Annotated in this window: 44 protein-coding genes; 23 read left to right on the top strand and 21 right to left on the bottom strand. The window is 53.2% G+C overall.

What is annotated here, in order from left to right; all coding sequences use genetic code 11:
- Positions 1-609: 609 nt before the first annotated feature.
- The 4 genes from ihfB to pyrF all read left to right on the top strand — a co-directional run bounded on the left by ihfB (position 610) and on the right by pyrF (position 3,185).
- A complete protein-coding gene (ihfB, locus tag H4J77_RS13775) occupies positions 610-903 on the top strand; it encodes an integration host factor subunit beta (protein ID WP_123891158.1) in 294 nt (97 codons plus the stop codon).
- Between the two features lie 69 nt (positions 904-972).
- Complete coding sequence (locus tag H4J77_RS13780) at positions 973-1,272, top strand: LapA family protein (protein WP_123891157.1); 300 nt, start codon at positions 973-975, stop codon at positions 1,270-1,272.
- A 4-nt stretch (positions 1,273-1,276) separates the two neighbouring features.
- A complete protein-coding gene (gene lapB / locus H4J77_RS13785; protein WP_123891156.1) occupies positions 1,277-2,455 on the top strand; it encodes a lipopolysaccharide assembly protein LapB in 1,179 nt (392 codons plus the stop codon).
- 37 nt (positions 2,456-2,492) lie between these two features.
- Positions 2,493-3,185 (top strand): orotidine-5'-phosphate decarboxylase, encoded by a 693-nt coding sequence (gene pyrF, locus H4J77_RS13790; RefSeq protein ID WP_123891155.1) that lies wholly within the window; start codon positions 2,493-2,495, stop codon positions 3,183-3,185.
- 81 nt (positions 3,186-3,266) lie between these two features.
- On the opposite strand, the gene bfr is transcribed toward pyrF, so the two are convergent.
- From bfr to H4J77_RS13815, 5 genes are all read right to left on the bottom strand, one after another.
- A complete protein-coding gene (bfr, locus tag H4J77_RS13795) occupies positions 3,267-3,737 on the bottom strand; it encodes a bacterioferritin (RefSeq protein WP_123891154.1) in 471 nt (156 codons plus the stop codon).
- Positions 3,738-3,859: 122 nt separating this feature from the next.
- Positions 3,860-4,069, bottom strand: coding sequence for a bacterioferritin-associated ferredoxin (locus tag H4J77_RS13800; protein ID WP_123891153.1), 210 nt, complete (start codon positions 4,067-4,069; stop codon positions 3,860-3,862).
- 88 nt (positions 4,070-4,157) lie between these two features.
- Positions 4,158-5,048, bottom strand: coding sequence for a DUF6279 family lipoprotein (locus H4J77_RS13805; protein ID WP_182248941.1), 891 nt, complete (start codon positions 5,046-5,048; stop codon positions 4,158-4,160).
- Between the two features lie 10 nt (positions 5,049-5,058).
- Positions 5,059-5,463, bottom strand: a complete 405-nt coding sequence (locus tag H4J77_RS13810; RefSeq protein WP_182248943.1) for an anti-virulence regulator CigR family protein — start codon at positions 5,461-5,463, stop codon at positions 5,059-5,061.
- A 70-nt stretch (positions 5,464-5,533) separates the two neighbouring features.
- Positions 5,534-6,709, bottom strand: coding sequence for a YbfB/YjiJ family MFS transporter (locus tag H4J77_RS13815; RefSeq protein WP_182248945.1), 1,176 nt, complete (start codon positions 6,707-6,709; stop codon positions 5,534-5,536).
- Positions 6,710-7,082: 373 nt separating this feature from the next.
- Between H4J77_RS13815 and H4J77_RS13820 the strand changes: the two genes are divergently transcribed.
- A complete protein-coding gene (locus tag H4J77_RS13820) occupies positions 7,083-8,510 on the top strand; it encodes an MFS transporter (RefSeq protein WP_182248947.1) in 1,428 nt (475 codons plus the stop codon).
- Positions 8,511-8,683: 173 nt separating this feature from the next.
- Entirely contained in the window at positions 8,684-10,561 is a 1,878-nt protein-coding gene (locus tag H4J77_RS13825; RefSeq protein WP_182248949.1) for an MFS transporter, read from the top strand.
- A gap of 47 nt (positions 10,562-10,608) precedes the next feature.
- On the opposite strand, the gene H4J77_RS13830 is transcribed toward H4J77_RS13825, so the two are convergent.
- The 4 genes from H4J77_RS13830 to msrB all read right to left on the bottom strand — a co-directional run bounded on the left by H4J77_RS13830 (position 10,609) and on the right by msrB (position 12,917).
- Positions 10,609-10,845 carry a hypothetical protein gene (locus H4J77_RS13830; protein ID WP_123891147.1) on the bottom strand — a complete coding sequence of 79 codons (237 nt, stop codon included), beginning with the start codon at positions 10,843-10,845 and terminating at the stop codon, positions 10,609-10,611.
- A 387-nt stretch (positions 10,846-11,232) separates the two neighbouring features.
- Entirely contained in the window at positions 11,233-11,712 is a 480-nt protein-coding gene (locus H4J77_RS13835) for a peptidylprolyl isomerase (protein WP_123891146.1), read from the bottom strand.
- A 75-nt stretch (positions 11,713-11,787) separates the two neighbouring features.
- Positions 11,788-12,393 (bottom strand): peptide-methionine (S)-S-oxide reductase MsrA, encoded by a 606-nt coding sequence (msrA, locus tag H4J77_RS13840; protein WP_123891145.1) that lies wholly within the window; start codon positions 12,391-12,393, stop codon positions 11,788-11,790.
- Positions 12,390-12,917 carry a peptide-methionine (R)-S-oxide reductase MsrB gene (gene msrB / locus H4J77_RS13845; RefSeq protein WP_123891144.1) on the bottom strand — a complete coding sequence of 176 codons (528 nt, stop codon included), beginning with the start codon at positions 12,915-12,917 and terminating at the stop codon, positions 12,390-12,392. The genes msrA and msrB overlap by 4 nt, the downstream gene beginning before the upstream one ends.
- A 192-nt stretch (positions 12,918-13,109) precedes the next feature.
- On the opposite strand from msrB, the gene H4J77_RS13850 reads away from it, so the two are divergent.
- Positions 13,110-14,360 carry a serine hydrolase gene (locus H4J77_RS13850; RefSeq protein WP_123891143.1) on the top strand — a complete coding sequence of 417 codons (1,251 nt, stop codon included), beginning with the start codon at positions 13,110-13,112 and terminating at the stop codon, positions 14,358-14,360.
- A gap of 218 nt (positions 14,361-14,578) precedes the next feature.
- On the opposite strand, the gene H4J77_RS13855 is transcribed toward H4J77_RS13850, so the two are convergent.
- Complete coding sequence (locus H4J77_RS13855; RefSeq protein ID WP_182248951.1) at positions 14,579-15,697, bottom strand: ABC transporter ATP-binding protein; 1,119 nt, start codon at positions 15,695-15,697, stop codon at positions 14,579-14,581.
- Between the two features lie 14 nt (positions 15,698-15,711).
- Positions 15,712-16,617, bottom strand: a complete 906-nt coding sequence (gene argF, locus H4J77_RS13860) for an ornithine carbamoyltransferase (RefSeq protein ID WP_182248953.1) — start codon at positions 16,615-16,617, stop codon at positions 15,712-15,714.
- A gap of 264 nt (positions 16,618-16,881) precedes the next feature.
- Here argF and H4J77_RS13865 point away from each other — a divergent pair, with 264 nt between their 5' ends.
- Together H4J77_RS13865 and grxD are read left to right on the top strand one after the other, a co-directional pair.
- Positions 16,882-18,975, top strand: coding sequence for a molybdopterin oxidoreductase family protein (locus tag H4J77_RS13865; RefSeq protein WP_182248955.1), 2,094 nt, complete (start codon positions 16,882-16,884; stop codon positions 18,973-18,975).
- 71 nt (positions 18,976-19,046) lie between these two features.
- Positions 19,047-19,367, top strand: coding sequence for a Grx4 family monothiol glutaredoxin (grxD, locus tag H4J77_RS13870; RefSeq protein WP_123891139.1), 321 nt, complete (start codon positions 19,047-19,049; stop codon positions 19,365-19,367).
- A 145-nt stretch (positions 19,368-19,512) separates the two neighbouring features.
- Here grxD and cysQ read toward each other — a convergent pair whose 3' ends face one another.
- From cysQ to H4J77_RS13920, 10 genes are all read right to left on the bottom strand, one after another.
- Entirely contained in the window at positions 19,513-20,292 is a 780-nt protein-coding gene (gene cysQ / locus H4J77_RS13875) for a 3'(2'),5'-bisphosphate nucleotidase CysQ (RefSeq protein ID WP_182248957.1), read from the bottom strand.
- A gap of 115 nt (positions 20,293-20,407) precedes the next feature.
- Positions 20,408-21,040, bottom strand: coding sequence for a transposase (locus tag H4J77_RS13880; protein WP_182248959.1), 633 nt, complete (start codon positions 21,038-21,040; stop codon positions 20,408-20,410).
- Between the two features lie 160 nt (positions 21,041-21,200).
- Complete coding sequence (locus tag H4J77_RS13885) at positions 21,201-21,587, bottom strand: VanZ family protein (protein WP_182248961.1); 387 nt, start codon at positions 21,585-21,587, stop codon at positions 21,201-21,203.
- A gap of 2 nt (positions 21,588-21,589) precedes the next feature.
- On the bottom strand, positions 21,590-23,719 hold the full coding sequence (locus H4J77_RS13890) for a YjbH domain-containing protein (RefSeq protein ID WP_182248963.1): 2,130 nt from the start codon (positions 23,717-23,719) through the stop codon (positions 21,590-21,592).
- On the bottom strand, positions 23,712-24,494 hold the full coding sequence (locus H4J77_RS13895; RefSeq protein WP_123891134.1) for a capsule biosynthesis GfcC family protein: 783 nt from the start codon (positions 24,492-24,494) through the stop codon (positions 23,712-23,714). Before H4J77_RS13895 ends, H4J77_RS13890 begins: the two co-directional genes overlap by 8 nt.
- Positions 24,491-25,150 (bottom strand): YjbF family lipoprotein, encoded by a 660-nt coding sequence (locus tag H4J77_RS13900; protein WP_182248965.1) that lies wholly within the window; start codon positions 25,148-25,150, stop codon positions 24,491-24,493. Before H4J77_RS13900 ends, H4J77_RS13895 begins: the two co-directional genes overlap by 4 nt.
- A gap of 12 nt (positions 25,151-25,162) precedes the next feature.
- Positions 25,163-26,203: a polysaccharide biosynthesis/export family protein gene (locus H4J77_RS13905; protein ID WP_259364861.1), complete on the bottom strand. Its 1,041-nt coding sequence runs from the start codon at positions 26,201-26,203 to the stop codon at positions 25,163-25,165.
- A gap of 182 nt (positions 26,204-26,385) precedes the next feature.
- A complete protein-coding gene (locus H4J77_RS13910) occupies positions 26,386-26,712 on the bottom strand; it encodes a hypothetical protein (RefSeq protein WP_182248969.1) in 327 nt (108 codons plus the stop codon).
- An 88-nt stretch (positions 26,713-26,800) separates the two neighbouring features.
- Positions 26,801-29,026: a polysaccharide biosynthesis tyrosine autokinase gene (locus H4J77_RS13915; protein WP_182248971.1), complete on the bottom strand. Its 2,226-nt coding sequence runs from the start codon at positions 29,024-29,026 to the stop codon at positions 26,801-26,803.
- Between the two features lie 36 nt (positions 29,027-29,062).
- Positions 29,063-29,497 carry a low molecular weight protein-tyrosine-phosphatase gene (locus H4J77_RS13920; RefSeq protein ID WP_182248973.1) on the bottom strand — a complete coding sequence of 145 codons (435 nt, stop codon included), beginning with the start codon at positions 29,495-29,497 and terminating at the stop codon, positions 29,063-29,065.
- Between the two features lie 302 nt (positions 29,498-29,799).
- Between H4J77_RS13920 and H4J77_RS13925 the strand changes: the two genes are divergently transcribed.
- From H4J77_RS13925 to H4J77_RS13990, 14 genes are all read left to right on the top strand, one after another.
- Positions 29,800-31,206 (top strand): MBL fold metallo-hydrolase RNA specificity domain-containing protein, encoded by a 1,407-nt coding sequence (locus H4J77_RS13925; protein ID WP_182248975.1) that lies wholly within the window; start codon positions 29,800-29,802, stop codon positions 31,204-31,206.
- Positions 31,207-31,790: 584 nt separating this feature from the next.
- Positions 31,791-31,952, top strand: coding sequence for a hypothetical protein (locus tag H4J77_RS13930; RefSeq protein ID WP_182248977.1), 162 nt, complete (start codon positions 31,791-31,793; stop codon positions 31,950-31,952).
- Between the two features lie 59 nt (positions 31,953-32,011).
- Positions 32,012-33,289, top strand: coding sequence for a Vi polysaccharide biosynthesis UDP-N-acetylglucosamine C-6 dehydrogenase TviB (gene tviB, locus H4J77_RS13935; protein ID WP_182248979.1), 1,278 nt, complete (start codon positions 32,012-32,014; stop codon positions 33,287-33,289).
- Positions 33,290-33,367: 78 nt separating this feature from the next.
- Positions 33,368-34,396: an NAD-dependent epimerase/dehydratase family protein gene (locus tag H4J77_RS13940; protein WP_182248981.1), complete on the top strand. Its 1,029-nt coding sequence runs from the start codon at positions 33,368-33,370 to the stop codon at positions 34,394-34,396.
- Between the two features lie 9 nt (positions 34,397-34,405).
- Positions 34,406-35,476 (top strand): dTDP-glucose 4,6-dehydratase, encoded by a 1,071-nt coding sequence (gene rfbB / locus H4J77_RS13945; protein ID WP_182248983.1) that lies wholly within the window; start codon positions 34,406-34,408, stop codon positions 35,474-35,476.
- Positions 35,477-35,495: 19 nt separating this feature from the next.
- Entirely contained in the window at positions 35,496-36,368 is an 873-nt protein-coding gene (rfbA, locus tag H4J77_RS13950; RefSeq protein WP_259364863.1) for a glucose-1-phosphate thymidylyltransferase RfbA, read from the top strand.
- Positions 36,365-36,757 carry an FdtA/QdtA family cupin domain-containing protein gene (locus tag H4J77_RS13955; protein WP_182248985.1) on the top strand — a complete coding sequence of 131 codons (393 nt, stop codon included), beginning with the start codon at positions 36,365-36,367 and terminating at the stop codon, positions 36,755-36,757. Before rfbA ends, H4J77_RS13955 begins: the two co-directional genes overlap by 4 nt.
- Complete coding sequence (locus H4J77_RS13960) at positions 36,754-37,218, top strand: acyltransferase (protein WP_182248987.1); 465 nt, start codon at positions 36,754-36,756, stop codon at positions 37,216-37,218. Before H4J77_RS13955 ends, H4J77_RS13960 begins: the two co-directional genes overlap by 4 nt.
- The gene (locus H4J77_RS13965) at positions 37,215-38,321 is read left to right on the top strand and encodes a DegT/DnrJ/EryC1/StrS aminotransferase family protein (protein WP_182248989.1); all 1,107 of its coding nucleotides are present in this window, start codon (positions 37,215-37,217) and stop codon (positions 38,319-38,321) included. The genes H4J77_RS13960 and H4J77_RS13965 overlap by 4 nt, the downstream gene beginning before the upstream one ends.
- 6 nt (positions 38,322-38,327) lie before the next feature.
- Positions 38,328-39,590 (top strand): O-antigen translocase, encoded by a 1,263-nt coding sequence (locus H4J77_RS13970; RefSeq protein WP_182248991.1) that lies wholly within the window; start codon positions 38,328-38,330, stop codon positions 39,588-39,590.
- A gap of 60 nt (positions 39,591-39,650) precedes the next feature.
- Complete coding sequence (locus tag H4J77_RS13975) at positions 39,651-40,811, top strand: glycosyltransferase (RefSeq protein WP_182248993.1); 1,161 nt, start codon at positions 39,651-39,653, stop codon at positions 40,809-40,811.
- Between the two features lie 103 nt (positions 40,812-40,914).
- Positions 40,915-41,703, top strand: a complete 789-nt coding sequence (locus H4J77_RS13980) for a glycosyltransferase family 25 protein (protein ID WP_182248996.1) — start codon at positions 40,915-40,917, stop codon at positions 41,701-41,703.
- Entirely contained in the window at positions 41,700-42,647 is a 948-nt protein-coding gene (locus H4J77_RS13985; protein WP_182248998.1) for an EpsG family protein, read from the top strand. Before H4J77_RS13980 ends, H4J77_RS13985 begins: the two co-directional genes overlap by 4 nt.
- Positions 42,648-42,740: 93 nt before the next feature.
- Positions 42,741-43,799: a glycosyltransferase gene (locus H4J77_RS13990; RefSeq protein WP_182249000.1), complete on the top strand. Its 1,059-nt coding sequence runs from the start codon at positions 42,741-42,743 to the stop codon at positions 43,797-43,799.
- The last annotated feature ends 525 nt before the right edge of the window (positions 43,800-44,324 follow it).

Genomic DNA, 44,324 nt, shown 5'->3' on the forward strand with positions numbered 1-44,324 from the left:
AGCAACGCGGCATCGTGCTTGAACTCAGTTGAAAACGTACGACGTTGTCTTGTCATGGAACACCTCAGCTATGGCGGTAAATTTACCACCCATTTCGGTGTCCGGGATTAGTAGACCACTACATTGTGTGCTCAGCCCGAAGGCCGCACTGGTTTTGCTTCTAGCTTCTAGCTTCCAGCTTAAAGCTAACTCCCACCCAAACCCGCTTAGCTGTTACTCCAGCGCCGGTAGTTGTGTGCTCAGCCCGAAGGCCGCACTGGTTTTGCTTCCAGCTTCAGGCTTCAAGCTTCAAGCTAACTCCCACCCAAACCCGCTTAGCTGTTACTCCAGAGCCGGTAGTTGTGTGCTCAGCCCGCAGGCCGCGCTGGTTTTGCTTCCAGCTTCTAGCTTCCAGCCCCGAGCTAGCTCAACTAAAGCTTGACTAGCTAATCCCGGCCATCATCCTGTTAACGCTTGCAGCTTGCAGCTTGCAGCTTGCAGCTTGCAGCTTGCAGCTTGCAGCTTGCAGCTCGCGAGCTTGCTCGCGTGTTTATCAGGCTGTTCAAACCTAGTCAAGCATGGTAAAACCGTGTAAAACGAAGCTACTCGCTTGATAAAAAAGGGAAAACCATGACAAAGTCGGAGTTGATCGAGCGCATTGTCGAGCAACAGGGGCAGTTGTCGGCAAAGGACGTTGAGCTTGCGATCAAAACCATGCTGGAGCATATGTCACAGGCACTTGCTACCGGGGAGCGTATTGAGATTCGGGGGTTTGGCAGCTTTTCATTGCACTATCGTGCACCGCGGGTGGGGCGTAACCCGAAAACCGGTGATGCGGTTGAGCTGGAAGGTAAGTTCGTACCGCACTTCAAGCCTGGCAAAGAGTTGCGTGACCGGGTTAACGAGTCGCTGGAAAACAGCTGATCCGGTGTATTAGTCTCGCTGGCCTGCGTTATACTTCGTCCTACACAAATGGATGCGGAGTAGTGTTGCATGCTATGGCTAAAGCGCGCGTTGCTGATCGTTATATTGCTGCTGGTGGCACTGGCGACAATGGACTTCATGCTGGAAAACCAGCAAACCACTACACTGCAATTCCTGGAAATTCAGTCGCCTGAATTGCCCCTGTCTATCTACATCGTTTTTTCCTTTATCCTCGGTAGTATCCTCGGCGTCTTCATTGGCTGGCTGATCACCACTCGGCTGCGTTTGAAGCTGATGATGCAAAGCAACGAGTTGAATCGTTACCGCAAAGAAGTCGATAAGCTGCGCACCCAAGCTGTCAAAGGCTGATCATATGCAGGAACTGTTGTTCCTCGCCTTGTTTGTGGCGGCGTTGGCTATCGGCTGGTTTCTCGGTAGGCGTGAAGCTATCAAGGTCGGCTTTATGTTGCAGCCACACGGAAGCGCGATAGACCGCCATTATTTTATCGGTCTCAATTACCTCCTGAACGAGCAGCCTGACGAGGCTATCGAAACCTTTATCCGCGCCTTGGAAGTCAATCCGGAAACGGTAGAGACCCATATCGCTATCGGTAAGCTGTTTTGTCAGCGTGGTGATGTGGAGCGGGCGATCAAGGTACACCAGAACCTGCTGGCTCGGCCCAATCTAACCGCTCAGCAAGCAGACCGGGTGCAGCTTGAGCTGGCCCGTGACTACCTGGCTGTTGGCATGCATAACCGTGCTGAACGCCTTCTTGATGAGCTGGGTGGCTCTTCATCGGGTCTGCGAGGTGAAGCCCTGGGTGATCTGGTTACTGTCTACGAGCAGCAGCGTGAGTGGTCACAGGCTATCGAGATCGGTGTGCGCCTGTTACGCGAGCGGCCCGGTTTTGCAGTAACTCAGGCCCATTATTACTGCGAGATTGCCGGGGACGCGCTGCAGCGCGGCGATATAAGCGGCGCCCAGCGGTATTTGCAGTCAGCATTGAAGGTGGACTCGGCCAATACTCGGGCCATGTTGATGCTGGCTGAACTGGAAGCACGGCAAGGTAATACACGTGCTCTACTTAAATTGTTGCAGCGGGTAGCCATCGAGTCACCAGACTTTGTTCCGCAAATCTTGCCGCTGGCCAGGCGCTGCGCCGATAATGGCGACCTTGATCTTGCGGCCTATCTGGACAAGGTGCTTGAGCGCGCTGAACCGCCGATGCTGGAGACAGTGTTGGCGCGTAGCGAGCAGCTTGCGCTGCAAGAGGGGCCTGCCAGTGCGCAACGCTTTCTTATGGTGTGGGTGCAACAACAACCCTCTATTGGTGGCGTGCTTGGGTTAGTAAAGCTGCAGTTAAAAGGCGCTGAGTCGATAGAACAGGGCGATCTGCAGGTGTTGGAGAGCCTATTGGCATCGTTACAGCAGCAGCGCCCTCGTTACCGCTGCGAGTCATGCGGTTTTGCCGGTCAAAAGCTGTATTGGCAGTGTCCAACTTGTCATGGTTGGTCTACGATCCAGCCATTGAAGGGCTACGAGGCCGTTTAAGTTTTAATGTGTGATTGTTGAAAACAGGATGGAATGTATGTCGAGCACTAGCCCTATCATCGTCGCGCTGGATTTTCCTGATGCGCCTGCAGCGATGCGCATGGCCGACCAGTTGGATCCGGCTCGCTGTCGGGTCAAGGTGGGTAAGGAGTTGTTTACCAGTAGCGGGCCAGCCGTAGTTGAAGCGCTGCAGTACAAGGGCTTTGAAGTGTTTCTTGATCTCAAGTTTCATGACATTCCCAACACCACAGCCAGCGCGGTTCAGGCTGCTGCAGAGCTGGGTGTATGGATGGTGAACGTGCACGCCGGCGGTGGCAGACGGATGATGGAAGCCTGCCGCGATATTCTGGAGCGGCGCAGTAATCGTCCTTTGTTGACGGCGGTGACCATTCTGACCAGTCTGGAGCAGGAAGACTTGCAGGAAGTAGGCATAGATATTGAGCCTATGGTGCAGGTGCAGCGTCTGGCACGGTTGACCCAGGAGTGCGGACTGGACGGTGTGGTTTGTTCGGCGCGCGAGGCCAAGGCATTGCGCAATGCGCTAGGTGACAACTTCCTGCTGGTTACTCCGGGTATTCGACCTGCGGAAAGCAGTGCAGACGATCAGAAACGCATCGTCACGCCATCACAGGCGCTGGAGAACGGGAGTAGCTATCTCGTGGTGGGAAGGCCAATCACCAAGGCGGAAAAGCCGGAGCAGGCGCTGGAGGCTATCCTGGCTACGCTTTGAGTCGCCACTAGTCAGTCAGCCAATAAAAAACGCCGCATCATGCGGCGTTTTTTATTGGCTCAGAGAAGGCCTAAAGCGGTATTACTCACCAATCTGTGATTGCTGGTAGTTCTCCAGACCGACCTTGTCGATCAGGTTAAGCTGGGTTTCCAGCCAGTCTACATGCTCTTCTTCTGATTCGAGGATGTCCTCAAGCAGTTCGCGGCTGCCGTAGTCACCTGCCTCTTCGCAGTAAGCGATAGCGTTCTTGAGGTCGGGGATGCCTTTCATTTCCAGCTTGAGGTCGCATTCCAGTATTTCGCGGGTGTTTTCACCGATCATCAAGCGCCCCAAATCCTGCAGGTTCGGCAGGCCTTCGAGAAACAGAATGCGTTTGATGAGCACATCTGCATGCTTCATCTCATCGATTGATTCGTGGTACTCGTGTTCGCCAAGCTTGTTCAATCCCCAGTCCTGCAGCATGCGTGCGTGCAGAAAATACTGATTGATAGCGACCAGTTCATTGGCAAGGATGGTATTGAGATGCTGGATGACTTTCTTGTCGCCTTTCATGCGTTGGGCCCTCGAAAACAGTTAGTTCTCAAGTGTGGTCCGCCGGCTGACTTCTGTCAAATATAAGTGTTTGAAAAGAAAGGGATTAAAAATGATTATCAGTCTGTATTGGCAGCGCTGGATCAGGCTGCGACAAATTGCGCATTGGGTAGCGCGCCCGCCTGATTGCTGGTCATGCTTTCCAGCAGAATGGACTTGCAGTCACGTGCGCACTTACCGCATTGGGTAGCCACATCCAGGTCGGCACGAAGGTCGCGCATGGAACAGGCACCCTGGTTAATGGCGTCCTTGATCTGGTTGTCAGTAATACCCTTGCAGAGGCAAACGTACATGCAGGCTCTCCAATCAATCAATGGTTTTAGCAGCTGATGGGTTGCATCGTAATGCTAATGAGAATGATTGTCAAAGTATATGGTCGTCTTATTTTCCCTGGCTGCAGTCGAGTGCCTGAAGGTCCTCCTGCAGCGCATTGAGTCGTGAGACAAAGTGCGCTTGCTGTTCTGCCGTTGAGGCTCGCATGACCTGTACCATTAACTGAATCAGAGCCTGTTTTGAGCGTGGTTCCTGCTCGCGGTAGGCGGGGGACTGTAATGCTCGGTAGTCGACCAGCAGCTGATAAATCCGCTGGCTGAAATCGCTTTGCTGCCGCGTAGGCAACTCCTGAATCAGGAGCCCTTGCCAAGCGCGACGGTTATCGAGCCATATTTTATTATTGCCATCACGATTAGCCGCCCATCGTTCAATGGCTGCGGACTGAGATGCATTGAGTCCTCCCAGCCAGGTTTCCAGCTGGTCGCTGACCTTGTCTACGCTTTCGGCCCGTCGTTCTTCTGCTGGTGGGTAAACCAGCTCTGCATATTTTTCGTCCAGCTCCCTGGCCATATTTTGGCTGAGTTCCTGCACCTGCTGGTGATCCAGGCGGCGCAGTAAGCCGCTCATAAGGGGCGCTGAGCGTGCCAGCAAGCGGTCGGCTGCCTCCTGTGCGCGGCGGGCATCGGCTTCAAGTAGCGCTGCATCCAGCTGTGGGCTGAGCAAATGATTACCGGCTATCGTCAAGGCCTCCCGGTAGCGTGGTATTTCCTGCTGGCAATGCCATTGCAGAGCAACATCAAGTTGATTATCGAACCAGGCTTGTTGCTCGCCATTAAGATCGACCAGTTGATTGACCTTGCGGCTGATCAGCCAGTCGAGGTTTCGATACGCCAGCTGTGTAGCGCTGCAGCCGTTGAGAACAGCAAGGCACAACAAGATAGTTGCTACTCGAAGTAGAGTGGCGTTTTGGCGCTGATGGCTATCTCGCTGTGGTTTCATCAGCGTCCCGTCAGTTGAGTATGCCGTTGATCACGGCCTCGATGAGGCCGGTGGCAGATCGTACCAGCACAGCGTTGTCACCAACCTGTCGCCAATCATAGCCGCTGTAGCTGGGTAACAGCCGGTTCAGTCGTGGATCAAGTCGTTTGGCGATACCGGGTGGCAGCGCTTTACCCCGTTCCAGGTTTCTTTGGATTCCTGGTGGCAGTCTATCTACCTGGCCAGCGTACCGGCTGTTGTCACGGAAAATATCACGAATCAACTGGCTGTCGATGTTGATGCGCGTGTCTGCTTGACTGCGTGGGTCCGGTTGGTGGCCCTGACCTGTCTCGTTGTGTGGTTTGGCTTGCAGCGCGGGCGCCAGTGTCAGCATTGCCATGCTGGCGGCAATTATCAGGTGTCTGGATGTCTTCATCGCTGGGTGCTCCTGCACTGTATTGATTATTGACGTTATCAGTACTTGGAGTGACCTGCCGCGCGTAGGTTCAACGGCTGGCGGAGCTTGGCTGACGCACGGTGAGCATCCACAGCAGGCTCCAGACCAGCGCGACAGCACCAAGCCAAAGGGTATCTGGTAGTTGACCGCCCATGTCTAACCAGAGCCTGGCAAACCAGGGCGCGAGCAGCTGAGTCAGGCCGTATAGCGCAATCAACGCCGCCGACAACCTGGGGCCCTGATTGGGTTGCAGGGACCGCCCCAGGAGCTGGGTCAGTAACACCGCACCGAGGAAACTACTGCCCATCAGTAATGCGCAAAGCGGAAGGCCGATAGCTGAAGGTAGCAGGAGCGCGGCAAACACGCTGATGCCTTGTATCGCGTAGTTGCTGATCAGTGCGTTGCGGTCACCCATGAGCTGACCTAGCTTGTTCCAGACCCAGGCTGAGGGCAGGGTGGCGAAAGCCAGAATCAGCCAGCTTTGGGTGACCAGAGGGTGCTGGCTGCCCAGCTGCAAGCTGGCAATCAGTGGCAGAAAGGTCATCGGCAGGATGTAGCCCAGGCCAGCACCCGCATAGGCGAGGAAAAGCGGCCTGCTGTGACGATCAAATAATGGACGTTTGGCTATCGTCTGCTGCTGGTGTTCGGGGGGCAGGGCCATACCCGATAGTACCCAGGCTCCCCATACGGCGAGCGGCAAGCTCAGCAGTGCCGCTGGCCACCAACGGGTTGCTGCATGCAGGTCCAGGGCGGGTGGATTGGCTAGTACTCCGGATAGAACCAGTCCGCAACCGACGCCAAGATAGGCAAGACCACTGAGCGCAAGGCGCAGGCGGGCGGCGAGCCATTCCATCAGCAGGGCGGGCACCATAACAAAGACCATGCCGTTACTCAGGCCATTTAACAGACGCATGGCGAGAAGGCTGGCGTACTCATTACTTTGGGTCAGGCCGAGCAGGGTGAGGCAGTGCAGGCCCAGAGCTGCGGGTATGGCTATGCGCAATTGCTGCGGGCTATGCCAACGAATGGCTGCCAGCGCGCCCAGTAGATAGCCGACGTAGTTCCAGCTAGCCAGGTCTGCGGCCTGCGCGACCGTGAGTTGGCCGTCGGCAACCAGCAGTGGCAGCAGCGGAGTGTAGATAAAACGACCGAGCCCATGCACGACCAGCAGTAGGCAGGCAGCAGCGACAACGGCGGTACTCGGTGCTGGTTGAGATCTTGGCATGGGTGGGCCCGGTTAGCGGTAAAGGCTCTATTGGATAAGCGTGGGCACACTACACGCTGACTAAGCGGTTATCCAATAATGTATATGAATGTTGCATGCTAGCGGAGCTGATTTTGGTGTTTTGGTGTCGATAATGCCGCCTTTTTCAGTGAAAGTGCTGCTATATGTCTGTTTTTTGTACCAAGTGAGAGGGTGTAAGCGTTATCGGGAAGGCGTAGTCGCCGCCAACTCTGCTTGTTTGACGGCTGCTCAGCCGACAAAGCTTGATATAGAGTAGACAGGCGTACACAGCACAGGAAGCTGGGCACGCGATGAGACAACAATGACAAAAAAGCGGCCATCAGGCACGCAAGGTTCTCTCCAGGAGATAGGCATGTCCGCATCCGGCGTTTTGAAGCGCTCCACTATTCTTATCCACGGTTCAATTGGTATGCCGTTGGCCATCATTGGTTACCCTCTGGTGGTTTACCTTCCTCCGTTCTATGCCCAGGAAGTAGGCCTGAATATGGCGCTCATGGCGCTGGTTCTGGTCTTTGCACGCATCACCGATGTGGTCACGGACCCCTTGATTGGTACGCTCAGTGATCGCTGGCAAACCCGCATCGGTCGCCGTAAGCCCTGGTTGATCATGGGCGTTCCGCTCATGCTGATTGGCACCATCATGATTTTCATGCCGCCTGACGGCGTGGGCATTGCTCACCTGTTGGGCTGGACGGTGCTCATGTATCTGGGTTGGACGATGGTGACCTTGCCTTATGGCGCCTGGGGAGCCGAGTTATCCAGCCTTTATCACCAGCGCAGCCGGGTGGTTGCCTCGCGTGAAGGCTTCGTGCTGATTGGCCTGTTTCTGGCCGCGTTGGCGCCAGCCATAGTGCAGGCTTTGGGTGCGCGCTATCAGGCAGGGCACACCGACGGCTTTTTAATGGAGTCTGCGGTCTGGTTGTTTGGTCGGGATGGTGAACTGGGTATCGGGTACGGCCCCATACTGGCGGTCATGGCGTGGTTGATGATCATTCTGTTGCCGCTAACGGTTTTACTCGTGGTTGCGCGGGTCAAGGAAGCACCGCCGCAATCTATACAGCGCACGGAGTGGAAGAAAGGTTTGCGCGTGTTGCGCAACAACGGCCCCTTTAAACGCATGATTCTGATGCTGCTGATCGTGGTAACCGGGGAGTCGTTCCGTAATGCGCTCTCGGTGTTTTTTATGCAGCACATTATTCAGATTCAGGCGCAGATAGGTTTGATGTATCTGCTGTATTTTGGCGTCGGTATTCTTGGTATTCCCTTCTGGCTTTACTTGGGTAAGCGCATTGGTAAGCACCGCGCGTTTTGTGTGGCGCTGGGCGTGTCCAGTGCCAGTATTCTCGGCATGTTCTTTCTGCAAGCCGGGCAGCTCACCGCCTTTGCGCTGATGTTCTGCGTCAAAGGGTTCTGTTTTGCGGCCTTCCAGTTTTTACCGTTATCGATGCTGGCGGATATCGTTGACCTCGATACCGCGCGTAGCAAGGAGCACCGTACCGGACTGTTTTTTGCGATCTCAGGTATGGCGCAAAAGATGGCAATGGCGCTCGGGCTGGGTTTGTCGTTGGGCCTACTGGCAGTGGTAGGGTTTGACGCCAAAATGGTTGAGCATAGCGCCAGCCAGTTAATGTCGTTGCGCGTGCTCTATATTCTTGGGCCGGTGCTGCTCTACATGGCCGCGTTTGCGATCGCCTGGAAGTACCCGCTGACAGCTGCGCGCCAGGAGCGGATTCATCAGTGGGTCGAGCGGCGCAAGGTGCGTTTGGCTATCGCTCGTTGATTGTCAGGCGGCTGTGGTAAACAGCCGCCTTTTAGTCTTCGGAGCTTTGCGCAGCGTGCCAGGTTTCTCGATTTTGCGGTGAAATGCATCGTGTTGCTTCCGCTTTAAGCGTTTCCTTGGGTATGCTGGCGTCCTTATTTGTTCTGATGTTTTATATAAGGAAACACCGGCCCATGGCTGAGCACTCGCAATTTCGTTTGTTGGGCAGCAAGCGCTTCTTACCCTTCTTTCTCAGCCAGTTGCTGGGTGCCTTCAACGACAACCTGTTCAAGCAGGCACTGATTCTCGCGATTCTGTTCAAGCTCAGTTTTTCGGCTGACAGCGATTTGCTGATTAACCTCAGTGCCATGTTGTTCGTGCTTCCTTTCTTCCTCTTTTCCGCGTTGGGCGGTCAATTTGGTGAAAAGTACCGCAAAGACCTGTTGATCCGCCGCATCAAGCTGGGCGAAGTAGGCATCATGCTGTTGGGCGCATTCAGCCTGTGGCAGGGCAATCTGCCGTTGATGCTGGTGGTGCTATTCGCCATGGGTACCCAATCGGCGCTATTTGGCCCGGTTAAATACTCCATTCTGCCGCAACACCTGCACGAAGATGAGCTGATTGGTGGCAACGCGCTGGTTGAGATGGGCACCTTTTTGGCGATTCTCGGCGGTACGCTGTACGCCGGGCTACTAATGTCTGGCGTTGCCTGGGCACATTGGGTGGGTGGTTCTGTGGTGTTGGTCGCTGTGCTGGGCTACCTGTTTAGCCGACGTATTCCGCAAGCGCCAGCGGCCTTGCCCGACCTGCAGCTGGACTGGAATGTTTTTCGCCAATCCTGGGCGATTCTGCGCCTGGGCCTGGTCAAGCAAGTGCCTTCAGTATCACGCTCAATTCTGGGTAACTCCTGGTTCTGGTTTCTCGGCGCTACTTACCTCACCCAGATACCGGCCTACGCCAAAGAGCTTTTATTCGGCGATGAAAGCGTGGTTACGCTGATTTTAACGGTGTTTTCTGTAGGCATCGCTTTAGGCTCCATGCTGTGCGAACGGCTGTCAGGGCACAAGGTTGAGATAGGTTTGGTGCCGTTTGGCTCCATGGGGCTGTCGATCTTTGGTTTGCTGTTGTGGTGGGTCTCAGGCTCGGTAGTGCCAGGCGATCTTGCCTATACCTGGACCGAGCTGTTGGTGCAGCCTGCGGCCTGGCTGGCGATGGGCAGTATTCTGGGGCTGGGTATCTTCGGCGGTTTCTATATCGTGCCGCTGTATGCCTTGATCCAATCGCGTACCCATGAGGACGAACGCGCCCGAGTGATTGCTGCCAACAATATTCTCAACGCGCTGCTCATGGTCTGTTCTGCCATTCTCTCGATTGTCTTGCTGGGTGTTGCCGGATTCAGTATCCCGCAGGTGTTTCTCACCATTTCGCTACTCAACATCCTGGTTAATCTCTACATCTTTAGTGTGGTGCCCGAATTCACCATGCGCTTTCTGGTCTGGTTGCTGGGTCACTCAATGTATCGAGTTGAGCATGTCAATCTGCAAGCCATTCCTGACGAGGGCGCCTGTGTGCTGGTGTGTAACCACGTATCCTTTGTCGACGCGTTGCTGATTGGCGGTGCGGTTCGTCGGCCGGTGCGGTTTGTCATGTACTACAAGATTTATCGTCTGCCGGTACTGAATTTTATCTTCCGCACCGCCGGTACCGTGCCTATTGCCGGCCGACAGGAAGACGAAGCGATTTACGAGGACGCATTCAAGCGTATAGACGCGTATCTGCAGGCAGGGGAGGTGGTCTGTATTTTCCCCGAAGGTAAGCTCAGCGCAGACGGTGAAATGAACGAATTTCGTGCCGGGATCAGTCGGATCCTTGACAGTAACCCGGTACCGGTTATTCCGATGGCGTTGCAGGGGTTATGGGGTAGTTTTTTCAGCCGCGATCCGCATAAGGGGTTTTTCCGCCGCTTCTGGTCGCGGGTAGGGTTGGCTGCGGGAGAACCAGTGGCTCCAGATCAGGCTGCTCCTGCATTGTTGCAGGAGCGGGTACAGGCTCTGCGCGGCGATCGGCGCTAGGGTCTGTTACATGGCCTTGAACTGAACGGGTAGTGCGTGCGCCGCTATTACTCGGCGGCTTTCGCTGCAACAGCAGGTTTGGCTGCTGGCTTGCCGGCACGGGGTGAGCTATAGGTCTGACCGCTTTTGCCATTGGGGATTTGCTGGATCTCGCCGCCGGAAGACAGAAAAGCTTCAATCTGGTTGTCGATCGACTTGCTGGTAGCAACGGCCGCATCGGCTTTGCGCTTGGATGTAGTCGTTTTCGGTGCGGCTGTTTTTGGGGCGGTAGCTTTGGCGGTCATGTGGAGCCTGTGTTGTTAGCGAGTAGTCGGCCAGTTTACTCCTTTTTTTAGTTATTTGCTTAACTTTCTCTTGACCTCGGCGTGGAGAGGCTTTAGTGGATTGGGTTTTGACGCGGTGTTAATACCCTCTTGAGCCCTTGAGGTGCGCTCAATTATGGCGCGCTGTCCAGTAATGCTTTTGGATGATGGTTAGGTCCGCTGCCAGCAAACCAGGATGCTCTGCACAACGGTCATCAATTGCTGCCTGGAAGAGAAGTGTCTGCAATTATCACTGCAAGGCACCCAAGGGGCGGGGTAAAGCTGCTCCTTGGGATTGCCTGAACGCAAGCGATGATGGCTAGCGGTCGCTAGGCTGGCAGGTAAAGCCAGCAGAGTCAGGGCGATGAGTTAGTGCTGATGCCCGCCAGCGCCATGCGCATGACCATGCGCCATTTCATCGTCAGTGGCCGCACGTACATCCAGAATGTCGATGGTGAAGGTCAGCTCACGACCAGCCAATGGATGATTACCATCCACGACTACCTGCGAGAGGCCAGGCTTTACGACGGTCACCTGGCGCGGCCCCTGTTCGGTTTGCAGTATGGCAATCATGCCCGGCTTCCACTTTTTGGCGCCCTGTAGTCGTTTCGCCTGCACTTTCTGAATGGCGTTGTCACGGGGCTGACCGTAGGCTTTTTCTGGCGGAATAGTAACGCTGAAGCTATCGCCGGCGCTGCGACCTTCTAGCGCCTCAGTCAGGCCGTCAATCAAGCCAGCCTGGCCATGCAGATACAGGACCGGGTCCTGCTTGCGGGAGCTTTCAATCTGGCCGTTAGCATCGGCAAGATCGTAGTGAAACTGAACAACGGTTTTATCGGCTATTTGCATCGAGGTAATCCACAGAGACTGAGTAATGAAAGAGCTGCATTATCCAGCCTCAATGGATAGATTGCCATGCTCTGTTTACTCGCCCCACAACTCTTCCAGGCGCGCATCGCGCCCACAGGTCGTGCGGTAGAAGTTATAGCGCAGCGGGTTCTTATGGTAGTAATCCTGATGATAGTCCTCGGCGGCATAGAAGGGCTGGCGCGGCAGGATTTCAGTCACAATGGGGTCATCGAAGCGGCCGGAATCGGCCAGCTTCTGGCGCGATGCTTCCAGTAACGCTTGCTGCTGCTCGTCGGCATAATAGATCGCGCTGCGGTACTGCGGCCCGCTATCGCAGAACTGAGCGTTAGCGGTTACCGGGTCAATAGTCGGCCAGAAAGCCTCCACCAGTTTGGCGTAGCTGGTTTTGCTCGGATCATAAAATACCGCGACCGACTCAATATGCCCTGTGTCGCCGGAAGATACCTGATTGTAGTGCGCCGTCTCGGAAGAGCCGCCGGTATAGCCGGAAATGGTTTCAACCACACCGGGTACCTTGTCGAAGTCGGACTCGGTGCACCAGAAGCAGCCGCCAGCAAATACCGCCATTTCGGTGCCTTCCGGACCCTGCGTCAGGGGTTCAGCGGCTTGCAACAATGGCGACAGCAAAAGGGCCGCGCCCAGCATCAATTGTTTTTTCATGCATCACCTCGTAGCGCAGGAAGTTGGTCGCCTTTGGCGACAAAGCGCAGAGCCACCCCGTTGTTGCACCAGCGCTCGCCGCGTGGCTCAGGGCCGTCGTTGAAAACATGTCCCTGGTGACCGCCGCACCGGCCGCAGTGGTATTCGGTTCGTGGCCAGATCAGTGCGTAATCTGCCTTGGTCCCCATGTGCCCTTCAATCGGCTGGGTAAAGCTGGGCCAACCGGTGCCACTATCAAACTTGGCGCTGGAGTCGAATAGCGGCAAGTAGCAGGCGGCGCATACGTAGGTGCCGTCATCGTAGAGTTTGTCGAGTGGGCTGCTGTGTGGACGCTCGGTATCCTCTTCAAATAGCACGTCGTACGCCTCGCTGGACACCTTGTCGCGCCAGTAATCATGTTCGTGGGTCAGTGGCGTCACGCTCAGGCTGGCATCCTTTTCAACAGCCATGGCTAGCTGGCTGCGCGCCAACAGGGGAATGGCGGGGGCCAGGATCAGCCCGCTTAATAATGTTCTGCGTTTCATGTGGCGATACCTTTACTGATTGAAGCCGTGGCTTATAAACATCTGACGCCCAACGGGCTTATTTGTTACAGCTGGCGGCGCAATTGGGTGTTGAGCAAAAAATGAAGCTGTTTTGCTCTGAGTCAGCTTGGCTAACTGTAGCGCGCAGGATAGAGTTTGTTGTCTGCCAAATAATAGTAAGGAATAACAACAATGTTGAGCATTAAAGATCGTTTTCTCCGCGCAGGGGCTACGGGAGTCCTGCTGGGAGGCTTAATCGCGTCAAATACTGCACTGGCAGCCGAGGCGGCAATACCGCAGCAGCGGCTAGATGCTTTTGCTCAGGCTATGCAAGCGCAGGTTGAGCAGGGCAAGATAGGGGGTATTGCGACCCTGGTCTACCAGAACGGTGAAATAGTTCAGCGCGGCGAGTACGGCTTTCAGGATGTCGCCGCCGAGAAGCCATTAGCCGCCGACTCACTCTACAAGATTTTCTCGCTGACCAAACTGGTCACGGGTACCGGCTTGTTACATCTTTATGATCAAGGCAAGTTCCAGCTGGATGATCCCGTCGGTAAATACCTGCCGCAGCTGCAGGACTTGCAGGTGGCGGTAGCCGAGGGGCCGGACGGCTTTCCTGTAACCGAGCCGGCTCAGCATCCCATCACTATTCGCGAGCTGATGACCCATACCGCGGGCTTCACCTATGGGCGTTTCTCCGAGTCGCAGGTCGACAAGTTGTACGTCGAGGCGAATATTCAAGATCCCGACACGACGCTCGCGGTGATGATGGACAAGCTTGCGCACATCCCGTTGCGCCAGCAACCGGGCACCCTTTGGCATTACAGTATCGCGGTGGATATCCAGGCCAGGCTTATTGAAGTGCTGTCGGGCATGCCGTTCGATGCTTATCTCAAGCAACAGGTATTTGAACCCCTGCAGATGACCGATACTGACTTCTATGCGCCGCCGGAAAAGGCTGAGCGACTGGCGGTATCCTACATGCCGCAAGAGGATGGTTCACTCAAGCCATTGCCGAATGATTTCTTTCTTAGCCAACACAGCTTCCTCAATGGCGGTGGCGGTTTGATCTCCAGCACCGATGATTACCTGCGTTTCGCGCGCATGTTACTGAATGAGGGTGAGCTGGATGGCAAGCGCATACTCAAGGCTGAGACCGTGCGGTTGATGCGTCAGAATCAGTTGCCTGCCGGTGTTGATGACATAGGTCCATTCTTTCCTGGTAATCAGTTTGGTCTCAATGTCGCCGTTGTGAACGACTCGCAAGCAGCAGGTTATCTGCCTGAGGGTACGTTTTGGTGGTGGGGTATTCAGGGGGCATGGGCCTGGATTGATCCGACCAATGAAACCATCGTCCTGGGTATGATGCAGAACACCGACTATCGTCTGTCGCGGCTGATCCACAACATCGCCAGTCGTGCTCTGTACGCCCCGGTTGAGTGAGCCAGTAGCCCTTTAGCTATCGGCTTGGCTGTCTGTATCGCCGCAATGTGGCGAGCCGTCAAAGAGGAGTGCGTAAGTGCTCCTCTTTGCTGAGTGAGGGTAGCAGTGCGATGGATCGATCTCTGCAGGCGAGCGCCTCCCTACAGGCTTCGCCTTGATGGTAAAGCAGCTTGGCAGTTAGTGGTTTTAAAACGCGATTGTTAGGGGGCGCGGGTCGCTTAAGTGCTGGCGTTACCCGCGCCCAGTACCTGCTCCAGTGGTAGTTGCGCATGCAGGTTTACGCTGCCCTGGGCGGCAAATAACACCAGGTGATCTGCTGCAACCCGAATCCCCAAAGTGTCGCCAATCTGGTGGTCCGCGTGACTAGGGAACAGCGCTTCCAGCGCGCTGCCGGTAGGCAGTTGCAGGCTGTAGAGAATATTGGCGCCGAGAAAGGTTTTACCCACGATGCATGCCTGCAATGGGCTATGGGGATCGCCAACCACGTCATCCGGTCGCAGCAGCACGTCTACCGCACTGCCCACCGGCAGCGAGTAGGCACGGTTGCCGCCAATGTTGCCTAGCTCAGTCTGCACCGTTTCGGGTGAGATCAACTGACCGCGAATGAAATAGCCCTGGCCAATAAAGCTGGCGACAAAGGGTGTCGCGGGTTCATGGTAGAGGTTGTATGGCGTATCCCACTGCTGCAATTTGCCATCTTTTAGCACGGCAACATGATCGCAGACCGCAAAAGCTTCACTTTGGTCGTGGGTGACCAGCATGGCACTGATGCCACGGCTCTTGAGAATGTCACGTACTTCGCCAGACAGACGGCGACGCAGCTCCCCATCAAGGTTGGAGAAAGGCTCATCCAGCAATAACAATTTGGGATCGGGTGCCATTGCACGGGCGAGCGCGACACGCTGCTGCTGGCCGCCGGATAGCTCGTGTGGAAAGCGCTTGCCCAGTTTGCCCAGCTTGACCAGCTCCAATAGCTCGGCCACCAGGCGCTTGCGCTCGGGGTGCTTATGAATACCAAAGCCGACGTTGTCCGCCACGCTCAGGTGCGGGAAGAGGGCGTAGTCCTGAAAGACCATACCAATACGCCGCTGCTCTGGCGGCACACGTTTTTCCGGGCTGGATAGCTGCTCGCCATCGAGCACAATGCTGCCGGCGGTGATAGGTTCAAAGCCAGCGATAGCGCGCAGGGTCGTGGTTTTACCGCAGCCGGATGGCCCGAGCAGGCAACCAATGTCGCCTGCCCTAAGGTGCAGATTCAGCTCCGAGACAACTGGCTGCTCGCCATAACTGCAGGCGAGCTGGTTGAGTTCGAGCAGAGGCCGTGACGGGTTGGGCATGCGGCGTCTCCGCGTTAGTCGACGAGCAGGAACTCGACCAGGGCTTTCTGCGCGTGCAGACGGTTTTCGGCCTGATCCCAGACCACACTGCGTGGATCATCCATCAACTCGGCGCTGACTTCTTCGCCGCGATGCGCAGGCAGGCAATGCATAAAGAGTACCGACTCATCGGCGGCGTCCAGCATGGCGGGCGTCACCTGGTAAGGGGCAAAGCGTTTGAGGCGAGCTTCGGTCTCGTCTTCCTGACCCATGGAGGCCCACACATCGGTATTGATCAGGTGAGCGCCTGCGACGGCCTGCATCGGATCGCGCATGACCTGAACGCGATCACCGGCCTGATCGAGGAACTGCTGGCCTGGCTCATAGCCTTCAGGGCAGGCGATACGCAGCTGAAAATCAAACTGAATAGCCGCCTGAATGAAGGTGTTGCACATATTATTACCGTCGCCAATCCAGGCCACGGTTTTGCCCTTGATGGCACCACGATGCTCCAGATACGTCTGCATGTCGGCCAGTAGCTGGCAGGGATGCAGGTCATCGGTCAGGCCGTTGATGACCGGCACGCGCGAATACTGGGCGAAGGTTTCCAGCATGTCATGGGCAAAGGTACGGATCATGATGGCGTCGCACATGCTTGACAGCACGCGGGCGCTGTCTTCAATCGGCTCGCCACGCCCCAGCTGAGTGTCGCGCGGGGACAGGAATATGGCCTGGCCGCCCAGATGAGTCATGCCCGCCTCGAAGGACACCCGTGTGCGGGTCGAAGCTTTCTCGAAGATCATGCCGAGCACGCGGTTTTTCAGCGGCTCATACACCACGCCCTGGCGGTGCAGTGACTTCAGCTCAACGCCGCGCTTGATCAGGCCGATCAGCTCAGCTTCGGAACAATCCATCAGTGACAAAAAGTGCCTTGCAGTCATATCCATACAATCCGATTAACGCGGTCGTCTACCGACCGGAAACAGTGTGCCCTACCGCGACCTGACGGCCCGGTAACAGCCACAGCAAAAAAAGAGAAGCAGCGATCTTATAGGGAAATTCCGGGCAAAGGCAAATTCAGCAGGCCAAGCATTGAGCCCACAGGCTAATTCAACCACTGAATAGCGCTTTATTTTGCCGCTTGCGGCCCCGTCAGACGCGGCTTAGAGTAAATCCAAACTAATAAAACCAGCCTGGTGAAATCGATGTCCGTAACCCACTTTCGCGCTTGTCATTTATGCGAGGCCATTTGTGGCCTTGCCATAGAAACTGATGGCGAGCGCATTCTCTCTATTAAAGGCGATCCTGAAGACAGCTTCAGTCGAGGGCACATCTGCCCCAAGGCGATAGCCCTGCAGGATATCCAGGATGACCCGCAGCGTCTGCGTCAGCCAGTCAAGCGGGTAGGGGAGCGTTGGGAGTCGATTGGCTGGGAGGAAGCCTTTGAGCTGGTAGCCAGCCGCTTTGCCGATATTCAACGCGAGCACGGCAATAACGCGGTCGGTGTTTACATGGGTAATCCCAACGTACATAACTATGGCTCAATGACGCACGGCAACTATTTTCTGGGCCAGTTACACACCAAGCAGCGCTACTCGGCGACCTCGGTGGACCAACTGCCGCATCATCTGGTCTCGCTCTGGCTCTATGGCCACATGCTGATGATCCCGATTCCCGACATTGACCATACCGACTACTTTCTTATGCTTGGCGCCAACCCGCTGGCCTCCAACGGCAGCATCATGACGGTGCCGGATGTCGGTAAGCGCATCAAGGCGCTGAAAGCACGTGGCGGCAAACTGGTGGTGGTCGATCCGCGCCGCAGTGAGACGGCAGAGGTTGCCAGTGAGCATCTGTTTATTCAGCCGGGCACTGATGTGGCACTGCTGTTGGGTTTGCTCAATACCCTGTTTGCCGAAAACCTGACCAAGGCGAGCCCGGTGCTGGATGCCACCGAGGGACTGGACGCGGTAGCGGCTGCCGTCAGTGATTTCAGTGCGGAAAAAATGGCTCCGCATTGCGGGATTCCGGCGCAGCAGATAAAGCAGCTGGCGCGTGATTTTGCCGCGGCAGAACATGCGGTCTGTTACGGCCGTATGGGCGTCTCGGTACAGCGCTACGGCACGCTATGCCAATGGCTGATTCAAGTCATCAACGTGGTAACCGGCAACCTTGATGTGCCGGGTGGCTCGCTCTTCCCAGAGCCCGCGTTCGATGTGGTCAGCAAGGGTAAGGGCGGTCATTTTAATGCATGGCAGAGTCGCGTTTCCGGCCTGCCTGAGTTCAATGGCGAACTGCCGTCCGCCGTCCTGGCCGAGGAGATGCTCACGCCGGGTGACGGGCAAATCAAGGCACTCTTTACCTCAGCAGGTAACCCGGTGCTGTCGACGCCCAATGGCCGACAACTGGATCAGGCGCTGGAAGGGCTGGAGTTTATGGTTAGCGTGGACCTCTACATCAATGAGACCACCCGGCATGCAGACGTCATACTGCCGCCGACCTCGGCGCTGGAGCACGACCACTACGATATTACCTTCAACAATTTCGCCGTGCGCAACGTCACCCGTTACAACGAGCCGGTGCTGGCCAAGCCGGCCGATGCGTTGCATGACTGGGAAATCTTTGTTGGCCTGGGGCAGGCGTTTGCTCGGCAAATGGGGCAGCCCGCCCGCGAGACGATGCCGCCCGCGCAGATGGTGGATATGGCCATGAAACGCGGGCCGCATGGTGATCGCTTGAGTCTTGCCGAGCTGCAGCGACATCCGCACGGTATCGACCTGGGCCCGCTGCAGCCCAACCTGCTGCGCCGGATTCAAACCGCCAGCAAGCGTATCGAGCTGGCCCAGCCCTTGATATTGCAGGATCTGCAGCGGGTTGCCGCCGAACTCGACACCCTGATGCCAAAACAAGGTGAGTTGCGCCTGATAGGCAGACGGCACGTGCGCAGCAATAACTCCTGGATGCACAATTACCAGCGCCTGGTCAAAGGCAAACCGCGAGATCAGCTGCTGATGCACCCGCAGGATCTGAGCGAGCGAGGCTTGCAGGATGGCCAGCTGGTGACTGTGCGTTCGCGGGTTGGCGCTGTCGACGTTAAGGTCAGCGCGAGCGATGAAATGGCGCCCGGCGTCGTCAGCTTGCCGCATGGCTGGGGGCATAACCGCAAGGGCACGCAGATAGAGACAGCCGAGCGTAACGCCGGGGTGAGTGCTAACGACCTGACTGATGAACGGTTCTTTGACCCGGTTACCGGCAATGCGGCAGTCAATGGCTTGAGTGTCGAGGTGGTGGCAGCATAACCGAACGCTTTGCTGTAGAATGTCTGCCCAGCAAAGCGTTCGAATGCCTTACCAAGTTACGAGGATTTACCATGGATGTCATCGATACCATCAAAGAACAGATCGCCAACAACCCGGTGCTGATCTACATGAAAGGCGCCCCGAATGCTCCACAGTGCGGCTTCTCTGCTCGCGCAGTACAGGCGCTGATGGCCTGTGGCGAGAAGTTTGCCTATGTCGACATTCTGCAAAACCCCGACGTTCGCTCTACTCTGCCAGGCTACGCCAACTGGCCAACCTTCCCGCAGCTGTGGATTGGCGGCGAGTTGGTAGGCGGTAGCGACATCATTCTTGAGTTGCATGAGTCTGGTGAGTTGGCGGGTATGGTGAAGGCGGCTCAGCCAGCTGCTTGATCCCACCTCGGCGTCAGCAAAAAAACCGCATTTCGATGCGGTTTTTTTGTTTTTGCACTGTGCTTGAGGGCGTTCTTGCGGCCTGGACAGAGATAAAATTCAGATGACGCAGCGGGCGGTCAGTCTGCTAATTAACCGCGAGCCGTCAAAAAAAGGCTTCAGCGCCTGAAGCGACAAAATGCGGATTCTCAAACCCCGCTTTGCCGTACCGCAGGGGCGAGCCATCAAACACCTGCACATGCCCACCAGCGGCCCGCAGCACAGCGTCACCCGCGGCAATATCCCACTCCATAGTGCGTCCCTGGCGAGGGTAGACATCAGCCTGACCTGCGGCAATCAAGCAGAGCTTGAGCGATGAACCTGCGTTGATCAGCGAGTGCACGGTGCGGCCTTTGAGCAACTCGTCGAGTGCGGCTGTGTCGCCATGTGAGCGGCTGGCCAATACATCGAGGCCGACTTGTGCCGGCCGTCGCGCCTTAATAGCGCGGCGGCCTTGATCATCCTCGATAAACGCACCGTTGTCCCGTGAGCCAGCGTATAGCTGGTTCAGTGCGGGAGCAAGTACCACGCCGAGTAGCGGTTTGCCTTGCTGGATCAGCGCGATATTGACGGTGAACTCGCCGTTGCGATTGACGAACTCGCGCGTCCCATCAAGCGGGTCCACCAGCCAGAAGCAGTCATCTACTGCGGGTATATCTCCGGCGGCGTAAGCTTCCTCGGCGATGATGGGGTAGGGCGTTGCCAGTGCGTTTAAGCCCTGCAGGATCAGTGCTTCGGCCTGTTCGTCTGCGGCGGTAACCGGAGAGGCGTCTTCTTTGCCGCGCACCTCAAAATCGCTATGGTAAATATCGAGAATAAGATCACCCGCCTGTCGTGCGATCTCGACGATAGCCGCCACCAAGGTTGCCTGTTCGCTAGCCTGCATTGCCGTCTCCTTGAACCCGTTGCTGCTCCAGTCATTACTGAAGTTATGCTGTCTAAAGCTCGCTAGTGTCGTACAAGCCGCTGAGTGGCACAACCGGCGGACGGCGGGCCAAGGCTTACCTGCTGTGCTTGCGGTAAGCGCTGGACCAGCGCCACTGCTCAGCAGACTCGCACAGGCCAGCCGCTACCGGGCTATCGTGCAGAGTGCAAATCACCTCGGCCAGGTGTTTGTCATCGGCAATAAAGCGATCCTGATAGCGTTTCATCCACAGGCTTTTGCCTTTAAAGGCCAACTGCAGCTCTTCATTGTGCTGCAGCGCCCAGCGCGTAGTAACGGATTTCCAGTCCTGTACGATCCTCTGCAGTGGGCAGCAGGGTTCAATCAACACGTGAATCTGGTTAGGCAGAATGCACCAGGCAATCAGCCGGTAGCGTTTGCCGTGCTGGTCTTCCAGGGTGTCCAGCACCGCGCGGGCCAGCGTGGCATTACTCAAGGCGCAGCTACCATGTCCGGCATGCAGAATTTCTTGCGTGCGCTCGCGCTTGAACTGGACTCGCTCGGTGGGGTGTACCATCAGTGCGTCGGTATCCACCTTGTGTAATTCGTCGGCAGGCAGGGCATCAGCCAGGCGCAGAGATATCAGCTGAATAGCGTAGGGTATGTCGGGGTCTGAATGCCGTGTTTGATGGTACCAGCCACGCCAGACGTCGAACTGTCGGTTGTTGATACGGTAGGTGTTTCTGCTCATTAAACGCCGTCCTTGTCGTTTTTTTGAGCTATAGAACTTATCAGTCACAAAGTGGGCGTGCTGGGAGCTATTCCGCAGTTCGCCGGATTGATTGCAAAATGATGTCAGAAATGTGACTTGGTTCGCGTCAGGTCGAATAGCCAGACAAGGGGATTAGCATTCAGGAGCGAGTGGTCAGCCTGCGCGACAGAAAAATACAAATGCCAGCCAGCAGCAAAGCCGCAACAATGCCACTGCTGTTAGCCAGGATGTCGGCCCATTCAGCCGAGCGGGTCGGGTGAAACGACTGCACGTACTCTATCGCCACACCCATGCTGAACATGAGCAGGCCGCGGATCCACCAATACCAGCGGGGGAAAGCCGGATAGCTCAGCAGGGTGAGCGAAAACAAGCCGGCCATATGATAGAAAGTGGCCTGCCAGTTGTAGCTGGCAGGTGCCGGGGTTGGGCGCATGCCAAGGTAAAGGCCCAACGCCAACAGCGCAAAAAATGCGATTTTGAAAACCGTACGATAGCGCGCCCAGAGGCGCGTCAGGGTGTGCTGCATAATTATTCCGTGATGCTGCCGAACCCTTCATTAAAGCGGTCTAGATCGCGATCGGAGGTCAGGTCGTATAGTTGATAATAGCGAGACAGGCGCGCGCCACCGTCACGGGTAAGCGGTCGCCAGGCCACAAAGCCGGTAGCGGTGGTTGAGCGCGCAAAGAAGGCGTCGAACGGAAAGCTCATATACACCCCTTTATCAAAACTGCCCTCACCAAATTCGGCGGCAGACACGTTGGTCCTGGTTGCCCAGCCACCAATGGTTACGCCGTTGTCGAAGCGACGAGACAGATCCAGGGTTCCGCCGTAATCGCCTGCCAGGTAGCGGCCCAGTTTAACCGTGGCCAGCACATCGTGGAAGCCGGTTTGCAGGTAACCAGTGAGGTGTCCGGTAAAGGTTGAATAGTCACGGAAGCTCAGGTGCTGCTCGTAACCGCGCTGCCTGACCCAGTTGGCATCAAGACCCAGCGCCCAGTCAGCGCCGTAGGGGCGGTAGAGCACTTCACCGCCAATGCCGCCGTACATGGATTCAAAAAGACCCACGTAGCCCATGGCATAGAGATCGCGATCAAGCTGTTTGGTCTGTGTGTATTGCAGGTGCTTGAGCTGTACGTCGGACGTGGTCATGTACTCACGCACGTCAGTGCGCACGCGGGGCAACTGACTCGGCGCGTCGTACACAAACTCATCGTAGTTGTTCAGCAAATTAAGGCCCAGGCTGCCGTCGATCCACTTGTTCCGGTCAAAGTGGTAGGCCGCGTTGAAGCGCAGGAAGAACTGGTACAGCAGAAAGTTGTCGGGGCCGCCGATACTCTGGGTATAGCCGAGGCCGGTACTGAAATCAGTTCGGTCCAGCGGTGCGCTATAAACTACTTCATCGTTCAATACCGAAGGTACGGCATTGGCAGTAGCGCGGCGCAGTGACTGCCGATCAATCTCGTTAAGCTCGTACTGCCGCAGTTTTTCTGCGTTGATGCTGGTTTGGCTGACCGGCATACCGCGTGAGCGATACACCAGGGTGTACCAATCGTAACGGCCTTCACCCAGGCTGTTATCCAGCACTCTGGCGGCGCGGCCCAGGCCCTTGGCCTGCGAGCGGAATGTTGTCTGTTCGCCGGTAACGATCACCTCATCGCCATGCAAGGAGATTTCCTGCACCTTGATGCCTGCGTTGCTTTGTAGCCGCTGACTAACATTCTGCCAGTCTACCGCTGCGCCGTTAACGCCTGCGGGTAGCGGCTCGCGCACCTCAGGGTCGGGGTCGAGTAGCTTGGCTGGCATGCTGGCGGTTTTCAGATTGGTATGGAAGGTAATGCCAAACATCGCCGTATTGCCGCGCTCCCAGGCAGCGGTCAGATCAATACCGTCGGTAAGGCTGTAAAGCGCGCCGACGTTGATCGGGGAGTCTTGCGTCTGATTGTTGTTCTGCGGCTCTGACTGATAATCGTTGCCGTCCAGCTCAACCTTGATGCGCAGGTCGTCCCAGGGTGTTTGATATTCAACACCGCCAAAAAAGCCTGGGCGGCCGCTGAAATAGCTACTGGTGTTAAAGGTGCCGCCGGGATCGTCAGAGCGCGTCCGTTCATCAAAGCTACCGCTGATCAAGGAGAGCGGGTTGCCCGCATCGCCGCGATTGCCGATATAACCCCAGGCCACGCCCAGACTGAAGTCGAAATCGTAGATGCGTTTGTTGGCAACGATAAACTCGCTGGAAAACAAACCCGTACCGCCCAGGTCTCGAAAACCTAACGCCAGTTCCGGCGCCCAATAACTTTCTTGCCAAAGTCTGATTTTGGCGTCGATGGCTTTATCTTTCAGGCTCTGGTCGCCATCGCGATCCGCTTCGTACTTGCGGTTGGTGATGGCGATATAGCGTATGGTGCTCTCCAGCCAGGGCAAAGGCTGACCGGATATGCTGTAACGGCTGTAAGGGCTGGTGCGGTTGGCATTGATGCTGAACGAGCCTTCGGGGGCCATGCGGGCGGTCGGCGTTTGCAACAGGCCAACACCGCCAAAATCGTGTTGCGTGGTGCGGTAGCGGCTATTGTTGCCTTCGGCCAGGCTAAAGGACGCGGCAGACAACAGCAGTGGTGTTACCACCAGCGGGACAATGAAACGCGGGTAACCCTTACTCATGGTAGCCACCTGTTAACTCATACTGCGTGGCCAGCCATTGCGCCATCTCGTTATTGAACTCATCGCGGCTAGTGCCAAAAAGTGCCGACTTAAAGGGCACGTAGAGCAGTGCGCCTACAGCAACCCAGGCGTCTTCCGCATTCCAGTAAGCCGTGCCGATCAATTCAACCTTGCCATCCGGCTGGATGATGTAAAGATACTGGCTGTTCGCGGCCTCGTGTAATGGGCAGGCTTCGCGGTAGTCCAGTGGGTCGAGTGTCGGCGCAAACTCAAGCACACAATCCTGTTGCACAGCGCCCAAGACGCGCACCTGATGCGGACGGTTCGGATAAATAATCTGATCGCCGGGTTCAAGCAGCGGGTTGAAGGCCAATAACCTTTGCTTGAGCGGATTCAGCTCAGCTGCGATGCGGCCGGTTACAGCGGTGCCTGCTATGCGCCGCTCCCATTGATTGAGCAGCTCGCTGGTGCCTGCCAGGCCCAGAGCACGCGCATTGACATTGGCTGTCTGCAAATCAAACAACAGACCGCGTTTGAGCTTTTGCTGATCGCGCATGGCGCTCTTTCTGAGCAATGCAGCGCCCTGATACCAGGCATCGTGGTTTACATTGGCGGCAATGCTGGCATTAAGCAGACGTGTGCCGGACTGCCAGCTGAATTCGCCGGGCTGCGCTACGGCACCGCGCACACTGATATTGGCAGCGGTTTGCGCCAGCGCAGGCAGTGCAGCAAAGCAACACAGGCTAACCAGCGATGCGATCCATGTGCGTTTCATGGCGCGTCTCCGGCGGGCGGCAGGCGGGTCAGGGTAATATCCAGTGCGGGCATCTCAGGTGACAGGTGCTGGATGCTGCGACGTACGTGACCGCTTTGCACATCCAGCCAGTAGTAGTTGATCGCCTCATAGTTCAGCTGGGGCATACGGATGACTTCATCTATGCGCTGATGACTTTCCACCCGGTCAAGGATCTGCACGTTCTCGACTGGCCCGCGGTAGTAGGTAGCGTACTGTTCCAGGCCGGTTTGGTAGTTGAGCGGATAGTCAACATGGCGCAGTACTTGAGTGCCATCGGCAACCTGCATTAGCCCCGTTGCAAAGGGGTCATCAGCTACCAGAGGAATAAGCGCATCGCTTTTGAAGCCGAGTAACTGCGTAATGCGGCCATGGCTGGTTTGCACTTCTTCGGTCAAGCCATACCAGTTTACCCGCCTGCCGTCGCTGCTCAGCTTTACGTAAAGCGCTTCTGCACCAGCGGCTTTAATCAGCAGGCTGTCTGCCGTGACGGCGCGTATTTGCGCCACGGGGATTTCGTTTACCTTACCGCTAAGCGCGCGGTTGAAGGTCTCAATCGAGTCTGCTGTAACAGAGTTGCAGGCAGGCAGGCAGAGGGCGGCCAGAGCCAAAAGGCCCCCGCGAATAAGCAGGTTCACAGGGACGCCTTATCAGTTGTCGTTGCGAATGTCGTTGTAATCGCTACCCACGCGCACGGCGGTACCCAGAATGCCCGCACTGGGGAACAGTTGGCTTACAAAGCGGTTCCAGCGTGTGATGCCGGCGGCGCCGACAAAGACCACGTCTTGCGGCTGCATCTCAAATTGATCGGCAAGAATGAACGCAGAAGGCGACTGGGCGTTCAATTGAAAAATAGTGGCTTTCTGTGTTTGCAGGTCTTCTACGCCGCGAATCACATAAACCTCACGGCCGCTGGACGAGATCGGGGAAGGCCCGCCGACGGTGCCCAGTACTTCGCTCAGGGTCATACGGCTGGTGCTGTAAGGCAGGGCAGAAGGACGCTCTACCTCACCCATAACAAAGACCTTGCGCGAGTCATTCAGCGCCAGGTGCAGCTTGTCGCCCGGCTTGAGATAAACGTTGCCGACCTCGCTTGGGTTGCTGGTGAGGTAATCGTAATCGAGGGTATAAACCTCGCCATCGCGTATCAGGCTCAGGTGCGAGAGATCCGCGCGCTCGGGGTCGATGCCTGCTTCACCAACAGCCTGCAGCAGCGTCAGTGGCTGCGAGTTAATCGCCCGAAAGCCGGGCGCCATGAAAGCGCCACTCAGGGTTACCTTCTGGCTGTTATATTCAATGATGTTGACGTCAACCTGAGGTTGCTCGATATAGCGCGAAAGGCGATCGCGAATAATCTTGCGCAGCTCTTCCTGGGTTAGCCCGGCTACTTCCACGCTACCAATGAAGGGATAAAACAGGGTGCCGTCATCACGCACTACCCGGGCGTTGGCGGATGAAGCCTGTTGCTGGCCGCCTGGAATGGTCAGCTCGGGGTGATCCCAAACCGTAATAAACAGGGCGTCATTGGGCCCGATGCGGTAATTCTCCGGTGCATATTCCAGCAGTTGCGCTGGTACTGAGCGGTCCCGTGCTACGGCATTTTCCTGCGCCAGCACCTTGGGCGTGATCTGCACCATCTCAACCAGACTTTCTTCTGCTGAATCCTCATGGATCAGGCGGTCTGTATCCATGTTCATGCCCGGCGAGAACATGCACGCCTGGAGGAGAAGAGCAGAGGTGCCTAGGGCTGCGAGCGAAAGTCGATTCATGATGGCGTGATCTTATGTTTATAGTGATTCGGAACGTTATTCTGACAATAAAAAAGGTCACCCGAAACGCATTTCAGGTGACCTTGGATGCTACCTGACCAATATCAGTTAGTACCGGTTGTGGTACCAGTAGTGCCCGCATTGTCGTTAGAACCGCCGCCACCACCGCCAGCTGCCGCAGCACCGGCAAGACCTGCGGCGCCTAAACCCAGAGCCCAGCCGCCAGCGTTAATGCCACCAGTAGCACCACCAGGTTGTACGCCAGCGCCTACGCCACCAGCCCCGGCACCGCCATTGCCAGAACCGCCAGCACCACCGGCGCCAGAATTAACGGCTGCCGCGCCGCCGCTTGCGCCAGCATCTTGAGCAAAGCTTGCATTGGAGGCGAGCAGAAGGCCGCAGGCCACCATTGCCAATGTATATTTTTTCATGTCTCGTCTCCTTGCGAAATTAAACCAACTGTGATTATACCCAACAAGTGAAGCATTAAAAGTCCTTATTTAAATGTTTGCAGGCTGCTCACTTGTCAGACTTGTATTCGTATTGGTAATAGCCGTAATTACCATAACCGTAAGCGGACGCTTTCTTTTCTACCGCGTTGAAAATGGCGCCTTTTATATCAACACCATTGTTACGGAAGCGTTGCAGCGTCAGTTCAATTTCCTTGACCGGGTTCAAGCCAAAGCGCGTCACAATCAGGCTGGTACCCGCCAAGCGGCCTACCAGCGCTGCATCAGTAACCGCCAGTATAGGCGGTGTATCCACAATAACCAGGTCATAAAGACTGCTTAACTTGGTCAGCATGGTCTCAAAGTTAGCGTGCATTAGTAGTTCTGACGGGTTAGGAGGGATCTGACCACGGGCGATAAAGTGCAGATTCTCTACTTCCGTTTTGTGAACTATGTCCGCTAGCGAGTGCGTACTCACCAACAGGTTGGACAGGCCAGGTTCCGGCTCGCGCTTGAGTAGTTTGTGCAAGTAGCCTTTGCGCATGTCGCTATCAATCAACACGACTTTCTGGCCCGCCTGCGCCACGATGGCCGCCAGGTTGGCAGAGATAAACGATTTGCCGACGTTCGGGCTGGGGCCAGATATCATCAATATATTGTTCTTGGCCTCCATCATGGCAAAGTGCAGGCTGGTGCGCAGGCTGCGTAGTGATTCAATTGACAGGTCAGCCGGGTTGATAGCGGACAGCAAATGCGAGCTCTGGCTACTGCCTTGCTTGGACTTAACCTCTCGCTCCATCAGTTGCTGCTCTTTGCTGAAGGGCACGGACGCGTAAACCGGCAGCCCCAATTGCTCGATCAGCTCGGGGTTGTCGATACCACGGTTGAGCGCATGGCGCAGCAGGGCGATAGCCACGCCCAGCATGCCGCCGAGTAGAGTCGCCAATACTACGATCAATGCCTTCTTGGGTTTGACCGGCGCGGACGCGTCAACCACCGCATCATCAATGATGCGCACGTTGCCGACGGTGCCAGCGCGCACAATATCGAGTTCTTGCGACTTGTTGAGCATCGCGGTGTAAATTTCGGTACTCACTTCAACATCACGCGACAGACGCAGCAGCTCTTGTTGGGTCTCGGGTAGGCCGCCAACACGCTCAAGCAGGGCATCGCGGCGACTAACAAGCTGCCGCTTTTGTTCGATCAGGGCCTGGTAAGTCGGGTGTTGCCGCGTGAAGCGGCGCTCCATCTCTGAGCGCTTAAGATCCAGCTCGGAAATCGAGGTTTCAAGCTCCACCACCTGGTCCAGCACGGCCTGCGTTTCTATGGTGATATCAACTGATCCGGCGCTGGCCTGATAGTCGTTCAAGGCGGTTTCGGCGGTTTCGAGCTGGCGCCGCACCTCAGGCAACTGGTCCTTCAAGAAATCGAGGCTTTGTTGCGCCTCGGCTGATTTACGTTCCACGTTCTGGCGCACGTAAAGGCGGCTGACTTCGTCCAGTATCTCAGTCGCTTCGCCAGGGTAGGGGCTTTCCAGACTCAACGACAAAATACCAGAGTCTCGGCCTTTCTCACTTGCCGCTACCTCGCGTTGGTAATCCAGGATGGTGCGTAGCTGGTTGCGTTTGATGACCGCAAACTCGGTACCCGGATGGGCAAGCAGATGCTTAACCTGAATGCGAAAGCCGTGCTCGTTGGTTGGCTGATTAACCATGCCAGTGACCAGCGTCTCACCATCATCATTCAGCAGGCTGAAGCCATCGTTTTCTTCTGCCCTCAGGATGAGTTGTTTGCCCTCGTAAGCCGGAGGAACTTCCAGTTGAAAGATCTCGACCTCTTCGCCGCCCCAGGCGTAGCTATCAAAGGCCATTAACGGCTCTGCTACGGGGGTTTCAGGGGTGGGGGTAAAACGCAGATAGAAGAAAGAGCCGATGACCGGCATCAGTTTGGGCTTGGCTTCAATATCGAGCTTCAGGTTTTCTACCGCCTGGCCAATCACCTTGCGCGACTTGAGCAGCTCTATCTCGGTCGCTGCGGCACTGGCGCTGGAAAACATATCGCCGCCACTCGCGTCACCCAATAAACCGCCAATGCCCTGCGATTTTTCTTCAATCTGAATGACCGCATTGGCTTGATAGATAGGGGTGGCCAGCAAGGCATAGGCAATGCCGCACAAGGCGAAAATCAGGGTGCAAGCGATGATGATGAGCTTTTGGTCGAGCAAAGCACCTAGCAGCGCCAATAGATCGATTTCGTCGCTGGTTTCGTGCTTGGGCGGTGCCGGGGTGGTCTGCATTACCTGGGGGTTTCCATTACGAGTAAAAAATCAGTGTTATAGATAGTGTAGCCATGCATCTGTTGCCCGCTCTATAACGCGAAATACGTGTTCAAAGGCGGGGCGCTGTTGACGGTAAGGGTCTGGTATTTCTGCGTTATCTAACCACTTACCCAGCAGCATGGTCTTGCCTCGGGCTTGCGGTGCCATCGCATGAATGGACTGCAGGTGGCGATTTTCCATCGCCAGAACCAGATCTGCTTCGCGCAGCATGTCGGGTGTGAGCTGCCGCGCTTGATGGTCGGGTAACGCATAGCCTGCAGCCTGCATAACCTCGGCGGCAGTGGCATCAACGGGTTTATCTACCAGCGCCCCCAAACCAGCCGAGGTTACTCGGATATTGCTGCCGGTAAGCTTGCTTTGCAGCAAGGCTTGCGCTGTCGGGCTACGGCAAATGTTGCCGACACAGACAACCAGAATCGACCTGATCATTCGGTGTTAAGTCATCCTGTTGTTAATGCTATTGATTGACCGCTCGGCCGGAACTGTAGTTTCCGCTTGGTATTGGGTCAAGTTATTGTCGTGCGTGGTGGGCCAAATTGTTGACGTGTTAACGCCAATTGTGAGGGAGGCTGGACGATGGCGCAATAGGTGCCCGGCCGATCCCTGCATGCGCGCGTAACAGCAGGGCAGCTAAAAATCTGCGTGCGGTCGTTTTAGGTTGAGGTGTGCACTGGTTCGCCGAATCACAAGGGCTGCTGGCATAAGCTAGCCAAAACAAAAGGAGCTTGTTTATGCGCGTTACCTATCCCTGGATTCAGCACCACGGCGCCGTTAACGGCGTCACTGGGTCTTGTCATCAGCTGTGGCTAACAGAGGACGACAGCCTATTGATTGACTGTGGTCTTTTTCAGGGTGCAGAGGTCTCAAACGGCGGGGCAGGGCAAAACAGTCTGGCCATCGAGTTTGCCCTGACAACAGTGCACGCACTGATCGCCACCCACGTACATGTTGACCACATTGGTCGGCTACCCTGGTTGTTGGCGGCGGGCTTTGATCAGCCTATTCACTGCACCGAACCCTCGGCATTATTGATGCCAACCGTGCTGGAAGACGCCTTCAAGGTGGGTATCAGCCGGGATGCCGCTCTAAGTGAGCGTTACGTAAAAAAAGTGTCTGGCTACTTGCAGGGTCACCCATATAAAAAGTGGGTCACTGTGCTTGAGCGCCCAGACCTGGTGTGCCGCATTCGCTTTCAGCGGGCCGGGCATATTCTGGGCTCGGCCTATATTGAGTGCGATCTGCACTATCCGTTGCAACAGCGACGTCGTCGCATTGTATTTTCCGGTGATCTGGGTGCGCCCCATGCCCCCATGCTGCCAGCGCCAAAACCACCACACGCGGCTGATGTGGTCGTACTGGAAAGTACCTATGGTGACCGCCAGCACGAGAGTCGGCGTAATCGCCGCGCACGCTTGCAAAAGGTGCTTGAGCGCGCCCTGGCTGACGGCGGCAGTGTGATTGTCCCGGCCTTTAGTATTGGCCGTACCCAGGAGCTACTCTACGAGCTGGAAGGGATCATCCAGGGTAATAAAGCATGGCAGCAAATACCGGTGATACTGGACGCTCCCTTGGCAACGCGCTTTACCAAGCTGTACCGCGAGCTAAAACCCTGGTGGAACGCAGAAGCGCTCAAGCGTGTAGTGCAAGGCCATCAGCCGTTGGCGTTCAAGCAGTTACTCACCGTCACCACCCACGCGCAGCATATGACGATGGTCAACCGCCTGGCGCATAACCGCCAGCCCGCCATTGTGATCACCGGCAGTGGCATGTGCACCGCTGGCCGGGTGATCAATTATCTCAAGGCAATGCTGGGTGATGCACGGCACAATGTGGTTTTTGTTGGCTATCAGGCCCGCGGCACCCCAGGCCACGTCATCCAGCAATACGGCCCACAGCACGGTTATGTAGAGCTGGAGGGGGAGCGCTATACCATTAACGCTGGCGTGCATACGCTGGGCGGTTACTCCGCTCATGCAGACCAGAAAGGTTTGGTAGGCTTTATTACCGGCATGAAGCGCTGGCCAGAGGAGGTACGGCTGGTGCATGGCGATGATCAGGCCAAGGCTACCCTGGCGAGCGAGCTGCAGCGCAGGGCCAAAGCACAGGCAAAGCCGTTGCGCGTTGTGATTGCCACCTAGCCCTGCATATACAGACCAAAGGCTAGCGAGCACCGCCATTTAAAGTGTGACGGAGTATACAAAGTGCGAGTAGTGCAGAGGCTTGCTTCGTCTCATCATTATTTATGCGCGTCAGGCTGAACGCCTTGGTGCATGCACGTCTGCCTGGCTCTTACCACTTTTACGTGACGCTAGTGGGTATACTGTGTTGCATGAGCTGCAATCAGATAGATAAATAGACGCTTGCTGGCGCGTGCACCGGCTCTTACCATACGCGCTCTAAAATCGGGCGTGCGGCCGTTCTGGCTCTGATCAGGCGGTAAAAGACATCTTGCCGTGACCGGCAAAGAAGCACTGTAGCTCTTTAGGACGTGTTGATGGTTGAGGTGAATAATGAGTGAGCCAAGGATGCTGGCAAACTAACTAGCCATTAAATCGATAATATTTCCGCGGCTACAGCCAGGCAATATAAAAACTTAAGTCATTCGCAGGGAAATGGACTCTACTGTGTTTACGTGGCTATAACAGATAGCAGCTTTCAGCAGCATGTATGAATCAGGTGCTGCCTTGAAGTCATCACGTTTTGAACAGGTTAAAAGGGGTCTATGAGTCAATTGAAAACGCTCTGTGTTTTTGGCACGCGTCCCGAAGCGATCAAGATGACGCTCTTTGTCGCCAACCTCTATTTTCCCCCTACCGCAACCTCGCGCCAGAACCTGCTGAATGAAGGCTTAGCGGACTCCGCTCACCCTGTCGAGTCCCGCTAACAACAAACAGAACTGTCAACTGTTTGCTAAGAGACTCAAACTTACTTGGATCAATATCAATGCTAAAACTGAAAGACGTCAAAATCGCTGTGGTAGGGCTGGGATACGTTGGCCTCCCGCTCGCCGTTGAATTTGGCAAGCAGCGCGGTGTTATTGGTTTTGACATTAATCAGCAGCGGATAAACGCACTCCAGGCGGGCCACGACAGCACGCTAGAGGTCAGTGATGTTGAACTCGGGCAGGCGACACACCTTAGCTTTAGCGCCAACCCGGCCGAGCTTGAGGTAGCCAACCTGTATATCGTTACCGTGCCTACCCCCATTGACGAGCACCAGCGCCCAGACTTAACACCGCTCTGCAAGGCCTCTGAGACTATTGGCAAAGTACTGAATAAAGGTGACGTTGTTATATACGAGTCGACTGTTTACCCCGGTGCCACGGAAGAGGTTTGTATTCCGGTGCTTGAGCGCGTATCCGGGCTTAGGTTTAACCAGGACTTTTTTGCGGGTTATAGCCCCGAGCGGATAAACCCAGGCGACAAAGAGCATCGCGTCACCACCATCAAAAAAGTAACGTCCGGCTCGACACCTGAAGCCGCAGACCTGATTGATTCGCTTTATAACGAGATCATCACAGCGGGTACGCATAAGGCCAGCAGTATCAAGGTGGCTGAGGCAGCCAAGGTGATCGAGAACACCCAGCGCGACCTGAATATCGCGCTGATTAACGAGCTGGCGGTGATTTTTAACAAGATGGGGATTGATACCGAGGCGGTGCTGCAGGCGGCTGGTACCAAATGGAACTTCTTGCCATTCCGGCCGGGTTTAGTTGGTGGGCATTGCATTGGCGTAGACCCCTATTACCTTACGCATAAAGCACAGTCGATTGGATATCACCCTGAAATCATTCTCGCCGGGCGTCGTCTGAACGACAGCATGGGCGCCTATGTGGTGTCTCAGCTAGTCAAAGCTATGCTGAAAAAGCGTATCCATGTAGAAGGGGCGCGTGTGTTAATAATGGGCCTCACTTTCAAAGAGAACTGCCCGGACCTGCGAAATACCAAGATTATTGACGTGGTGAGAGAGCTGGGCGAATACAACATCGAGGTAGATGTGTATGACCCCTGGGTTTCCGCAGAGGAGGCTAAGCGTGTGTACGGTCTTAACCCGATTAGTGAGCCGCAGCCAGGAGCCTACGATGGTATCGTTCTGGCCGTCTCGCATCAGCAGTTCATCACTATGAGCGAGCAGGACTATCGCCAGCTCGGAAAACCCAAGCATGTGTTGTATGACCTCAAATACTTGCTACCTGAAGGCCAGTCAGACCTGCGTCTTTAAGCCCGAACCGATAACCGAATACAGAAGCCTGTTCGCCCAACGGAAGAACCGGCTTGACAGTTTTTACGGAATAACACCATGACCCGCTTCGAAGAACTGCTGCAGTCCCTACCCCAAAACCCGAAGACCTGGCTGGTCACCGGCGTCGCCGGCTTTATCGGGTCCAACCTGCTGGAAACCCTACTCAAGCTGGACCAGACCGTCATAGGCCTGGATAACTTCGCAACCGGCTACCAGCGCAACCTGGACGAAGTGCAAAGCCTGGTTGCTCCTGAACAATGGCAGCGCTTCCGTTTTATCGAAGGTGATATCCGCAACCTGGAAGACTGCCGCAAGGCATGTGAGAGTGTGAACTATGTTTTGCACCAGGCCGCCCTTGGCTCAGTACCACGCTCGATCAATGATCCGATCACGACTAACGCAACCAACATCGACGGCTTTCTGAATATGCTGGTGGCCGCGCGTGATGCCAAGGTAGACAGCTTTACCTACGCGGCCAGCAGCTCAACTTACGGCGACCATCCGGGATTGCCAAAAGTAGAGGATGTCATCGGCAAGCCACTGTCGCCATATGCCGTGACCAAGTATGTAAACGAGCTCTATGCCGATGTATTTGCTAAAACATACGGCTTCAATTCGATTGGACTGCGTTACTTCAACGTATTTGGTAAGCGTCAGGACCCGGATGGTGCTTATGCAGCGGTAATTCCCAAGTGGACTGCTGCGATGATCAAAAGCGACGATATATTTATCAATGGAGACGGCGAAACGAGTCGGGACTTCTGCTATATCGACAATACTGTGCAGGCCAACCTGCTCGCCGCCACAACGCACGCTGCCGAAGCGCTAAGCCAGGTTTACAACGTTGCTGTAGGCGATCGGACAACGCTTAACCAGCTTTTTAGCGCGATTCAGCAAAGCCTACGGACTAATGGCGTGACCGTAGAAAACAATGCGCAGTACCGCGATTTTCGCCCAGGTGATGTTCGTCACTCTCAGGCAGATGTTGGTAAAGCGCAGAGACTGCTGGGTTATAAACCGAGATACGACATTGTGGCTGGTATTGATCTAGCTATGCCTTGGTATATCCGTTCAGTTGAGACTTGAAGGAACACAATGAAGATTCTTGTCACAGGTGGTGCCGGTTTCATTGGCTCAGCCGTCATTCGCCATATTATCAATACCACTACAGATAGCGTGGTCAATCTGGATAAGTTGACCTACGCTGGCAATCTTGAATCCCTCAACGATGTCAGCGGCGACTGCCGCTATGCGTTTGAGCAAGTCGATATCTGCGACCGTGCATTGCTGGATAGCGTGTTGGATAACCATCAACCGGATGCCATCATGCATCTCGCCGCCGAGAGCCATGTGGATCGCTCCATTGATGGTCCGGCCGAGTTTATCCAGACCAATATTTTGGGTACCTACATCTTACTGGAAGCTGCTCGCCATTATTGGCAGGCAATGGCGCCGGAAAGAAAAAGTCGGTTCCGTTTTCACCATATCAGTACCGACGAAGTCTACGGTGATCTGCCCCACCCGGACGAAGCGCAAGACGCATGTAAGTACCTGTTTACAGAAACAACCGCGTACGCCCCGAGCAGTCCCTATAGCGCCAGTAAAGCCAGCTCAGATCACTTGGTTCGTGCCTGGCAGCGTACTTACGGTCTGCCGGTGCTGATAACGAACTGCAGTAACAATTATGGTCCTTATCACTTCCCGGAAAAGCTGATCCCTCTGGTGATTCTCAATGCGCTGGAATGCAAGGCCTTGCCGATCTACGGTAAGGGTGATCAGGTGCGTGATTGGCTCCATGTCGAAGATCATGCCAGAGCGCTTTACAGGGTGCTGACCGATGGCAGAGTCGGTGAGACGTACAACATTGGCGGTCATAATGAAAAGCAAAACATCGAGGTAGTGCATAGCATCTGCGACGTGCTGCAGGAGCTGCGCCCAAAACAAGCCAGCTACCGTGAGCAAATTACCTTCGTGCAGGATCGCCCCGGCCACGACCGTCGTTATGCTATTGATGCGAGCAAGATCAAGTGCGATCTGGACTGGCAACCGGAAGAAACGTTCGAATCCGGGATTCGCAAGACAGTGCAGTGGTATCTCGACAATCTGGATTGGTGCCGACGCGTGCAGGACGGAAGCTACCAACGTGAACGTCTTGGTCAACTCTGATTCCAGCAAGGATATGAAGATGAAAGGCATTATCCTCGCCGGTGGTTCCGGCACCCGTTTGTATCCCATTACCAAAGGCGTATCCAAGCAGCTACTGCCTATTTACGACAAGCCAATGGTGTATTACCCGCTATCTGTACTGATGCTCGCGGGTATCCGTGACATCCTGATCATTTCCACCCCCGAAGATCTACCCAGCTTTGAAAAACTCCTGGGTGACGGAAGTAACTTTGGTGTCCGCCTCAGCTATGCGCAACAGCCGAGCCCGGACGGGTTGGCTCAGGCCTTTATCATTGGGCAAGAATTTATCGGTGATGACAGTGTCTGCCTGGTACTGGGTGACAACATCTTTTATGGTCAAGGGTTTTCGCCCAAGCTCAAGCAGGCAGCAGCTCGGACCTCAGGCGCCACGGTATTTGGCTATCAGGTAAAAGACCCCGAGCGCTTTGGCGTAGTAGCCTTCGATGAGAACAACAAGGCCATCTCGATCGAAGAAAAGCCAGAGCAGCCCAAGTCCAACTTCGCCGTGACCGGACTCTATTTTTACGACAACGACGTCGTTGAAATTGCCAAGCACGTGAAACCCTCTCACCGGGGTGAGCTGGAGATAACCAGCGTTAATCAGGCTTATCTGGAGCGGGGCGATCTGAATGTCGAGCTTCTGGGTCGTGGCTTTGCCTGGCTGGATACGGGTACCCATGAGAGCCTGCTTGAGGCAAGCAGCTTTGTACAAACGATTGAGCATCGCCAAGGCTTGAAAGTCGCCTGCCTGGAAGAAATCGCCTTTAACAACGGCTGGTTGAGTAAGGACCAGCTTAAAGAGCAGGGGCAGGCGCTCAGCAAAAACGAATATGGCCAGTATTTGCTGAGGCTATCTGGAGAAAACGTATGAGCATTACCGAACACCGTGTTTTAGGTGATCATCGTGGGCAGCTGATTGCAATTGAAGGTAGCCAAGATGTCCCGTTTGCCGTAAAGCGCGTGTTCTATATCTACGGGACAAAGCCAGATGTGCCACGAGGTCAGCATTCACATCACAAGACCCAGCAATATCTGATTGCTGTGAATGGCTCCTGCAGCGTGACGCTAGATGATGGTAATCAGAAAACCACCTACAGCCTGAATCAGCCAAACAAGGGTCTGCTGCAAGATGCTCTCGTGTGGGGAGCCATGCATGACTTTAGTCCTGATTGCGTGTTGCTAGTGCTGGCCAGCGAACACTACGACGATGCGGACTACATTCGTGACTATGAGCAGTTCCTCAAAGTGGTGGGCGCATGAGCTTCATTCATCCTTTATCAGATGTTGCTAGTTCGTCGATTGGGGAAGGCACAAAGGTATGGCAGTTTGTAGTGATTTTGAGCGGTGCTCAAATTGGCAAAGATTGCAACATTTGCGCCCAGACACTGATCGAAAGCGATGTGATTATGGGTGACAGAGTTACGCTAAAGTCTGGCGTTCAACTGTGGGATGGAACCCGTATCGAAGACGGCGTATTTATCGGCCCAAATGTTACTTTCACGAACGACCTTTTTCCCCGTTCCAAAAAATACCCGGACCAGTTTTCGGGGATCACCGTAAAGCAAAATGCCAGTATAGGAGCCAACGCGACGCTGCTGCCCGGCATCACTATCGGTGAATATGCCATGGTGGGCGCCGGCGCCGTTGTTACTCAGGATGTACCGGCGGGAGCCGTCGTCGCGGGTAACCCCGCAAAAGTTATCAGGTATGTGACCATATGATCCCTTTTCTCGACCTCAAGGCGATAAACGCCCAATACCGTGCAGATCTAATCGACGCTGCTACCCGCGTTATTGATTCGGGCTGGTATATACAAGGCACCGAACTCAAAGCGTTTGAATCTGAATTTGCCGATTATTGTGGTACACAACACTGCATCGGTGTTGCCAACGGTCTGGATGCATTAACGCTTACACTGCGTGCCTGGAAAGAGCTAGGTAAACTGAAGGACGGCGATGAGGTTATTGTTCCTGCCAATACCTATATAGCCAGTATCCTAGCCATTACCGAAAATCGACTGACGCCTGTATTGGTGGAGCCTAACGAGCAAACCTATAATCTGTGTCCAGCTAAAGCAGCAGCTGCGATTACCCCCCGGACTAAAGTCCTTCTTGCAGTTCATTTGTACGGGCAACTGGCGCCAATGCCTGAACTTATGGCATTGGCAAATCAGCACGGTTTTTTGGTACTGGAAGATTCAGCCCAAGCACATGGGGCTGCGCTTGATGGCAAAAAAGCCGGTAGCTGGGGCCATGCGTCCGGCTTTAGTTTCTACCCAGGCAAAAATCTGGGGGCGCTCGGGGACGCGGGAGCTGTTACTACTGATGATGCTGAGCTTGCTAACACTTTGAGCGCTCTGCGTAATTACGGCTCTCATGAGAAATATAAAAATTTGTTCCAGGGAGTAAATAGCCGACTTGATGAGATTCAAGCAGCCATGCTCAGGGTGAAACTACGATATTTAGATAAAGAAACTGCACATCGTCGTAAAGTGGCTGGAGCCTACCTTAAAAGTATCGATAATCCCTTGATTACTTTGCCCGCCCCTCATGCTGAAGCGCATGCCTGGCACGTATTTGTGATTCGTTGTAATCAGCGTGAAGCTATGCGACAGCATCTGGCTGACCAAGGTATTCAAACCCTAATCCATTATCCAATTCCTCCTCATCACCAGCAGGCGTATAAAGAGCGAAATTTGGAGTCTTATCCGTTATCAGAAATAATTCACCAGCAAGTTTTAAGTTTGCCTATGGGGCCGACTATTACGGATGAACAGATTGCTGCGGTAGTTAAAGCATGTAATATTTTTCAAATGGCGAATTAACCTCTGATGACCTTGATAAAAACTAGTCTGTTAAATGGTGTTGCAGTTGTTGTTAAAATGCTCACTATGCTAGGGCTAAATAAGATACTGGCTATGTACTTAGGTCCGGGGGGCTATGCGGCGATTGGTAATTTTCAAAACGCCGTACAAATTATAACGACGTTTTCCAGTGGTGCTATTAATACGGGTGTCATTAAATATACGGCTGAATTCTACGATGAAGAGCAAAAGCAGCGTCAAGTTTGGCGTACGGCAGGCACGGTTGCTCTAATAGGTTCGATAGTTACGGGTGTTGTTGTTTTGGTTTTTAGTAAGCAGATCGCTCAATGGTTTCTAAACGATAAAAGCTACAGTAGTGTATTTGTGTGGCTTTCTATTTCTTTGGTATTCTTTGTATTTAATACGCTGCTATTGGCAATATTAAATGGGAAGAAAGAAATTTATCGCTATGTTATCGCTAATATTGCTGGGAGTCTGTTCTCTCTTGTTGTGACTAGTGTGCTTGCCGTCAAACTCGGACTCCATGGGGCGCTCACAGCGCTAGCAATTCATCCATCTTTTTCTTTTGTGGTTACTTTATATGTTTGTTACAGGGCAGATTGGTTTAAGTTCGGCTACATTTTTGGTGAGCTAGACAAAGGCACTGTGATGCTTTTGGGGAAATATGCGGCCATGGCGCTAACTAGCGCTGCGTGCGTTCCTGTTAGCCACATCCTAATCCGTCACCATATTGGGGAAACCTTGGGGTGGGAGGCTGCAGGTTACTGGGAAGCTATGTGGCGGTTAAGTTCGGCGTATTTGATGCTTGTAACTACTACTTTAAGCCTTTATTACCTGCCCAAGCTATCAGAGCTAAAAGATTCAGCAGAGATAAAAAAAGAGATATTACAAGGGTACAAAATTATCCTTCCTTTGGCTGCGTTATGCGGCATTACGATTTATTTGTTGCGTGACTTGATTATAGAGATTCTGTTTGCTTCAAATTTTGCGCCTATGCGAGAGCTTTTTGCTTGGCAAATGATTGGTGATACATTAAAGATTGGTAGCTGGATATTAGCTTACCTTATGCTTGGTAAAGCTATGGCAAAGCTTTTCATCTGTACAGAAGTGATATTTGCGGCAAATTTTTATTTGCTTTCTCTAGTCCTAACAGGTGTTATGGGCTTGGAAGGAGTGGCGACAGCATATTCAATTAATTACGCGCTGTATTGGTTTGTTTTAGCTGTGCTATTAAGAGCCAAATTTTTTTCTGGTAGGCATTTAAGGTGAGTATCGTTCCCTTTTGTGTTTTTCTTTATTGGTTTTTTAGGGCTCAGGTGTGTCTATAGCATGAAAGTATTGTTGTGTGGCGATTATTCTGGTGTTCATTTTGAACTTTCTAAGGCGTTAAAAAAGAAAGGTCATATCGTTACTTTGTTTTCTGATGGAGATGCTTACAAAAATCTACCGGCAGATATAAAGGTTGAAAAAAAAGATGTTGATCGTTCTTCTTATCCACGGTTATTGCTATGGTATTTTTTAGATTATTTCGGTTTTGCAGGTTTGGCTGCTTATTTGAGTCAAATGAGGGATGTTGAGTTTGAACTATATGATGTTGTACAGATTATTAACCCAGTGGTCGTGCCTCATTTTGGAGCTATAGGTAATTTTTTGCTATTGCGAAAATTGAAAAGAAAAGCTAATAGAGTTATAGTTTGTGCGTTAGGTGATGATAAGCGATGGGTGTGGGCATGTCTAAGAGGGGTGTATGCGTACTCCCCCCTCGACCGTTTTCGCATCAAGCTGGCAATAAAATACTATTACTCTTTCAAGTATATATTAAGTCCTGCATATTTATTGTTGGGGCTTTACGCAGAGAAAATATCTTCCGCCTTTATAACTGGCCTTGATGATTACAGGATTGCATACGAAGGACTTAGCGGGAAAACTTATTTTGTGAGACTGCCTATTGATCCGGATAGGTATCAGAAACCTGTTCTAAAAAAAGCAACCGAAGAAGTGGTTGTATTCCATGCTTGGCAATTTGGTAAAGAACAACGTAAGGGTAATGATATTCTTGATAATGCTGTTAAGAAGGCAATTGCTGAATGCGGTGTTTGCAAAGTAAGGTATGTCGTTGCTGGAGGTTTATCATATTCTGAGTTTATTAGAACTTATGATGATGCCGATATATTCATAGATCAGGCTTATAGTTACGATCGTGGGGTGACTGGGGCTCTGGGTATGTGTTCGGGCAAGGTTGTCTTCTCGGGCTTTGAATTAAATGAACGTTATTCTTCTAGTGTTTATGAGGAAGTTAAAAGTGTCGGTGTTAATGCTATCGATGATGTCGACAAAATGGCGGCTGTTATTTCATATCTCTTGAATAATTCCGGCGTAATTAATGAGATCAAGGGTAATGCATACGAGTATGCAGTTAGGGAATATAATGCTGACGTTATTTCAGACCAATATGTTAGAGTCTGGGAGCATGTGTTAGAGAATAAATAGCGCCTGCTCTTGCGTTGAAGGTTGTGTTTGTGGTTTTGGTTTTTCTAAGTTTGAATGAGTTTGTGCAGCTTCTGGTGTGATGTGACGCGATGAGTGAATTGACATGAAAAAATTGGATTTACCTGTTTATTTGGTTTCCTTAAAGCAAGATGCTGCCAGGCGTAGAATCTTGAGTGAAAACTTTCCTAGTTACTATCATGACTTTATTTGCGTTGAAGCGGTAGATGGGCGGACGTTACCAGCAAGTGAATACTACTCTAAAACACTTCCATTTTTTAGCGTGCATCGACGTCCAATGACTCCTGCTGAGCTTGGTTGCACGCTTAGTCACATAAAAGCCTTAAAAAGCTTTTTGGAATCCAATGAGAGTTTCGCATTAATTATCGAGGATGACGTGATAGGGCGAGACGAGGATCTGCTTAGAGTTTCAAAGAGCGTTTCTCAGCTATCTTCTTGTTCGCTGGTGTTCTGTGGATGCCAAGACGGGCTTATGAATAAGTATAAATATGGTTATAAAATAAGCGCCCATGTCCTACGAGTGCCAAGATATAACTTTGGTAACTTTTCAAGAACAGCGGCGTATGTTGTCAGTCGTTCGGCAGCAAAAGTAATTTTGAATTTTTATGAGAATAAGTATATTACGGTCGCTGATTTTTGGTTTGAGTTACTTGAAGGTGGCGATGTTGATGTATTTTATATCGCGGGTATGCGGCATCCGCTTTCGTTAGGGGGGAGTATTTTAGAAGAAGAAAGGGCTGTGCATCACAGAACAGTTGTTAGGAAGGTTTTTTCCAAAAAAATGCCTCGTCTAGTGTTTAACCGTTTTCTGGAAGAGTCGAAGCGCATTTTTAATTTAGCAAAAGGCGCTATTAAAATTGGCGTCATTTTATGAATTATTACTTTAAGTATGAGTTCGGTAATAGGGGTGCTTTTTACTGCCTTTTTTCTTCTCTTTATTTGTTGTTTCTAGTTTATAAAATTTATATAAATCCATTTGAGCTGGTGTCTGATATTCAGAGTTATTATTTGCACTTTTTATATGGTGGTTTGAGTGATTTTGGTGTGGAGTTTTTGTTGCCAGCTATGTTTTTAACGGCAAAAATAGTTGGACTTGGTTTCTATGATTTTGTCTTTCTTCTAGGTGTTCTTTATTTGTATCCTATTTTAAGGATGGCTAGATTGGTCAGAACTCCATATTTGATAATTTATTTTTCTTTCTTTCTTCTTTACTTCGTACCCAATTATGCATTTCTAATGCGGCAGTATTTTTCTTTTTTTCTGATTGTTGTTTTTTTGCTTAATAAAAGCCGTAGTTCTTATTTCTTTTTGGTCTTGTCTTTATTTGCTCACCTGTCAGCACTAATTTTAGTAGCTATTATAATTTCCAAGAATAGCCGTTTCTGGCCTTATGTTGCTTTTTTGTCAGTTGGTGTTTTTGTTTCTTCATTGATGGGATTTTCTCTGATGCAGGGAGTCTTGGATTTGTTGAATGCTGTTAGTGTTTATTTAGATAAAGACGATTTGATTAGAAAAGTTGATGCTATGGCTGCTCATACTGACTTTGATGCTGGGTCGGCCAGTGTGTATTTTATTCTTTCTTTGTCTGTTATTTTACACTCAATATATATGATTAGGGTTCGTGATAATAACCTAATATTACTGATTATGTTTGCGTCATCATGCTTGAGTTTGTTGCTTTCAGAATCTTCTGTGATCTCCAATAGAATAGGTTTTGCAGGGTATTTCTTTTCACTTCCATATTTTTCAATGGTTGTTAGTCTTTTTTGTTTTGTTGATGGTTATAAACTAAGACTGAGATCCTGTTGTAAATCGTAGCTTGGTTTCTTTATGCGAGGTTTTCAAGGTTGGCTGAGCTCCATGTGAAGGGGGTTTGCGATTAATATACTATTAGTTATTACAGGGTTGGGTATGGGCGGTGCTGAGAGCCAGGTTGTTAATCTGGCTGACGAGTTCGTTAAAAAGGGGCATCATGTGACTTTGGCTTACTTGGTGGGTCCTGTATTGATGTCGCCAAACTCAAATAAAATAGACGTAGTTTGGTTGAAAGGTGATCGCAACATCCTAGGTTTTTTAAAAGCGTTCTTTTATTTAAATAGGTTGGTGACTAGTCTACAGCCAGATGTTGTTCACAGTCACATGTTTCATGCCAATATATTGGCGCGGCTTGCGCGCTTGTTCACCACAGTTCCTCGTTTGGTGTCTACTGCGCATAGTAATAATGAAGGTGGAAAGTTTCGCATGCTGGCATATAGAGTGACGGATGGCCTTGCGCATGAATTTACCAATGTCAGTCAGGGCGCTTTGGATTCTTTTGAACGCAAGAAAGCTGCGCCTTTGGGGCGTATGATTGCGACACCTAATGGTATCGATACACAAAGGTTCAATTTTAGGCTGGTCTCGCGTCAGCGCCTCCGCTCTGAACTGGGTCTTCAGAATAGGAAGGTTTTTATCGCTATAGGCCGTTTTCATGAAGCAAAAGATTATCCTAACTTATTAGATGCCTTTTCTATTTTTTGCGAAAACGAATCAACGAGTCATTTGGTAATTGTGGGTGATGGAGAGCTGCGGCCCGAAATTGAGGAACGGATGAGGACACTTGGTTTGGACTCTAAAGTGAGCCTATTAGGAGTTCGTAAGGACGTGCCGGAGTTACTTTCTGCTGCAGATTTTTTTGTGCTTTCTTCCGCTTGGGAAGGTTTCGGACTGGTGGTTGCTGAAGCGATGTCTACTGAGCGTGTTGTTATTGCCACGGACAGTGGTGGGGTGGCGGAGGTGCTAGGTGGTAACGGATTTCTGGTTCCACCTCGGGATAGCAAAGCATTAGCTAAAGGTATGCAAAAAGCGATTGATTTGTCTAACGCCGAGGCCAAAGAATTTGGCAGAAAGTCCAGGCAGCACGTTGTCGAAATGTTTAGCTTGAATAGAACTGTATCCCGTTGGCTCGAAATTTATGCGCATGGTTATTAGCGATGATGCCAGATAGGATTGCGTATGGAGCGTAAGCTCTCCGCTTTGTACATGCAGAGTTTTTGGGCATGATAAGTAGAAAATGCATGTTATACCCAATGGCTTTGAGCTGGAAAAGGGCACGTTATCTAGCTACACGCCCAACTCTTTCGGTAATGAGTTGGGCGTAATGCATGGCTGTTGGTTGGTGATTTATGTTGGTCGTTTTAACCCAGTCAAGGACCACAAAACCTTTATTGAAGCGGGGTGCAGCAGTGCATCAGACTGTTTTATCTATTTGGTTAGCGCAATGATGTGCCTGAGTTTTTTAGGTCAGTGAGTTTTTGCTTGCATTCCGTAACGTAGGGTTTCCTAAGCACCCTGGGTGAGGCTGTGGCGCTGGGCTTACCCCGTAACACCGTAAGCGATCCATAAACCCCGTATTGCGATGATCGTTGCAGATCAGTAAGCAACCGGGCCGCAGCGCCAAGGCAGCAGCGCTTCGTAGTCCTCGGCGGACGCTGCCAGCGGCAGCCGTTCCATTAC

The organism is Pseudomonas sp. 5Ae-yellow (assembly GCF_014077575.1).
Taxonomy (GTDB): Bacteria; Pseudomonadota; Gammaproteobacteria; order Pseudomonadales; family Pseudomonadaceae; genus Halopseudomonas; species Halopseudomonas neustonica.

Coding starts and splice junctions, on each gene's coding strand:
- ihfB (WP_123891158.1), top strand. CDS start 610: ATGACAAAGTCGGAGTTGATCGAGCGCATTGTCGAGCAACAGGGGCAG.
- H4J77_RS13780 (WP_123891157.1), top strand. CDS start 973: ATGCTATGGCTAAAGCGCGCGTTGCTGATCGTTATATTGCTGCTGGTG.
- lapB (WP_123891156.1), top strand. CDS start 1,277: ATGCAGGAACTGTTGTTCCTCGCCTTGTTTGTGGCGGCGTTGGCTATC.
- pyrF (WP_123891155.1), top strand. CDS start 2,493: ATGTCGAGCACTAGCCCTATCATCGTCGCGCTGGATTTTCCTGATGCG.
- bfr (WP_123891154.1), bottom strand. CDS start 3,737: ATGAAAGGCGACAAGAAAGTCATCCAGCATCTCAATACCATCCTTGCC.
- H4J77_RS13800 (WP_123891153.1), bottom strand. CDS start 4,069: ATGTACGTTTGCCTCTGCAAGGGTATTACTGACAACCAGATCAAGGAC.
- H4J77_RS13805 (WP_182248941.1), bottom strand. CDS start 5,048: ATGAAACCACAGCGAGATAGCCATCAGCGCCAAAACGCCACTCTACTT.
- H4J77_RS13810 (WP_182248943.1), bottom strand. CDS start 5,463: ATGAAGACATCCAGACACCTGATAATTGCCGCCAGCATGGCAATGCTG.
- H4J77_RS13815 (WP_182248945.1), bottom strand. CDS start 6,709: ATGCCAAGATCTCAACCAGCACCGAGTACCGCCGTTGTCGCTGCTGCC.
- H4J77_RS13820 (WP_182248947.1), top strand. CDS start 7,083: ATGTCCGCATCCGGCGTTTTGAAGCGCTCCACTATTCTTATCCACGGT.
- H4J77_RS13825 (WP_182248949.1), top strand. CDS start 8,684: ATGGCTGAGCACTCGCAATTTCGTTTGTTGGGCAGCAAGCGCTTCTTA.
- H4J77_RS13830 (WP_123891147.1), bottom strand. CDS start 10,845: ATGACCGCCAAAGCTACCGCCCCAAAAACAGCCGCACCGAAAACGACT.
- H4J77_RS13835 (WP_123891146.1), bottom strand. CDS start 11,712: ATGCAAATAGCCGATAAAACCGTTGTTCAGTTTCACTACGATCTTGCC.
- msrA (WP_123891145.1), bottom strand. CDS start 12,393: ATGAAAAAACAATTGATGCTGGGCGCGGCCCTTTTGCTGTCGCCATTG.
- msrB (WP_123891144.1), bottom strand. CDS start 12,917: ATGAAACGCAGAACATTATTAAGCGGGCTGATCCTGGCCCCCGCCATT.
- H4J77_RS13850 (WP_123891143.1), top strand. CDS start 13,110: ATGTTGAGCATTAAAGATCGTTTTCTCCGCGCAGGGGCTACGGGAGTC.
- H4J77_RS13855 (WP_182248951.1), bottom strand. CDS start 15,697: ATGCCCAACCCGTCACGGCCTCTGCTCGAACTCAACCAGCTCGCCTGC.
- argF (WP_182248953.1), bottom strand. CDS start 16,617: ATGACTGCAAGGCACTTTTTGTCACTGATGGATTGTTCCGAAGCTGAG.
- H4J77_RS13865 (WP_182248955.1), top strand. CDS start 16,882: ATGTCCGTAACCCACTTTCGCGCTTGTCATTTATGCGAGGCCATTTGT.
- grxD (WP_123891139.1), top strand. CDS start 19,047: ATGGATGTCATCGATACCATCAAAGAACAGATCGCCAACAACCCGGTG.
- cysQ (WP_182248957.1), bottom strand. CDS start 20,292: ATGCAGGCTAGCGAACAGGCAACCTTGGTGGCGGCTATCGTCGAGATC.
- H4J77_RS13880 (WP_182248959.1), bottom strand. CDS start 21,040: ATGAGCAGAAACACCTACCGTATCAACAACCGACAGTTCGACGTCTGG.
- H4J77_RS13885 (WP_182248961.1), bottom strand. CDS start 21,587: ATGCAGCACACCCTGACGCGCCTCTGGGCGCGCTATCGTACGGTTTTC.
- H4J77_RS13890 (WP_182248963.1), bottom strand. CDS start 23,719: ATGAGTAAGGGTTACCCGCGTTTCATTGTCCCGCTGGTGGTAACACCA.
- H4J77_RS13895 (WP_123891134.1), bottom strand. CDS start 24,494: ATGAAACGCACATGGATCGCATCGCTGGTTAGCCTGTGTTGCTTTGCT.
- H4J77_RS13905 (WP_259364861.1), bottom strand. CDS start 26,203: ATGGATACAGACCGCCTGATCCATGAGGATTCAGCAGAAGAAAGTCTG.
- H4J77_RS13910 (WP_182248969.1), bottom strand. CDS start 26,712: ATGAAAAAATATACATTGGCAATGGTGGCCTGCGGCCTTCTGCTCGCC.
- H4J77_RS13915 (WP_182248971.1), bottom strand. CDS start 29,026: ATGCAGACCACCCCGGCACCGCCCAAGCACGAAACCAGCGACGAAATC.
- H4J77_RS13920 (WP_182248973.1), bottom strand. CDS start 29,497: ATGATCAGGTCGATTCTGGTTGTCTGTGTCGGCAACATTTGCCGTAGC.
- H4J77_RS13925 (WP_182248975.1), top strand. CDS start 29,800: ATGCGCGTTACCTATCCCTGGATTCAGCACCACGGCGCCGTTAACGGC.
- H4J77_RS13930 (WP_182248977.1), top strand. CDS start 31,791: ATGAGTCAATTGAAAACGCTCTGTGTTTTTGGCACGCGTCCCGAAGCG.
- tviB (WP_182248979.1), top strand. CDS start 32,012: ATGCTAAAACTGAAAGACGTCAAAATCGCTGTGGTAGGGCTGGGATAC.
- H4J77_RS13940 (WP_182248981.1), top strand. CDS start 33,368: ATGACCCGCTTCGAAGAACTGCTGCAGTCCCTACCCCAAAACCCGAAG.
- rfbB (WP_182248983.1), top strand. CDS start 34,406: ATGAAGATTCTTGTCACAGGTGGTGCCGGTTTCATTGGCTCAGCCGTC.
- rfbA (WP_259364863.1), top strand. CDS start 35,496: ATGAAAGGCATTATCCTCGCCGGTGGTTCCGGCACCCGTTTGTATCCC.
- H4J77_RS13955 (WP_182248985.1), top strand. CDS start 36,365: ATGAGCATTACCGAACACCGTGTTTTAGGTGATCATCGTGGGCAGCTG.
- H4J77_RS13960 (WP_182248987.1), top strand. CDS start 36,754: ATGAGCTTCATTCATCCTTTATCAGATGTTGCTAGTTCGTCGATTGGG.
- H4J77_RS13965 (WP_182248989.1), top strand. CDS start 37,215: ATGATCCCTTTTCTCGACCTCAAGGCGATAAACGCCCAATACCGTGCA.
- H4J77_RS13970 (WP_182248991.1), top strand. CDS start 38,328: ATGACCTTGATAAAAACTAGTCTGTTAAATGGTGTTGCAGTTGTTGTT.
- H4J77_RS13975 (WP_182248993.1), top strand. CDS start 39,651: ATGAAAGTATTGTTGTGTGGCGATTATTCTGGTGTTCATTTTGAACTT.
- H4J77_RS13980 (WP_182248996.1), top strand. CDS start 40,915: ATGAAAAAATTGGATTTACCTGTTTATTTGGTTTCCTTAAAGCAAGAT.
- H4J77_RS13985 (WP_182248998.1), top strand. CDS start 41,700: ATGAATTATTACTTTAAGTATGAGTTCGGTAATAGGGGTGCTTTTTAC.
- H4J77_RS13990 (WP_182249000.1), top strand. CDS start 42,741: ATGGGCGGTGCTGAGAGCCAGGTTGTTAATCTGGCTGACGAGTTCGTT.